Here is a 56806-nt window from a genome sequence, read left to right on the forward strand (position 1 = left end):
GTCGCCTACCGCTACTTCGCCACCCCCCGACGCCGGTTCATCCTGGCCGACACTCCGGGGCATGTGCAGTACACGCGGAACATGGTCACCGGTGCCTCCACCGCCGAACTGACCGTGATCCTGGTCGATGCCCGCAACGGTGTCGTCGAGCAGACCCGCCGTCATGCCGCGATCGCCGCGCTGCTGCGGGTGCCGCACGTGGTGCTGGCGGTGAACAAGATGGACCTGGTGGGCTACCGGGAGCCGGTGTTCGCGGCCATCGCGAAGGAGTTCACGGCGTACGCGACGGAGCTGGGCGTCCCGGAGGTCACGGCCATCCCGATCTCGGCGCTGGCCGGGGACAACGTGGTGGAGCCCTCCGCGGTCATGGACTGGTACGGCGGACCCACCGTCCTCGAACACCTGGAGACCGTCCCGGTCAGCCACGACCTGGCGCACTGCCACGCCCGGCTGCCCGTGCAGTACGTGATCCGGCCGCAGACCGCCGAGCACCCCGACTACCGCGGGTACGCCGGGCAGATCGCCGCGGGCTCCTTCCGCGTCGGTGAGGAGGTCACCGTGCTGCCCTCCGGGCGCACCTCGCGGATCTCCGGCATCGACCTGCTGGGCGAACCGGTCGAGGCGGCCTGGACGACGCAGTCGGTGACGGTGCTGCTGGAGGACGACATCGACGTCTCGCGCGGCGACCTGATCGTGCCGAGCCAGGACGCGCCGGCCACCACCCAGGACGTCGAGGCGACCGTCTGCCATGTGGCCGACGCGCCGCTGACCGTCGGCCACCGGGTGCTGCTCAAGCACGGCACCCGCACGGTCAAGGCCATCGTCAAGGACATCCCGTCCCGGCTCACCCTGGACGACCTGTCGCTGCACCCGCACCCGGGACGGCTCGCCGCCAACGACATCGGCCGGGTCAAGATCCGCACCGCCGAGCCGCTGCCGGTCGACTCCTACGCCGACTCGCGCCGCACCGGCTCCTTCATCCTGATCGATCCCGCCGACGGCACCACCCTGACCGCGGGCATGGTCGGCGAGTCGTTCGCCGCGCCGGACCCCGTCAAGGACGCCGCCGACGAGGACGGCTGGGACTTCTGACGATGAACTGCTTCGATTACTACTCGCTGTTCGCCAAGGAGGGCGGCCGGGTCGGCAGCGGTGCCCTCGGCAGCGGACAGGGCGGAGTGGCGCGATGTGTGCGCTGACGTACGCGCACCGCTCGCGCGCCCTCACCCCCCACCGCAGTAGACGAAGACCTGCCGACCTCCCGGCCACGACCTGAGAGACCGTGACCGCCGGGCCTCCGAGAGGACAGCCTCCCGTGCCTGTCAACCGCTCGACCACCTTGCGCCGCGGCCTCGCCGTGGCCACCGCGCTTCCGCTGCTCGCCCTGGCTGCGTGCAGCTACGGCTCCAAGGCCGCGGACGACCCCGCCGACCAGAAGATCGCGGCGGGGGCCCAGAAGACCGACGGCCTGGACTCCGTCAAGATCGGCTACTTCGGCAACGTGACCCACGCGACCGCCCTGGTGGGGGTGCAGAAGGGCTTCTTCCAGAAGGCGCTGGGCGCCACCAAGGCCAAGTACCAGGTCTTCAACGCCGGTCCGTCCGAGATCGAGGCGCTGAACTCCGGTTCCGTCGACATCGGCTGGATCGGCCCCTCCCCCGCGATCAACGGCTACACCAAGTCGGACGGCAAGAGCCTGCGCATCATCGGCGGTTCGGCCTCCGGCGGCGTCAAGCTGGTGGTGAACCCCGACAAGATCAAGTCCATCGCGGACGTCAAGGGCAAGAAGATCGCCACCCCGCAGCTGGGCAACACCCAGGACGTGGCGCTGCTCAACTGGATCGCCGAGCAGGGCTGGAAGGTCGACGCGCAGAGCGGCAAGGGCGACGTGTCGGTGGTCCGCACCGACAACAAGGTCACCCCGGACGCCTACAAGGCCGGTTCCCTGGACGGCGCCTGGGTGCCGGAGCCGACCGCCTCCAAGCTGGTCGCCGAGGGCGCCAAGGTGCTGCTGGACGAGTCCGCGCTGTGGCCGGACAAGAAGTTCGTGATCACGAACATCATCGTGTCGCAGAAGTTCCTGAAGGCGCACCCCAAGGCCGTCGAGGCGGTCCTGAGGGCGTCCGTCGACACCAACAAGTGGATCAACGCCCATCCGGACGAGGCGAAGGCGGCGGCCAACAAGCAGCTCGCGGCCGACTCCGGCAAGGCACTGCCCACCGACATCCTCGACCCGGCGTGGCAGTCCATCAAGATCACCGATGATCCGCTGGCCGCCACCCTGGAGAGCCAGGCGCAGCACGCCGTGAAGGCGGGCCTGCTCAAGCAGCCCGAGCTGAACGGCATCTACGACCTCACCCTCCTGAACAAGGTGCTCAAGGCCGAGGGCCGGCCCACCGTCGGCGACGCCGGTCTCGGCGTCAAGCAGCACTCCTAGCCCACGAGTTCCCAGGAGGTGACGACCATGGCCACGACCACTCTCGCCAAGGCCCCCGAGGCCGTCGAACACGCGGCACGCCTTGAGCATGTCTCGAAGTCCTTCGCGGCTCCGCGCGGGCAGCAGCTCGTGCTGGACGACATCAGTCTCGATGTCGCCCCGGGCGAGTTCGTCACCCTCCTGGGGGCCTCGGGGTGCGGCAAGTCCACCCTGCTGAACCTGGTGGCGGGTCTGGACCGGCCCAGCGCCGGGTCCATCACCACGGACGGCCGGCCCGCGCTGATGTTCCAGGAGCACGCCCTGTTCCCGTGGCTGACCGCGGGCAAGAACATCGAACTGGCCCTGCGGCTGCGGGGCGTGACCAAGCAGGACCGGCGCGGCCGCGCCGAGGAACTGCTCGCGCTGGTCCGGCTCTCGGGCGCGTACGGCAAGCGGGTGCACGAGCTGTCGGGCGGGATGCGGCAGCGGGTGGCGCTGGCCCGCGCGCTCGCCCAGGAGAGCAACCTGCTGCTGATGGACGAGCCGTTCGCCGCGCTCGACGCCATCACCCGGGACGTCCTGCACGACGAGCTGACCCGGATCTGGCAGGAGACCGGCGTCTCGGTGCTGTTCGTGACGCACAACGTGCGCGAGGCGGTGCGGCTCGCGCAGCGCGTGGTGCTGCTGTCCTCCCGGCCGGGGCGGGTGGCCCGCCAGTGGTCGGTGGACATCCCGCAGCCGCGCCGCATCGAGGACGCGCCCGTCGCGGAGCTGTCCCTGGAGATCACCGAAGTACTGCGTGGGGAGATCCGCCGCCATGGCCAGCACTGAGACGACACCGGCGCGGGACGCCGAGCCGGCCGGCCGGGACGAGGGCCTGGGCGGGGTCGAGGCCGGACTCGACGCGCTGGAGGACACCCCGGGCGGCCGGACCCCGCTGCGGAAGACCTTCACCGACAAGATCCTGCCGCCGATCACGGCGGTCGTGGTGGTCCTGCTGCTGTGGCAGGGGCTGATCACCTTCCATGTGGTCGACGACCCGACCAAGCTGCCCTCCCCCGCCGACGTGGGCCGCGAGTTCAAGGACGCCTGGCTCCAGGGCACCCTGCTCGGCTTCATCTGGACGTCCGTCTCGCGCGGTCTGCTGGGCTTCCTCTTCGCGCTGGCCATCGGCACCCCGCTGGGCCTGGTGGTGGCCCGGGTGAAGTTCGTCCGCGCGGCCATCGGCCCGGTGCTGTCGGGACTCCAGTCGCTGCCGTCGGTGGCGTGGGTGCCGCCCGCGGTGATCTGGCTGGGCCTGAACAACTCGATGATGTACGCGGTGATCCTGCTCGGCGCGGTGCCCTCCATCGCCAACGGCCTGGTGTCCGGCATCGACCAGGTGCCGCCGCTGTTCCTGCGGGCGGGCCGCACCATGGGCGCGACCGGGCTGCGGGGCGCGTGGCACATCGTGCTCCCGGCCGCGCTGCCCGGCTATCTGGCGGGCCTGAAGCAGGGCTGGGCCTTCTCCTGGCGCTCGCTGATGGCGGCGGAGATCATCGCCTCCTCGCCCGACCTGGGCATCGGTCTGGGCGCGCTGCTGGAGAACGGCCGCAACGCCAGCTCCATGTCGCTGGTGTTCCAGGCCATCGTCCTCATCCTGTTCGTCGGCATCGCCATCGACCTGCTGATCTTCAGTCCGCTGGAGCGGTGGGTGCTGCGCAGCCGCGGTCTCTTCGTGAAGAGCTGAACGCCCGTGTCCGCGCAGCCCGTCCTCCTGGTCGTCGCCCACGGCAGCCGTGATCCGCGGCATGCCGCGACCGTGCACGCCCTGGTGCGCCGGGTGCGGGCGCTGCGCCCGCACCTGCGAGTGGAGACCGGTTTCCTGGACTTCAATGTGCCGTCCGTGCCGGCCGTCCTGGAGTCGCTGGCGGCCGACGGCGTACGGGACGTGGTGGCGCTGCCGCTGCTGCTGACCCGCGCCTTCCACGCCAAGGCGGACATCCCGGCGGTGCTGCGCCAGGCGCCGCCGCGGCTGCGGATCCGGCAGGCCGACGTGCTGGGGCCCTCGCCGCTGCTGACGGCGGCCCTGGAACGGCGGCTGCGCGAGGCGGGGCTCGCCCCCGCCGACAGGTCCTCGACCGGGGTCGTGCTGGCCTCGGCGGGGTCCTCCGACCCGGAGGCGATCGCAGTGATCGCAGACATCGCGCGGGAGTGGCGGCGCACCGGTTGGTGTGCCGTGCGGCCTGCGTTCGCCTCCGCCTGCCTGCCGCGCACCGAGGACGCGGTGCGCGAGCTGCGGGAGCAGGGCTGTGCGCGGGTGGCCGTCGCCCCGTACGTCCTGGCGCCCGGCTTCCTCCCCGACCGGATCGCCCGGGGCGCGGCCGGCGCCGATGTCCTCGCCGAGGTGCTCGGCCCGGCCCCCGAGGTGGCCCGGGTGCTGCTGGAGCGCTACGACGCGGCGCGGCTGCCGCGGGTGGCGGCCGTGGGCGCCTAGGGCCTGTCCGGCCGATCATGGCGAAGACGCGGGGTGGGGCACGCACATCCGCCGCGTTGTCGTCGGTTGCCGACGCTCCGCGTCGACGCCCTCCTCCGCCTTGCGGCCGCACGCACCCCACCCCGCTCACCCGCGCCCACAAGGCACTGTCACCTCCCTCCACCATGATCGACCGGACAGGGCCCCAGGGCCTGTCCGGCGGATCACGCGGGGGTCGCTATCGTGGCGGCCGAGGTCGAGGAGAGGGGTCGGTCGCGATGACGGACGGCTTGGCGTGGATGGGTGAGCACTGGTACAGCGGTGCGGTCGTCAAGGACGGGATGCTCTCGGACATCAGCCTCACGGCGGTGCGGGGCGTGGACCCGGTGGACTTCGCGGTGCGCCTCGGTGCCGATCGCACCGCGGCCGAACACCCGCCGCTGTTCAAGGACTTCGACCGGCTGAGTGTGGATCTGGGCGACAGCGTGGCGATGTTCGGCCGCGCCGGCGAGTGGTCGTACGTCCTGGAGGTCGAGCGGTCCACCTGGCATCTGGTCCTCCTGGACCGGCTGGGCCAGGACACCCTGCTGGGACCGGGTGAGGAACTCGTGTGCCTGGACCGCTTCCTGGACGAGGAGCCGTGGGTGTGCCGGGTCGACGCGGTGGGCGAGGTGGGTGCGGGCGGGCTCGGTGACAGCCTGCTGGAGAGCGCCGTCGCGGTCGAGGACCGGCTCGGGACGTTCGCCGGGCTGGACGCGGCCATGCGCCGGGCCGGTGCGGTGCGGGACACCTTCCCCGGCTGCGAGGACCCCGAGGACGAGGCGGAGGAGCTGGCGAAGCGGCTGTTCGCGGCGGTGGGCGAAGAGCTCGGGCTGTCGCTGCCGCGCCGGGAGATCGAGCTGGGCCTGCTGCCCGCGGTGCATCTGCCCTCACCGGTGTGAGCCGTGAGCCGCGACGGGGGCGCCGTGCCCGCTCGGCACGGCGCCCCCGGTGAGCGAGGTGGTGCTGCTACTGGTTGTTCGCGGTCATGGTGCACTGCACGGCGGTCGCGCTGTCCTCGGAGCACGCCGCGCGCACATTGGTGTCCAGCCAGTACGGGTCCCGGTCCAGCAGGCGCTGGTTGGCGTTGAAGGAGCCGAAGGCGGCCATCGAACCGCTGTTGTCGTTGCCGGAGATCGCGGACCGCCCGCAGACCTCCTTCCACGTCGGGGTGTGGCCGTCGATGTTGAACAGGTGCACGGTGCTGCCCTGCTTGCTCGCCAGGGTCTGCACACAGGCGTCACCGCTGCCGACCGGGTTCAGGCCGCCCGCGAGCGAGGGCATGCCGCCGCTGTTGTAGGTGGCGTTGAACGCGAACTCGTCGCAGTTCAGCTCCTTGTCCGTGGCGCCGTTGAGGGCGCTGGTGTCGCCGTTGGCGGCCGCCCATCCGGTGGGGCAGATCACTGTCCGGTTGCCGCTGATGTCGCCGTCGGGCAGGAAGTACAGCGGCTTGCTGTCGGCCTTGCTGCCGGGGTGGTTGGACAGCTTGTGCTGGATGAGCCAGGCGTGCGACGAGGCCTGCGGGTACTTCGCCGCGTTGAAGGTGTAGGTCGGCACGTAGTTGTGGAACACGCAGCCGGTCGTCGGCACCTTGCTGACGATCTTGGTGTTGTCGCAGCGGATCTGGTCGGGAGCCCCGCCGTTCTCCAGGTCGCCGCCCGCGACGTCCATGAAGACCGCGGGAGTCGTCTGCACCGTCTGGCCGGGAATCTTCGGGTTGCCCTGGAGGGCGACCGCGACGCCGAGCTTCATCACCTGCGGCTTGCTGGTGTTCGGCCCGGACAGGTCCGGCGCCCAGAGGTAGGAGGCGTCGGCAAAGACGCTGTGGTGGTCACCGGGCACCCAGGCAGCCGCGCCGGTCCAGCCGCTGACGTTCTGGACGCCGCAGTTGCCGGAGGGCTCGCAGTCGATCTTCGGGGCGTCCAGGGTGAACGCGGGGATGGTCGCCGGGACGTCCACGTCGGTGACGTTGATCCGCTCGGTGATGTTCCCCGACTTCGGGTCCAGCTTGCGCTCGTTGACCACCAGCGCCTTCACGGTGCCCACGGGGGCGTCGTTGAGGGTCGCCTCCCACGCCATGGTGAACGAGGAGCACTCCTCGAAGCGCGTCGTCCACAGCCCCTTGCGCGGGGCGGCCGGGTCGCAGCCGCTGACCAGGGACGCCTGCGCGGCGGCCTGCTGCCGTGCGCCGGCCGCCCGGTGGAGGGTGAAGTTGCGGCCGTCGTAGGGCTCGGCGCTGCCGCACACCTTCACCCCGTCGGACGAGGTGGTGCAGTGGGTTCCGGACCTGCCGAGGACGGTGGAGGGGGTGCGGCTCGCGCCGGCCGCGGTCTTCCACGGCGAGGCGGGTGCCAGGGTGTCGGTGTACGGCTGCGCGGTCTGGTCCGGGTTCGCCGCCGAGGCGTTGGGGGCGGGCAGGGCCAGGTCGACGGGCATCCTGACGCGGAAGCGCGCCCACGGCGACCACGACGTCTCGTACAGGCCGCTTTCCTTGGCGTAGGCGGAGGTGTGGAAGACGTAGTCGGTGTTCGGCGTCAGCCGGCCCGCCCCCACGCTCACGGAGGCGGTGGCACCGGACTTGACGAAGTCGGACACCAGGACGCCGTACTGGTTGTCGCTGATCTTCACCTGGGTCTTGGCGTTGCCCGCGGAGTCCGCGGTCCAGACCTCGAAGGTGAGGTTGGCGGTGCCGCCGTCGGCGTTGGTCACGGTGTTGCTCAGCTTGACCTTGGGGGTGCTGACCTGCCAGACGCCGGAGGCGTCCTTCTTGCCCGGCCCCGCCGAGGGGTTCTTGCCCGACACCGGCCGGGACGCCGCGGCGGCGGTGGCCTTCAGCGCGGGCCCGGCGGCCGGGCGGGACGACGGCGCGGAGTTCGGGTCCGGGTTGCGCACGAACCCGCCGCCGTCGGCCGCGGTCGCGCTCGCCATCCCGGATCCCGCGAACAGCAGCGCCGCGGTGGCGACGGCTGCCCGGTGAAGGATGAGCTTTCTTCTGGACGTACCAGACAAGACGTTTCCCTTCTGGCTCCGCCCCATGGGTCCCCCCGGGGCGGAGCTGGTTCCTTCTCTGCTGCTTCCCGTACACGGGTGCCGGTCCGGTCATGCCGCTCGCGCCCGCGGCGACGAGACCCTGCCGCGACGTCCGTGCGACGCCGCCGCACCTTCCTATGCCGACGGGCACATGACAAGCCAGCAGATAAACCACGGCGCACCGGACAAGGGGGGCGCAACGCGACTGTGTCCATCCCCATGTTTGGCCACGGTTGTGCGCTCGGGCGTGAAGGTTCCATGGGGATCGGCGCACACCGGCCCGGTGGTGACGGTCAGGAGGTGACGGTCAGTCGAAGCGCAGGGAACCCGTGCGGGTGCGCTTGAGTTCGAAGAAGTCGGGGTGCGCGGCCAGGACCCGGAAGCTGTCGAAGAGCCGGGCCGCCTCGGTGCCGCGCGGCACCGCCCGCAGGACCGGACCGAACCACACCGTGCCGTCGACATGGAGGGTCGGCGTGCCGACATAGCCGCCCGAGCCGGGTTCGGCGCCCGCCTGGTGGCTGCGGCGCACGGCGTCGTCGTACGCCGGATCGTGCGCGGCGCGCGCCAGGTCGGCGGGCAGGCCGAGTTCGGCGAGGGAGTCGGCGACGACCGCGTCGAAGTCCTCCTGGCCGCCCTCGTGGATGCGGCTGCCGAACGCGGTGTAGAGGTCGCGCAGGACGACGTCCCCGTGGCCGTCGCCGAGGCGTTCGGCGGCGGCCACGGCGACCCGCACCGGGCCGACCGACCGGTCGACGAGGTCGCGGTACCAGTCGGGCAGGTCGTTGCCGGTGTTGTGCAGGTGGAGGCTCATCACATGGAAGCGGAGGTCGAGCGGGCGCTGCCGCTCGACCTCCAGCAGCCAGCGGGAGGTGATCCAGGCGAAGGGACAGGCCGGGTCGAAGAAGAAGTCGACCCGGGCGGGTGCCGTGGTGTCCTGACCGGACGGGCCGGACGGACCGGACCGGCCTTGCTGGTCGCGCCGGTCCGGCTGGTCGGACTGGTCGTGCTGGTCGGGCTGACCGGAGTGCGTCATACCGACGACGCTAGGCGCCGGGCGGTACCGGGGCACGGCCCAATCAGCGGCTCGTTTCCTGGTCCTCTTCGACCGCCCGGTCGGCGAGGCGGACCAGTTCCGCGATCGGCAGCGACCCGGCCTCCCGGCGTTCGGCGGCGAAGGCACCGGCCAGCCCTTGCAGCAGCTCGTTGAGCGGGACCGGCACGCCGTGCAGCCGCCCCAGCAGGACGATCTCGCCGTTGAGGTGGTCCGCCTCGATGCTGCCGGTGCCCCGGGTGAGGGACTGCCACGAGGACCCGCCGCCGCGCGGGACACCGGGCATCGGCACCAGGTTCATCCGGCCCTCGCGGGCCGCCTGCTGCTCCTTCTCGCTCGCGTACGCGATCCCGGCCGCGTCCAGCACCGCCTCCCCCTCGGCGCGCACCCTGGCGTACAGCTCTCGCGCCGCCTCGCTCTCCAGGGGGCCGCTGACGGCCTCCATGGCGTTGGCGAGGTTGCTCAGGAGCTTGGCGTACTGCCAGCGGGCCACGTCCGGGACGACCGGCGCCCCCAGCCGGGACGCCTCCAGATCGGCGGCGATCGCCCGCAGGGTGTCGTCGGTGCCGTGCGGGTACCGGCCCAGGTGGAGGATGCCGGTCAGGGGGCTCCCGGCCGCGGAGACGGCGCCGGGTTCCAGATGGGTGGCGGGCAGCCAGATGCAGACGCCGTACACCCGGCGGAAGCGGCGCAGAGCGCGCCGCTGCCCCTCGACGCCGTTCTGGGCGCACAGCAGCGGCAGCCGCTCGGCCGCCGTGCCGCCGCCCTCGACCGGCGCCGGTCCCCAGGCGTCGAGCGCCGCCTCGGTGTCCTGTGTCTTGACGGCCAGGATCAGTACGTCGTCGGCGCGCAGCGCGCCCAGTGCCGCGGGTCCGTCCACGGCGGGCAGCCGCAGGACCGTTTCGCCGTCCGGCACCGTCAGCCGCAGCCCGTCCGCGCGCAGTGCCGCCAGGTGCGCGCCGCGCGCGACGAGCACCACCTCGCGCCCGCTCTGCGCGAGCCGCCCCCCGACCGCTCCGCCGACCGCCCCGGCCCCGATGATGATGTAGCGCATGGGAGGAGCCTCCCACAGCACCCGCCGTGGTCCGTCGAGAGATCCAGGAGTTTCCGTGCAGCCCTCCGAAACGTTCCTCCTCGGCGGCGAGCTGCCCGTCCGCCGCCTCGGCTACGGCACCGCGCAGCTCACCGGCCTCGGCTACTGGGGTCCGCGCGGCGCCGCACGGGACGCGGTGGCGGTGCTGCGGCGGGCGGTGGAGCGCGGGGTGACCCTGATCGACACGGCCGACAACTACGGCCCCGATGTCGCCGAGGAGTTGGTGGCCGAGGCGCTGCACCCGTATCCGGAGGCCGTGGTGGTGGCCACCAAGGGCGGGGTGGTGCGCACCGGCCCCGACGCCTGGCACGTGGACGGGCGGCCGGAGGTGCTGCGCGCGAGGTGCGAGGCGAGTCTGCGCCGGCTGCGCCGGGAGCGGATCGACCTGTACCAGCTGCACCGGCTGGATCCGGCGGTGCCCCTGGCCGAACAGCTGGGCGCGCTGGCCGAGTTGCGGGCCGAGGGCAAGATCCGGCACATCGGTCTGGACACCGTCACCGCGGACCAGGTCACCGCCGCGCTGGAGGTGACGGAGGTGGTCTCGGTGCAGAACCGCTACCACCTGCTCGACCGGGCCGGTGAGCCGCTGCTGCGGCTGTGCGAGGCGCGCGGCATCGCGTTCCTGCCGTGGTTCCCGCTGGGCAACGGGGAGTTGACCGGGCATCCGGTGTGCGCGGAGACCGCCGCCCGGCACGGGGCCGCGCCGGGGCAGATCGCGCTGGCCTGGCTGCTGCACCACTCCCCCGTGCTCTGCCCGACCCCGGGCACGGGCACGCTCGGTCATCTGGAGGAGAACCTGGACGCGGCCGGGGTGCGGCTCACGGCGGCCGACCTGGCCCGCCTCGACGCCCTCGCCGCTCCCGCGCACCGCGATTGACCTTGCCCCTGGGGCAGGGTGGAGCTTCGCGGCATGGACCAGACATATCTCCAGACATATCTGCGGCAGACGCCGTACAGCGATCCGGGCGGGCTCGACGTGCGCGCGCTGCCGCGCGATCCCGGGCGGCTGGCGGGGCTCGTACGGGACCTGATCATCCACCGGGGCGAGGGCGAGCGGTTCGGCTGGACCATCCCCCGCGACCGGCTGCACCACGACGCCGAGACGCGGTACGTCACCGGCATCCTCCGCCTGCTGGCCGAGCGCGGCGCCGCTCCGCTCACCGAACCCCGGCCGCCCGCCGAGCGGTTCGTGGGCACCTGCCGGGACTTCGCCCTGCTGCACTGCGCACTGCTGCGGGCGACCGGGACGCCCGCCCGGGTCCGCTGCGGCTTCGCCACGTACTTCGAGGACGGCTGCTTCGCCGACCACTGGGTCACCGAGTTCCGTACGCCGCGGGGCACGTGGCGGCTGGCCGACGCCCAGCTCCATCACACCTACGCGGACCTGGACTTCGATCCCGTGGACGTGCCGCGCGACCGGTTCCTGGTGGCGGCGGACGCCTGGCGGGCCTGCCGCTCGGGGCGGGCCGACCCGCGGCGGTTCGGTGTGATCGGGCTCGACGGGATCTCCGGACTGTGGTTCGTCGGCGCCGACCTGCTGCGTGACCTGGCCGCGCTGAACGGCGTCGAACTGCTCCCCTGGGACATGTGGGGCCCGGGGGCGGCCGACGACTCGGCGCTCGACGCGGCACACCTCGCCCTCCTCGACACCGTCGCCGCCGCCCGTTCCGAGGCGGAGCTGCGGGAGCTGTACGCCCGGGAGGCGCGGCTCACCGTGCCGGAGGTGATCACCTCGTACACCACGCACACCGGGGTGCGGGAGGTCACCCTGCGGTCAGCTCCACGAGCTTGAGGGCGGTGTTCCAGTTGCGGCTGGTGGCGATCAGGTCCGTGTCCGATCCGGCCCCGGACAGCCGCTGGGCGAGCCGGGAGCGGCCGATGCCGTCGGGCGCGTAGAGGTACAGGGCCCGGTCGCCGAGCCGGAACTCCTCGGGCAGGAAGGCGGCCCGGTCGATGCCGTCGTAGCGGGCCGGGCCGGGGTCCGCGGAGAAGTAGGTGACGTGGAGCTGCCGGGGCTCCAGCGCGGCGGCCGGGAAGGGGCACGCCTCGACGACGGCCCGCAGATAGGCGTGGTCACGCACGAGGACGTCCACCGGGAAGCCGAACCGCTGCCCGACCGCCGCCCCGATCCGGGCCGCGAGCGCCTCCTCGTCGCCGTCCTCCGCGGTGAAGACGGCCTGGCCGCTCTGGAGGTGCGTGCGGACGTCCCCGAGGCCCAGCTCGCCCATCAGGGCGCGCAGCCCGGCCATCGGGAGCTTCCGGCTGCCGCCCACGTTGATCCCGCGCAGCAGCGCCGCGTACGTCGTCATCTCCTCAGCCTAGAGCCACGGCGCCGCGTGTGCGGGCGCCGGTCACCGGGCAGGTGGCGGGCTCCCGCGACGCAACGATCCGCTCGTCGGCTCGGTCGTCCCGGTCTTCGTGTTCGTGGTGGTCTTCGTGTTCGTGGTGGCCTTCGTGTTCGTAATGGTCTTCGCCTTCCTGCCGATGCTGCTGTCGTTCCGCTCGCCGACGGTGGCCGTCGCCTCGATCGTGCTGAACCTGCTGTCGGTGGGCGCGGCCCACGGCATCCTGGTCGCCTGCCCGGGTGGCTGCACCGGATGCCCGGCCTCCCCCACGACGAGGCGCCGTAGCCGGTGGTCCGGTCGGTCAGGCGGTGGCGCGGGCCGCCGCGAGTTCGGCCTCGATCAGGTCGGCCGCCCGGCGAGTGCCGCCCTCCTCGGCCATCTCCTCGCGGATCTGGGCCAGCCGCCGCGCCACCTCGGGGTCGCCGACCAGGGCGAGGGCATGCTCGCGCAGTGCCTCGGCGGTGGCCTCCTCGGTGGGCAGCTGCCGGGCGACGCCGAGCGACTGGAGCATGTCGGCGTTGCCGAACTGGTCGACGGCCTGCGGTACGGCGATCATCGGGGTGCCGGTGGCCAGCCCCTCCTGGCTGCCGCCCGCCCCGGCGTGGGTGACGAACAGGTCGGCCTGCTTGAGGACGGCCAGTTGCGGGACCCAGGAGCGGACCTCCACGCCGTCCGGTACGTCGCCCAGTTCGGCGGGGTCGACATGGCGGCCGATCTGGAGCACCAGGTGCCAGCCGGGCAGGGCGCCGAACGCCGCCACGCAGGCGCGGTAGAAGGCGGGCTGCTTGGTGAAGGACGAGCCGAGCGAGACGAGGACGACCTTGTCGGCGTCGGCGGGCCGCTGCCAGTCGCCCTCGGCGCTGCGGTCGCCCTGGCAGGCGCCGACGAAGGTGTACGTCGTCTCGTCCACCCGGTCGGCGTTCGGCTGGAGCGCCTTCGGGATGAGCACCAGGGAGCGGGCGGGGCGCCCGGCGAACACGTCGGGGTGCGCGGTGATGCCGTTCTCCTCCAGCCAGGCGCCGAAGCGGGCGTAGTAGGCCCGGCCGCGCTCGGTCCGCAGGGGCTCGCGCCACATCGGCTCGGCGATCTCCTGCTCGTAGCCCTCCCAGGCGACGAGGTTCGGGGAGAGCGAGACGACGGGCACGCCCCAGCGGTGGCCGAGGACCCGGGCCGGGTAGGAGGTGATGTCGTGCAGGACGAGGTCCGGTTCGTCGCCCTCGTAGGCGTCGAGGAGCTGCGGGAGCGCCTGGACCGCGTCGGCGAGGAACGGCTCGACGTTGTCCAGCAGGGTGCTCCCCCAGGCCTCCGGGTCGGCGTCGGGCCCCGGCAGGGTGCTGTTCCACAGCTTGGGTTCGGCGCCGGTCTCGGCGACCTTCTCCGCGAAGGACGGCGGGACGGCGTACGTCACCCGGTGGCCCCGCGCGACGAGTTCGCGGATCACCTCCAGGCTGGGGTTCACGTGGCCGTGGGCGGCGACGGAGAACATGGCGATGTGCGCGGGAGTGGTCATGTCCCCGACCTTAGGCGAGACGAGACGTCTCGTACAACTCATTTCAGCGCTGGTAGCGGGCGAGCACGTGATTCCCGTCCCGCTCCAGCCGTTCGCGCAGCTCACCGAGGCCGATGGCCCCGCTGTAGTACTCCTGGAACGCCGGTGTCGCGACCTTGTCCTTCCACTCCGGATAGCCCCGCACGGACTGCGCGGGCGCGCCGCGCAGCCCGGTGGCGAGGGCGGTGCCGGTCGCCCAGCCGTAGCGCTCCGTGTGCAGGGCGGGGTCCTTCAGGGCCCGGGTGCCGGTGGGCAGCATCCAGTCGCCGAGGGCCAGGCGCACCATGTGGCCGGGGCGGAGCAGGAAGCCGAGGAACGCGGCGGCCTCCTTCTTGTGCGGGCTGTCGGCCGCGACGGACAGCGTCTGCGGGCTGACGCCCTGGACGGGTCCGCCGGCGCCGGCCGGGGCGGGCAGCACCCGCCAGGCGAAGCCCTCGGGCGCCTGCTGCTGGATCTGCTGGCGGTAGGAGAAGCCGAGCGGCACCATCGCGTACCGGCCCGCGAAGAAGCCGGGCAGGGTGTCGGAGCCGCCGCTGCCCAGCGTGGTCGGGGAGGCGCTGCGGTCGGCGCCGATCTGGGCGCGGACGGTGCGCGGCACCACCTGGTCGGCGTCCTCGAACCGCACGGTGACCTTGCCGTCCGCGTCCCGGTGGAACAGCCGCCCGCCGGTGGACAGCGACAGGTCGAGCGTGGCGGAGACGGGTTCCTTCAGCGGCCAGGCCACCCCGTATCTCCCCGGGCCGCTCAGCCGCTTCGCCACCTGCCGGAACTCCTCCCAGCTCCAGGGCGCGGCGGGCGTCGGGATCCGCACTCCCGCCCGGTCCAGCAGCCGGGAGTTGGCGATGATCACCCGTGGCTCCTGGAGGAACGGCACGCCGTAGACGCCGTCGCCGAAGGTGGTCGTCTCCCAGCTCTGCCGCGGTATGTCCGCCGTCAGGTCCCGGGGCAGCAGCCCGGTCAGGTCGGCGAGGTAGCCGCCGTGGGCGAAGTCGGCGAGGTCGTCGGAGGCGTCGTGGACGATGTCGGGCGCCTCGCCGCCCTCGAAGGCGGTGAGCAACTGGTCGTGGACGCTGTCCCAGCTGCCCTGGACGTACTCCACCCGGATGTCCGGATGGGCCGCGTTCCACTCCGCCACCAGCGCCTTGGTGGCCGCGACGGACTCCCGCTGCCAGGCCGGCGACTGGAAGCGCAGGGTGATCCGGCCGCCGTCGGCGCGGGGACCGGCGGTGCAGCCGGCCAGCAGCACGGCGAGGACCAGGGCCACGGCCGTGGCGGCGCGGGCGCGCATCAGCTCTTCACCGCCCCGGCGAACAGGCCGCCCGTGATCCGCCGCTGGACGAGCGCGAAGACCACGAGGGAGGGCAGGGTGGCGAGGAAGGCCGCGGCGGCGAGCGGCCCGAGGTCCGCGACGCCCTCGGCGCCGATGAAGTGGGTGAGGACGACGGGCAGCGTCTGCTTCTCGGGGGACTTGAGCAGCACCAGCGCGAAGAAGAACTCGTTCCACGCGGTGACGAACGCGAACAGCGCGGTGGCCGCGATGCCCGGCGCGAGCAGCGGCGCCGTCACCGACACCAGCGTCCGCAGCCGTCCGGCGCCGTCCACCGCCGCGGCCTCCTCCAGTTCGGCCGGGACGGCGCGGACGTATCCGGCGAGCATCCACAGCGCGAACGGCAGCGACCACACCACGTGGACGAGGACCAGACCGGCGAGGGAGTCGATCAGCCGCAGTTCCTTGAGGACGAGGAAGAGCGGGATGATCAGCAGGACGAAGGGGAACGCCTGGCTGACCACCACCCAGCCGGTGGCGGCGCGCGCCAGCCGCCCGCGGCCGCGGGCCATGACGTAGGCCATCGGGGTGGCGAGCAGCACGGCGATCACCGCCGCGCCGAGCGCGACGAGCAGGGAGTTGAGCGCGGCGTGCGGCAGCGGCTGCTCGTCGAAGGCCCGCCGGAAGTTGCCGAGGGTGGGGTGGCGCGGGATCCAGGCGGGGTGCGCGGCGGCCAGTTCGCGCGGGGGTTTGAACGCGGTGGACAGCAGCCACAGGAACGGCAGGGCCAGGAAGGCGAGATAGGCGAGCAGCGCGGCGTACTGTCCCGCGCGGGCGCCGGGCGAAGTCCTCGTGCCCGTCACGTCCGGTCACCTCCTTTCAGCCGGCCGGCGAGGAAGACCGCCAGCAGCACCGCGACGACGGCGACCATGACGCAGCCCATCGCCGCCGCGTACCCGAACTGCCCGTAGCGGAAGGCCTCCTCGTAGGCGAAGAGCATGGGCAGCCGGGTCCGGCCGCCCGGTCCGCCGTTGGTCAGCACATAGACCAGGGCGAAGGAGTTGAAGTTCCAGATCAGGTTGAGTGCGCTGATGGCGAGGGCGACGGGTCTGAGGGCGGGCCAGGTGACCGTGCGGAAGCGGCGCCAGGCTCCGGCGCCGTCCACGGCGGCGGCCTCGTGCAGTTCGCGCGGGGTGTTCTGGAGGCCGGCGAGCAGGGCGACGGTGGTCTGCGGCATCCCGGCCCACACCCCGACCACGACGACGGCGGGCAGCGCGGTGGCCGTGTCGCCGAGCCAGTCGTGTCCGCCGCCGAGGCCGAGGCCGCGCAGCGTCTCGCCGAGGATGCCGGCGTCCGGGTGGTAGACGAGCCGCCACATGATGCCGACGACCACCTCGGGCATCGCCCAGGGCACGATGGCCAGGGCGCGGGCCGCCCAGCGCAGCCGCAGGTCCTGGTCGAGCAGGAGGGCGAGGCCGAGGGCGAGCAGGAACTGCGCCGCCGTGACGGTGAGCGCCCACACCAGTCCGATCCGGAACGACTCCTGGAACAGCCGGTCGTGCGCCAGGTCCTGGAAGTTGAGGGTGCCGGTCCACCGGGTGGGCTCGGTGCGGCCGGACTGGGCGTCGGTGAAGGCGAGCAGCACGCCGTGCAGCAGCGGGCCGACGCTGAGGACCAGGATGGGCACGAGCGCGGGCAGCACCAGGAACCAGGCACCGGGCCCGTGCGGGCCCCGCCCGGGGCCGGGCGTGCCGCGCACCGGTGGTCGTGCCTCGGTCACCGCTGTCACGTGATCAACCCCCTGGTCGGCCGGGGCGGGCCCGGTCATGGTCGTGAAGGCGCGGTGCCCCGTCAAGAGCCCGCGCACACGCTCCCACCTGTACGAATGCGACACTGTCCGGCGGAGAACGGGATCCGGGCGGACACGGAGGCGGGCGACATGGACGAGGCGAGGGCGCGGGAGGTGCTGGTCGCGGCCGGGGTGCTGCCGGTCCCGGCGGCGCGCGGGGCGCGGCTGCTGGCGCTGGGCGAGAACGCGGTGTTCGCCGCGGGTGACCTGGTGGTCAAGGTGGGCCGCGACGCCGAACTGTTCGACCGGGCCGGCCGCGAGCTGGCGGTGGCCGAGTGGCTGGCCGGGGCCGGGGTGCCCGCGGTGCGGGCGGCCGACCCGCGGGCGCGGCTCGTCGAGGGGCATCCGGTGACCGTGTGGCACCGGCTCCCGGACCCGGTGCGCCCGGCCGAGCCGGGTGACCTCGCTCCCCTGCTCAGGGCCGTCCACGCCCTGCCCGCCCCGGACTTCCCGCTGCCGCCGCGCGAACTGCTGGGCGGGGTGGAGCGCTGGCTGCGGCTCGCGGGCGACGCGATCGACCCGGCGGACGCGGCGTATCTGCGCGAGCGCCGCGACGGTTTCGCCCCGGCCGCCGCCGCGCTCACCCCGCAACTGCCGCCGGGCCCGATCCACGGCGACGCGCTGCCCCGCAATGTGCACATCGGCCCGGACGGACCGGTCCTGGTCGACCTGGAGACCTTCTCCTTCGACCTGCGCGAGCACGACCTGGTGGTGCTGGCGCTGTCCCGGGACCGCTACGGCCTGCCCGCCGCCGCCTACGACTCCTTCACCTCGGGCTACGGCTGGGACGTACGGGAGTGGGCGGGGTGCCCGGTGCTGCGCGGGGCGCGGGAGACGGCCAGTTGCGCCTGGGTCGCCCAGCACGCGCCGAGCAATCCCAAGGCGCTGGCCGAGTTCGAACGGCGGGTGGCGTCGCTGCGGGACGGGGACGAGACGGTGCGCTGGTACCCCTTCTGAGCCGCTCCGGCGCGCTCTGCCTCTCCTGGGGCCTGTCGCCCGGGGGGCGTCAGACGGTCTCGCCCGCGGGCTGCCGCAGCGGCCAGGTCCCGTCGACCACCGCCGCCGCGTCGCCCTTGCGGCGCAGGAAGCTCTGGAAGTCCGCCGCCCAGGCCGCGTACCACTCGATCTGGCGGCGGTGCAGCTCCGCCGGGCCGAGGGCCGCGACCTTCGGGTGGCGGCCGGCTATCGCCCCGGCCAGCCGGGCCGCCGCGAGCGCGTCCGCCGAGGCGTCGTGCGCGGAGCCGAGGACCACGCCGTACTCCGTGCAGACGGCCTGGAGGGTGCGCTTGCCGCGGCGGTAGCGGTCGACCGAGCGGTCGATGGTGTACGGGTCGACGACCGGGCCCGGCTCGGCCCCGCCCAGGCGGTCGCCGAGCGACGGCAGCCCGTGGCGCCGCAGTTCGGCGGCGAGCAGGGTCAGGTCGAAGGCCGCGTTGTACGCCACGACGGGCACGCCCGCCCTCCAGTAGCCGGTCAGCGCCTCCGCCACCGCGTCGGCGACCCGGTCGGCCGGGGCGCCCTCGGCGGCGGCCCGCTCATTGCTGATGCCGTGCACGGCGACCGCGTCCTCGGGGATCGGGACCCCCGGGTCGGCCAGCCACTGCCGGTGGCCGAGCGGCTCTCCTCCTCTGACCTCGATCACGGCCGCCGTGACGATGCGCGCCTCGTGCGGATCCGTCCCGGTCGTCTCCAGGTCGAAGCCGATCAGCAGCTCCTGGTGCCAGCCCATGGCGGCCCCCCTTCTCGGTGGTGCTTCCCCCAGTGGTCCCCACCTTCGCACGGGCCACTGACAACGCGAGGAGCGCGTTCCGCTTATCGGCGGGATGATTCAGGACACTGGGCGCGAATCGGTCCACATCAGCTCGAACTCCTCGCGGTAGGTGGAGAAGAGGCCGCCTTCGCCCACGTCGCCCACCTCATCCGGCTTGACCGTCCTGTTCCCGTGCCTGTTGCCGTTGCGCAGCACGAACACCGGCGCCTCCATGCCCCGGCTGCGCCGCAGGTGCGACTGGACGACCGCGACGCCGTCGGAGCCGTCGCCGTCCACCAGGTAGGCCGTCAGGCGCGGTGTCTCGTCGTAGACCTGGATCTCGAAGGCGTCCGGGTCGCGCAGCCGGGAGCGCACCCGGCGCATGTGCAGGATGCTCATCTCCACCGACCGGCTCAGCTCGCCGCGCTTGAGGCCCAGTTCCCGCTCGCGTCGCTTGACCGCGCTGGAGGCCGGGTTCAGGAACAGCAGCCGCACCCGGCAGCCGGACTCGGCCAGCCGCACCAGGCGGCGGCCGGAGAAGTTCTGCACCAGCAGGTTCAGGCCGATGCCCATGGCGTCCAGGCGGCGGGCGCCGCCGAAGATGTCCTCGGCCGGGAACTGCCGCAGCAGCCGCACCCGGTCCGGGTGCACGGCGACCACGTCCGCGTACCGGTCGCCGACCAGGTCCTCCACGGCGTCCACCGGCAGCCGCCGGGCGGAGGGCACGTCGCCGCCGGTGCCGAGGATCTCCAGCAGCCGCGCGGAGGCGCGCTCGGCCTGGCTGAGCACGGCCTTGGACAGGGCGCGGTTGCGCGAGACGACGTTGCGGGTGACCTCCAGCTCGTCCAGGGCCAGTTCGACGTCCCGGCGCTCGTCGAGGTACGGCTCGAAGCAGGGCCAGTGCTGCACCATCAGCTCGCGCAGCTGGGGCAGGGTGAGGAAGCTGATGACATGGTCGTCGGCCGGGTCGAGCAGATAGCCCTTGCGGCGGCTGACCTCCCGGACCGCGACGGCGCGCTGCACCCACTCCTGTCCGGCCGGTCCGGCGGCGGCGACCACCCAGTCGTCGCCGTGGACGGGCTCGTAGACGGGCCGCAGCACGGCCGAGACGACCGAGCGCAGCCGCTGTTCGACGAGGTTCAGCCAGATGTAGGCCCGGCCGGCCCGCTGGGCGCGGGTGCGCACCTCGCGCCAGGCGTCCGCGTCCCATTCCAGCTCCGGGCCGATGGCACCCGCGTCCATCGGCCGGGCCAGGGACACCGCGCCGGGCGGGACGTCTGCGGAGTTCCCCTCGTGACCCTCGTCACCAGGGGGAAGCTCCAGGCCTCCCGAGCCCACCCGTGCACCGCCTTCCGCTCCCCCGAGCATCCCCGTCCCAACGATCAAGGAAGGGTACTCCGGGAGCGGTACCGGGTGCAGCCGGATGGACAGCTCCTTTCCCAACTTCCCCCGGTCACTCACGTGTTCCGGCCGCGACGGGCGGCGCGGTGAGCGGATTCACGGGGTTGACGGGAGCGGCGGACCCGGCGCCGGGTTTTTCGAACAGCTTCGGACAGAACGCGGCCGGACGACGCACCCGTGGCGAAGTCATAGGTGGCGGCCGCACTTTCGGGGACACTCGGGCCAGGGGCGCCACCCGGGGCGCCGCACACCACAGAGGGTCGTGTCCATGCAGGTCTGGCCTGGAGAGGCGTATCCGCTCGGCGCCACGTACGACGGCGCCGGCACCAATTTCGCGGTCTTCACGGAGGCCGCGGACCGAGTGGAGCTGTGTCTGCTGCACGACGACGGCTCGGAGACGGCGGTGGAGCTGCGGGAGAGCGACGCGTTCGTCCGGCACGCGTACCTGCCGGGCGTGATGCCCGGCCAGCGGTACGGGTTCCGGGCGCACGGTCCGTACGCGCCGGAGCGCGGGCTGCGCTGCAACTCGGCGAAGCTGCTGCTGGATCCGTACGCGCGCGCGATCAGCGGCTCGGTCCGGTGGGGCGAGGAGGTCTACGGCTATCACTTCGGCGACCCCGGCCGCCGCAACGACCTGGACTCCGCCCCGCACACCATGACCTCGGTGGTGGTGAACCCGTACTTCGACTGGGGCGACGACCGTCCGCCGCGCCGCGGCTACCACGAGACGGTGATCTACGAGGCGCACGTCAAGGGCCTCACCATGCGCCACCCGGGGCTGCCCGAGGAGCTGCGCGGCACCTACGCGGCGCTGGCCCACCCGGCGGTCATCGAACACCTGACGGAGCTGGGGGTGACGGCACTGGAGCTGATGCCCGTACACCAGTTCGTCAACGACCACCGTCTGGTGGACATGGGCCTGAACAACTACTGGGGCTACAACACCATCGGCTTCTTCGCCCCGCACAACGCGTACACCTCCTGGGGCGACCGCGGCCAGCAGGTCCTGGAGTTCAAGTCGGCGGTCAGGGCGCTGCACGAGGCCGGGATCGAGGTCATCCTCGACGTGGTCTACAACCACACCGCCGAGGGCAACCACCTCGGCCCGACCCTGTCCTTCAAGGGCCTCGACAACCCCCGCTACTACCGCCTGGCGGACGACCCGCGCCACTACACGGACACCACCGGCACCGGGAACTCCCTGCTGATGCGGTCCCCGCACGTGCTCCAGCTGATCATGGACTCGCTGCGCTACTGGGTCACCGAGATGCATGTGGACGGCTTCCGCTTCGACCTGGCGGCCACCCTGGCGCGGCAGTTCCACGAGGTGGACCGGCTGTCGTCGTTCTTCGACCTGGTGCAGCAGGACCCGGTGGTCTCCCAGGTGAAGCTGATCGCCGAGCCCTGGGACGTGGGCGAGGGCGGCTACCAGGTGGGCAACTTCCCGCCGCTGTGGACCGAGTGGAACGGCAAGTACCGCGACACCGTACGGGACCTGTGGCGCGGCGAGCCGCGGGCGCTGGCGGAGTTCGCCTCCCGGCTGACCGGCTCCTCCGACCTCTACCAGGACGACGGGCGCCGCCCGCTGGCCTCGATCAACTTCGTCACCTGCCACGACGGCTTCCCCCTGCACGACCTGGTGGCGTACAACGACAAGCACAACGCGGCCAACGGCGAGGACAACCGGGACGGCGAGAGCCACAACCGGTCCTGGAACTGCGGGACCGAGGGCCCCACCGACGACCCGGAGGTGCGGGAGCTGCGGGCCCGGCAGATGCGCAACTTCCTCTCCACGCTGATGCTGTCCCAGGGCGTGCCGATGATCAGCCACGGCGACGAGTTCGCCCGCACCCAGCGGGGCAACAACAACGCCTACTGCCAGGACAACGAACTGGCCTGGGTGCGCTGGCCGGAACCGGGCGAGCCGGACGGCGAGCTGCTGGAGTTCGTCCGGGCGATGGCCCGGCTGCGCAAGGAGCACCCGGTCTTCCGGCGGCGCCGCTTCTTCCACGGGCGGCCGGTGGAGGGCACCCACGACGAACTCTCGGACATCGCCTGGTTCACCCCGGAGGGCAAGGAGATGACGCAGCAGGACTGGGACTCCGCGCCGGCCTCCGCGCTGACCGTGTTCCTCAACGGCAACGCGATCTCCGAGCCGGGCCAGCGCGGCGAGCGGATCACCGACGACTCGTTCCTGCTGATGTTCAACGCGGCGGCCCGGCCCCTGGACTTCGTCGTGCCGGTCGACCACGGACGCCAGTGGCGGGTGGTCGTGGACACCGCCCGCTCCGTCCCGGTCCCGCCCGGCACCGGCCGCGCCGCGCAGGCGGGCGACCGGCTCACCCTCACGGACCGGAGCCTGGTCGTCCTGCAACGCCCGGCGTAGTCCCCCGGGCGCGGTCGTCGGCGGCCACGCGCGCGGGGAGGGTGTCCGGCGAGGCGGGCGCGCGGGGCACCGGCCGCGCCGCCAGCGCGAGCACCGCGGCGAGCGCGGCCGCCGTGCTCGCCACGGCGAAGGCCGCGGCGGGCCCGTGGGCACCGGCCAGCCGGCCGCAGACGGCGACGGCGACGGCCTGTCCGGCGACGATCGCGCTCGTCGCGTACGCCATCGCCTCGGCGAGCCGGGCGGGCGGCACCGCGCGCTCGGTCAGCGCGAACACCGTGATCAGATGCGGGGCGTAGGCCACCCCGAGCACGGTCACCACGGTGTACAGCGCGGCCAGGCCGTGCGTGACCAGGAGCGGCAGGGACAGCGCGAACGCCGCCGCCGTGGCCGTCCGCCATCTGGCCCGCAGTCCGAAGCGGGCGGGCAGCGCCGCCATGGACAGCCCGGCGACCGCGCTCATCACCCCCATGGCGGCGTACACCAGTCCGGCCTGGTCCTCGTGGCCCAGCCGCCCGGTGAGCGCCGTGATGCCCGCCTGGCAGGCGCCGAACATCGCCCCCTGGAGGGCCAGTGCCGCCCGCAGCGCGTGCACGGCGCGCGGCATGCGCGGACGACGGCCGGTGTCCTCGCCGCGGTCGGCACGCGCGCGTGCGGCTGCCGTCCGCCCGGCACGCGCGCGCGGGACGGGCCACCGCAGGGCACGCGTGCGCGTGCGCGTGGCGGCCCGGTGGCCGGTGGCGGACGGGCGGGTCGCCGCGGCCGTCGGGTGCAGGGCGAAGCCGGTGCCGCACACCGCCACCAGCACCGCCGCCGCGCCCAGGGCGTACGCCGGGTGGGCGAGGACCGAGGCGACGCCGACCAGGGCCGGGCCGAGGACGAAGGAGATCTCGTCGAGCGTGCTCTCGAAGGAGAGCGCCGCGCCCACCGTCTCCTCGGACGCCCCGGCCCCGCGGGCGAGGGCGACGAGGCGGGCGCGGGCCAGCGGGCCGATCAGCGGTACGGTCGCCCCCGCGCCCGCGCCCAGCAGCGCGAGCGCGGGCGCGCCGAGCCCGGCGAGCGCCCCGGCGACCAGCGCGGTGATCGCCACCGCGTTGGCCCAGGCGAACAGCAGCACGACGGTGCGCTGTCCGTGCCGGTCGGCGAGCCGTCCCACGAGGGGCCCGCAGGAGACCTGCCCGAGGGCGAGCGCTCCTCCGGTCAATCCGGCGGCGGCCAGCGAGTCACTCGTCCGGGCGACCAGCAGCACACTGCCGAACTGGATGGTGGCCGTGGGCAGCCGCCCGGGGAACGACACCGCAGGAAGCAGCGGGCCGGTCAGGCCGATCACGTCACGGTAGGTCTCCCGGGCGCCGCGCCGCCGCGCTGTGGTCATCGTCCGAAGCTAGCCATTCACACCGCGCACGTGGACGGACCGATGACACGAAACCGGGCCAGGCGGGTACGTAGCATCGCATGACACCCGAGCACCCCGTACCCGCCGTGCCCACGGCCACCTACCGGCTCCAGCTCCAGCCCGCGTTCCCGTTCGAGGCCGCCGCGGCGGCCGTGCCGTACCTGGCGTCGCTCGGCGTCTCGCACCTGCACCTCTCCCCCGTCCTGGAGGCCGTACCGGGCTCGCCGCACGGGTACGACGTGGTGGACCACTCGCGGGTGCGCGGCGAACTCGGCGGCGAGGAGGGACTGCGCGCGCTGGCGCGCACCGCGCGGGAGCACGGTCTCGGCCTGATCGTGGACCTCGTGCCGAACCACATGGCGATGGTCCCGCGCCACAACCCCGCCCTGTGGGACGTGCTGCGCGAGGGGCCCGCGTCCGCGTACGCCCGCTGGTTCGACATCGACTGGGAGGCCGGGGGCGGCAAGGTGCTGCTGCCGGTGCTCGGCGGCCCAGTCGGCGCGGAGGCCGCACAGCTGAAGGCGGACGGCGACGTGCTGCGCTACTACGACCACGCCTTCCCGCTGCGGGCGGGCACCGCGCACCTGCCGCTGCCGGAGCTGCTGGACGCGCAGTGGTACCGGCCGGTGTGGTGGCGGCTGGCCCGTACGGAGCTGAACTACCGGCGTTTCTTCAGCATCTCGGAGCTGATCGGGGTGCGGGTGGAGGACCCGGAGGTGTTCGCCGCGACCCACGGCAAGATCCTCCAACTGCTGCGCGAGGGCGTGGTCGACGGGCTGCGGATCGACCACCCCGACGGCCTCGCCGACCCCGACGGCTACCTCGCCCGGCTGCACCGGGCGAGCGGCGGCCGCTGGACGGTGGTGGAGAAGATCCTCTCCGCCGGTGAGCATCTGCCGCCCTCCTGGCCGGTCGCGGGCACCACCGGGTACGACGCCCTGCGGCACGTGGACGGGCTGTTCACCGATCCGGCCGGCGCGGACGAACTGCTGGACCACTACCGGAGCTTCGCCGCCCCGCGGACCGACCGCGGCGGCGACTGGGCGGCCACGGTCCGGCGGGCCGCGTACCAGGTGATCGGCCATGAGCTGGCCGCCGAGAGCGCGCGGCTGACCCGGACGGCGGACCGGGTGTGCTCGTCCGCGCCCGATCCGGCGCTGCGCGACCGCGCGCCGTGGGCGCTGCGCACCGCGCTCCGGGAGCTGCTGGTCCGCCTGGAGGTGTACCGGCCCTACGCCTCCGTGGACGCGGCCTCGGTGGTCACCGAGGAGGCCGCCGGACGGGCCCGGCTCGCCTTCGCCGTGCCCGAGGAGGCCGATGCCGTGGACGTGGTGCGCGACCTGGTGCTCGGCCGGGCGGGCGAGGGGGCGGGAGCGGCGGAGCTGCGGACCCGGTTCGCGCAGGCCGCCTCCGCGCTGCGCGCGAAGTCCGTGGAGGACACCGCGTACTACCGGTACGTGCCGCTGCTGTCGGCCAACGAGGTCGGCGGGGACCCGGGGCGCCCGGCCGTGCCGCCCGGGGACTTCCACGCGTACTGCGCGCGCGTGCAGCGCGACTGGCCGGGGACCGGGACGGTGGTCACCACCCACGACACCAAGCGCAGCGCGGACGTGCGGGCGGCCCTGTCGGTGCTGACCCAGTGCCCGGGGCGCTGGGCGGAGCTGCTGGCCGAGGTGACGGGCGAGGACGCGCTCGTGCCCGACGCTCAACTGGCGTGGGCGGCCTGGCAGGCGGTGTTCGGCCTGGGTCCCGCCGCCCCGGAGCGGGTGCGGGGCGCGCTGCTGAAGCATGTGCGCGAGGCGGGTCTGCACACGAGCTGGACGGAGCGCGAGGCGGCGTACGAGGAGGCGGTGGAGCGGTTCGTCGCCGAGGGGCCGTGCGGGGCGCCGGGCGCGCGGGTGAGCGCCTTCCGCGACGAGCTGGCGGCGCACATCCGGGCCAATGTGCTGGGCACGGCCCTGGTGCACCTGACGATGCCGGGCGTGCCCGATCTCTACCAGGGCACGGAGGCCGAGTACCGGGCGCTGGTCGACCCGGACAACCGGCGGCCCGTGGACCTGCCGCCCGCCGACGCGGGGGTCAAGGGCGCGCTGACGGCGGCGGCGCTGCGGCTGCGGGCGCGCCGGCCCGGGGTGTTCGGCGCCGCGGGGACGTACGAGCCGCTGCGCGCCGAGGGCCCGGCGGCGGAGCACTGCGCGGCCTTCACGCGCTCCGGTGAGGTGGTCACGGCCGTGACCCGGCTGTCGCTGCGCCTGGCGGAGGCGGGCGGCTGGCGCGGCACCCGGCTGCCGCTGCCGCCGGGCCGCTGGGCGGACGCCCTGGCTCCGGGGCGGCACTTCGAGGGGCACGCGCGCGTGGAGGAGCTGTTCGCGGCGCTGCCGGTGGCACTGCTGGAACGGGTCGGCGGACCGGTCGGCGAGGACTGAGCGCGGGGCGCCGGAAGGGGGTGCCCGGTCCGCCGTCGAGCATGCCCTTGACAGGCGTCACCGGCCGTGGGGTACTGCGGAATGCGAAACCGGACGGACGCGTACGGGGGTGAGTCCTCTGCCGGAGACGCGCTACCCCAGTGTGCCCGAACTGGTGGCCGGTGCCCGAGCGCTGGCCGCGCACCGGCCCGGCCTGTGCGCCCTGGACCGGGTCGGTCTCTCCCGGGCGGGCAGACCGCTGCACCTGCTGTCCGTGGGGCACGCCCGCCGGGCCGTGCTGGTGGTCGCGGGCGCGCACGCCAACGAGCCCGCGGGCGGTTCGGCGCTCCTGGCGCTGGCCCGGCGGGTGCGCGACGAGCGGGAGCTGCGGGCGGACACCTCCTGGCACTTCCTGCTCTGCGCCGACCCGGACGGGGCGAGCCTGCACGTGACCCCGGCGCCGCGCACGCTGCTCGACTACCACCTGGGCTTCTTCCGGCCGGCCGGGGCCGAGCAGCCGGAGTGGTCGCCGTCCGTGCTGCCGCCCGGCCGGCTGCCGCCCGAGACCCGGGCGCTGACCGGGGTGATCGACGCGCTGCGCCCCTATCTCCAGGTGACGCTGCACGGCACCGAGCTGGGCGGCAGCTGGGTGCAGCTCACCCGCGACGTGCCCGGTCTGGCGGAACCTTTCTGCAAGTCGGCGGCGGAGCTGCGCATCCCCATCGAGACGGGGGCCTGCGACGCGGCGGGCTGGCCCGTCTCCGGGCCCGGGGTACGGGTGATGCCGGCGCCCGGCGCGGCCCTGGCCTACCCGAGCATGCCCGACGACGCCCGGCACAGCACCTGGTACCACGCACACCGCCACGGCGGTCTGACGGCGGTCGTGGAGATCCCGATGTGGGCGAGCGACCTGGTCGACGACCCCGCACCGCACCCCGCGCCCGAGGCGGAGCTGCGGCGGCTGGCCGCCCGGCTGCTGCGGGACGCGCGGGCGGTGGAGGCGGTGCTCGCCGACGCGCTGCCCCGGCTGCGGGGCGCCGACGGGCCGCTGCTGCGCGCGGCCCGCTGGGGTCTCGGCGTGGTGCCGGGGCTGGCGGCGGACTGGACGGACGGCCCGCCCGCCGACACGAGCAGGGCGTACGTCGGCAGTGTGGACGCCTTCGGCCGGCGGCTGCCGCTGCGGGCCGCCGCGATGCTGCTGCGGGTGCTGCGCGCGGCCGACGACCGGGCGGCACCGGCGCTCGCCCGTCTCGTGGCGACCTGGAGCGTGGCCTTCGCGGACCGGTTCCGGGCCCGCTGGGTGCCGCTGGAGCACCAGGTCGAGCACCAGTCCCGCACGGTGCTGGAGACGGCCCGCCACGCCCGTGACGTGGCGGGCTGACGGTGGCGGCACGGGCATCCCGCCCCGCCACCGGTACGGGGGAACTGTCCCGCCGCGCGCCGCTCACGCGTCCAGCGCGAACACGTCCCCCGTCCGGGCCTTCATCTCGCACCCGTTGGCGAAGGTCTCCGTGTAGTCGACCGCGCGGCCCTGCCACTCGCCGCGCGCCCGCACGGTCACCGGCGCGTAGATCATCGAACAGAACGCTTCCTTGCGGGGGATGCCCCGGATGTCGCCGCGCGCCGAGCGCAGCTGTGCGCACGCCTCGGCCGCGTGGGCGTGGCCGTGCGGCGGGTCGCACAGCAGCAGGGTGCCGCGCGTGTCGCCGCCGCCGGAACGGGTGTCCCCGTGGGTGACGGTGACGTAGAGCCAGTCGCCCCGGTCGTGGTGCCGGGCCCACCCGGCCGCCTGGGCCGGGACCGCCGTGCCCGCGAGGAGGACCGCCGCGGCGGGCACTGCCCGGCGCAGCCACCGGGTCGTCGCCTTGCTGATGAAGTGGGTCATGGCGGGTGTATCGGCACCCTGGCGCGCCGCCCCCAGCCCGGCTCACCCGAACGGGAGCGCCCCCGCCCGGCGCGCGGGCCGCGTCAGTGCGCCGACAGCCGGTAGGACACCTGCCCGAAGCCGACCTGGTCGCCCTCGCGGACGACGGCCGCGCCGGTCACCCGCCGCCCGTTGACGGTGGTCCCGTTGGTCGAGCCGAGGTCGCGCAGGACCCACAGGCCGCTCTGGTGGCGCAGCTCGGCGTGGGTGCGCGAGACCGTCTCGTGGTTGAGCCGCAGCCCGCTCGCCGGGTCGCGCCCGATGCGCAGCGGATGTCCGCTGTCCGCGTGCGGCAGCAGCAGCTTGGGCAGCCGCTCGGACTGCCAGGCCCGGCGCAGCCGCACGGTGAAGCCGGAGACGGCCCCGACGGCGCCGAACAGCGCGCGCGAGAGCCGCCCCTCGGTGGACAGATCCGAGGTGAGCACGGCGAGTTCGTCCGGGCGGCGGGCGGCCAGCGCCCGTTCCATGCGGTGCGCGAACGTGTCGTACGACAGCCGTCCGGCCGCGACGCCGTCGCGCAGGACCTCCAGCGCCCGGTCGCGCTCCGCGTCGGACACCCGCGCGGGGTGGGTGGGGAACTCGAAGGACGACGTCACGCTGGTGATTGTCGGACAACCGGCCCGGGGTGTCCAGAAAACGGGAACGGCGCCGCGGTGTGCCGAGTTGACGACATCTCCCGCGAAAGGGTGGAACCGAAAGCGGATTGATCGTCTTTGCAGGACCATGGGGACGCCAACACGGTGAAGCAGACGAAGGGGAACCGTCCGTGCATTTCGAGGTGTGGGCACCGCAGGCCGGCCGGGTGACGCTCCGGTGCGACGGCGCCACGCGCGCGCTGGAGCCCGATCCGGAGCGTCCTGGCTGGTGGAGCGGCGAGGCCGAGGCGCGGGACGGCTCGCGCTACGGCTTCGCCCTGGACGACGGCCCGGTGCTGCCCGATCCGCGCTCGCGGCGGCAGCCGGACGGACCGGACGGCCTGAGCGCCGTCGTCGACCAGGGCCGCCACACCTGGCGCAGCGACGGCTGGGCCGGACGCCCGCTGCCCGGGGCCGTGCTCTACGAGCTGCACCTCGGCACGTACACCCCCGAGGGCACCTTCGACGCCGCCGCGGGCCGCCTGGAGCACCTGGTGCAACTGGGCGTCACACACGTGGAGTTGATGCCGGTCTGCCCGTTCCCCGGGCGGCACGGCTGGGGGTACGACGGGGTGTCGCTGTGGGCGGTGCACGAGCCGTACGGCGGCCCCGAGGGGCTGAAGCGCTTCGTCGACCGGGCGCACGAGCTGGGCCTCGGCGTGGTCCTGGACGTGGTGCACAACCACCTGGGCCCGTCCGGCAACCACCTGCCGGAGTTCGGGCCGTACTTCACCGACACCCACCACACGCCCTGGGGCTCGGCCGTCAACCTGGACGCGCCCGGCTCCGACGAGGTGCGCGACTACCTCCTGGGCAGCGCCCTGGCCTGGCTGCGCGACTACCGGCTGGACGGACTGCGCCTGGACGCGGTGCACGCGCTCGTGGACACCCGCGCCCGGCACTTCCTGGAGGAGCTGTCCGCGGCCGTGGACGCGCTCGCGGCGGACCTGGGCCGGCCGCTGTTCCTCATCGGCGAGTCGGACCTGAACGACCCGCGGCTGATCACCCCGCGCGCGGAGCACGGCCTCGGGCTGCACGCCCAGTGGAGCGACGACTTCCACCACGCGGTGCACACCGCCGTCACCGGCGAGTCGCAGGCGTACTACGCCGACTTCGCGCGGGCCCCGCTCGCCGCGCTCGCCAAGACGCTCACCGGCGGCTACTTCCACGACGGGACGTACTCCAGCTTCCGGGGCCGCCACCACGGCCGCCCGCTGGACCGCACCCGCACCGCCGGGCACCGGCTGCTCGGCTACAGCCAGACCCACGACCAGATCGGCAACCGGGCCCGGGGCGACCGGCTGTCGGGGCTGCTGGCGGACGCCCCCGGACTGCTGGCGTGCGCGGCGACGCTGACGCTGACCGCGCCGTTCACGCCGATGCTCTTCATGGGCGAGGAGTGGGCGGCGGGCACACCGTGGCAGTACTTCACCGACCACACCGACCCGGAGCTGGCCGAGGCGGTGCGCCAGGGGCGGCGGCGGGAGTTCGGGGCGCACGGCTGGGCGGCGCAGGACGTGCCCGACCCGCAGGACCCGGCGACCCGGGACCGCTCCTGCCTCGACTGGTCGGAGCCCGGACGCGCGCCGCACGCGCGCGTGCTGGACTGGTACCGGCGGCTGATCGCGCTGCGCCGCGCTCTGCCCGACCTGACCGATCCGGACCTCGCCGCCACCCGGGTCGCCCACGACGAGGAGGCCGGCTGGCTGGCGTTGCGGCGCGGGGACGTACGGGTGGCCGTCAACCTGGGCAGTACGACGGCGGCGATCCCGCTGGGCACCCGCCCGGCCCGGGTGCTCGCCGCCTGGGAGCCGGTCGAGGCGCCCGACGGGACGGGACTGCTGCGGCTGCCCGGCCACTCCTGCGTGGTGCTGGCGCAGAGCTGAGCGCGGACCGCCCCACGCGGCTACGGCCGCCCGCCCCCGCCGTCCGCCGGATCCCCGCCGCCGTCCTGCTTGCCGTCCCGCCCGTCGTCCCGCTCGCCTTCCCGTTCGTCGTCCTGCTCGCCGTCCTCGCGGAACTCGGTGACCCGCTCCAGCAGGATCGCCTCCCAGGAGTGGCGCAGCTGGACGCGCAGCAGCGGCAGCGGGCTCTCGTCGCGGTCCGCCAGGCGGTCGGCGAGGCGGATCAGCGTGTCGCAGCGGGCCAGCCACAGGCCGCGCAGACAAGGGCGGGCGCCGTAGCCCGCGAGGGTGGCCGCGCGCACGGCGGCCGGTGACCCCACGGCCAGCGCGAGCCCGGCGATGTCCTCGGCCGGGTCGCCGACCACCGCGTCGGTCCAGTCCAGGACACCGCGGACCCGGCCGTCCGGGGAGAGCACCAGGTGCTCGCCCTTGAGGTCGTGGTGGACGAGGACGGCGGCGTGGGACTGGGCGGCCAGCTGGGCAGCGGCGGGCGCGGCGAGCTGGGCCATCCGCGCGGGTTCGAACTCGTCGGCGGCGCCGAGGGCCTCGGCGGCGTGCACGGCCATCCGGCGCAGCGCCTCCAGGGAGCGGGGCGCGGTGCGCGGGACGCCGAGCGTCCCGGCCTGCCGCACGGGCACCGCGCGCAGCCCGGCCAGCAGCCCGGCCAGGTCGTCCTCGCCGAGCGCGGAGACGTCCAGCTCGTCGGCCGTGCCGCCGGTGATCCGGGTGTCCAGGGTGTACGCCAGTCCGGGCGCCCACTCGCCGTGCGCGGCGCTCGCGGGGACGGCCACCGGCAGGTGCGGGCGGGCCAGGTCGCGCAGGCGCAGTTCGCGGCGCAGCCGCGCCGAGGCGTCGCGGTCGGGGGCCAGCCGCAGCACATGGCGGGTGCCGACCCACCAGGTGGAGTGCTCGCCGCCCGTGGTGACCGGCCGTACCTCGGGCACCCCGGCGGGGGCGTAGCCGTCGCGCGGGGCGTCGGGGAGCAGGGTGCGGACCAGTCTGCGGACGCTGTCCGCCGTGGGTGTCGGTGCCTGGGTCATCGTCGCGCCGTGTCGTCGGGTCGGATGGGGTCGGCCGGCGGATCAGTCCACCAGGACCAGCTCCCGGGTGGTGTCGTTGAGACGGCGGCCGCCGTCCTCGGTGACCGTCACGATGTCCTCGATCCGGACCCCGAAGCGGCCGGGCAGATAGATGCCGGGCTCCACGGAGAAGCACATGCCGGGCACGAGGGGCTGCTCCTCCCCCTCGATCATGTACGGCGGCTCGTGGGTGGTGACGCCGATGCCGTGGCCGGTGCGGTGGATGAAGTACTCGCCGTAGCCCGCGTCGGCGATGACCGCGCGGGCGGCCCGGTCCACGTCCTGGCAGGCCGCGCCCGGCCGTACGGCGGCGAAGCCCGCCTCCTGGGCCTCGCGCACGACGTCGTGCACCCGGCGCTCCTCGTCGGTGGGCTCGCCCACGTGCACGGTGCGGGTGGTGTCGGAGCCGTAGCCGTCCTTGAGACCGCCGAAGTCGAGGACGACCATGTCGCCGTGTTCGATGACCCGGTCCCCCACCTCGTGGTGCGGGTCGGCGCCGTTGGGCCCGGAGCCGACGATGGTGAAGTCGACCTGGGAGTGGCCGAAGCGCCGCAGCAGATCGGCGAGGTCGGCGCCGACCTCGCGCTCGCGGCGCCCGGCGAAGCGTACGTGCCGGATCTCCTCGAACGTGCGGTCGGCGGCGGCGCCCGCGGCGGCGAGCAGGTCGAGCTCGGCCGGGTCCTTCACGGCGCGGAGCATCGGCAGGGCCTCGGTGAGGGCGGCGTAGGAGGTGCCGGGCAGGGTCTGCTGGAGGCCGAGCAGGTGCAGGGCCCAGGCGTTGTCGCTGACGCCGAAGCGGCCGCGGTCGTCGAGGAGGGCGGCGGTGAGGGCGTAGGGGTCCTTGCCGTCGGTCCAGTCCCGCAGGGTCAGCGCGGGGGCGCCGGTGGCCTGGGCGGCGTCCGGGGCCTCCAGGGTGGGCACGACGAGGACGGGGTCGCGGCCGGGGACCAGGACCAGCAGGGTGAGCCGTTCGGTGGCGGCGGGCGGCGCGTAGCCGGTGAGCCACACCAGGTCGGGTCCCGGGGCGACGAGCAGTCCGGCAAGCCCCGCGTCCGCCGCCGCGCGCTCGGCGCGCGCCATCCGGGCCCGGTAGTCGTCGGCGGTGAAGGGCGCGGGCGCGGTGCCGGTCATCCGGGCCTCCGTGTGCGGCTGAAGGGGCGGGTGGGACGAACAGTCGAGCGGCGGGCAGGGCCCACGGGCAGTATCCTGCCCGCGCGGAGTGGGCGGCGCGAGCCGGTCGGTCCGCCGTCCGCTCCCTCCTCCATCCTCGCTGCCCGGGTGTCCGCACGACCACCGCTTTCCCGGATTCGATCTCACGGCCGGGGCTCGCACGGCCATGAGCGCTGATGGCGTGATCACCGGCAGCCACGAGGACGCCCTGGAGGACGCCCTGACGGAAGGCCGGCCAGAAGACCTGCCGGGACGGCCTGACGCGACGATCTGGACGGCGGCCGTCGATCCGGCGACGGGGGCGGCCGTACCCGTCGTCGCGTACGGCGTGGTCAGGTGACGACGCCCGGGGTGACGTCCAGCTGCTGGTAGCCCCCGCCGCGGTGGCGCACGGTCAGCACCACCGAGCGGCCGGGGTCGGCCTTGGCCACCGCGCGCGCCAGGTCGGCCGCCGAGTCGATCCGCGTCCGGTCGAACACGAGCAGCACATCGCCGCGGACCAGCCCGGCCGAGTAGCCGGGGCCCGGCACATGGACGCCGACGACCCGCGCCCCGGGCTTCCCGTCGTCCACCGCCTCCACGCCGAGGGTCGGTCCCCCCGGAACCGGCGCCGACCGTACCGCCGCGGCGCCCTCCGGGCCGGACCCGGCCCCTGGCCCGGCCCCGGACGCCGGTACCGACGGGGCCGCCGCAGGACCCGCGAGGCCCGCGTGCCGCTGCGCCTCGGCCAGCCTGCTCGCACCGATCACCGTGGCGCCCACCGCGCCCAGCCCCACCCCGGCCAGCAGCAGCACCAGCCCGGCGCACAGGCCGCACAGCGCCCCCGCGAACCGGCGGCCGGGCCGCCGCTCGCCGGTGCCGGACGGGCTCCGCTCACGCGAGGAGCCGCCCGCGGGCTCGGCACCGGGCAGGGGCTTGGGACGCAACGCAGTCTGTTCCATTCGTTCTCCTCCGGCTGGTGCCTACCCGGCGGGCGGGCCCGCCACGAGCCACGAAAGAGTGAGAACGCGGGCGCCTGCTACGTTCGGCCGTATGAGCGATCACCTCCTGCGGCTGCTGCGGGACAGCCCGCGCCTGGCCGAACTGGCTGCCTTTCCCTTCGAGTTCGACCTCGCGGGCGCCGAACACGTCGAGGAGGTACGGCTCGCCGACGGCGGACCGCTCGAACCGGTCGCGGGCGACGGCTCGGGCGGCACGTACTTCGTGTGCGGCGACGGCTCCGTGCTCTACGCCGACTCCGAGGGTTCGGCCGGGATCATCGGCCCCGACGTGGACACGGCGCTCGAAGTCCTCGTCGGGCTGCCCGGCTGGCAGGACCTCCTGGACCTGACTCCGGCGGACGGCGCCGAGGTGATTCTCGCCCGGGTCGCCGAGACCGAGGACGAACGGCGTGAGGACCACGGCATCGACGAGGAGCGGGCCGCCCTGCGCTCCGCGCTCGGACTGCCCGAGCGCTCCCCCGTGGAACTCGTCGCTCTGCTGCACGAGGCGCTGCTGCGCACCGAGCCCGGATTCCTGCTGCTCAACGCCGAGGAGGGGTGTGCCTACCAGCTGCTGGACCCGCTGCCCCGGCCGACGCTGCGCGAGGTGGTCCTCGCCCACGCCCCGGACACCGGCGCCCTCGTCACGGCCGGTCCGGAGGAGGACGGCGCGTCGCTGTTCACCTGGGCCGGGCACGCCCTGGACCTGGGGCTGACGGAGCACGCGCGGGCCGCCCTGATCCGCGCGCTCGACGAGATCGTCATGAACCGGGGCGCGCTGCGCCGGCCCGGCGCGCCCGGCGAACTCGGCCTCTCGTCCCTGGTCCGGCTGGCCGAGGCGTTCGACCGCCTCGGCGACCACACCCAGGCCCTGCGCGCCCGGCAGTTGCACACGGCCCTGGACCGCCCCGCCGTCACCACGGCCGCAGGCACCACGGCCACAGGCACCGGGCGGCGCTGAACCGGGCTCGGTTGGGCGCCGGTTCAGCTCGGCCCGGCTCCTGTTCAGCCGACGGGCAGCGCACGGGCCGGGGCCGGCAGCGCGGGGACCGGCGGGTGGTCCGGGAGGAAGCCGTGGGCGCGGCGGCCCAGCCACTCGGCTTTGTAGCGGTTGACGCTGCGGTGCCAGTTGAGGATGCCCGCCAGCCAGTTGCGCAGGTCGGCCACATAGCCCTCCATGGTCGCCCGCGCCTCGTCCGACAGCGCGAAGTCGTCGCAGACGACCGGCAGTTCGTGTGCCACGACATGTTCGAACTGGCGCATCCGCTGGGTCATCAGGTCGTGCACCACGGTGAGCGCCGCGGGGTAGTCGATGCCGAAGAAGTGCTGCACGACGAGGATCCCGTTGTGGATCTCGCCCTCGTACTCGATCTCCTTCTGGTAGGAGAAGACGTCGTTGAGCAGGCAGGCGTAGTCCATGGCGGCGTTCTCCAGGGACCGGACCGGGCCGCTGCGGTAGACCTCGGGCGGGATCGACGGGCCGTGTCCCAGCCGGCACAGGCTCAGGGTGAGGTCGGAGCCGAAGGTGGCGCGCCGCATCTCCAGGTAGTCGACGGGGTCGGGCACCCGGTTCTGCGCCTGGTTGGCCAGCTCCCACACCCAGCTCTCGGTCATCGAGTCGACGGACTGTTTGAAGGTGCGCCGCTGGTCGGGGGTCATCTCGGCGGTGGTCCGCGCCCACAGGTCGGCCAGGCCCCGTTCCATGGCGTTGCCGGGGACGGTGGCCTCCTCGCCGTCGACCGGCATGCAGGCCGACAGCCGGGCGGTGGTCAGCCGGGCGGCGGCGAGGTCGCGGCGGTGGCCGTAGACCAGCGGGTAGTAGTCGTCGCCGTAGGTGCCCCAGGCGAGCCACTGCGCGCTGAGGTCCAGGGCCTCGGGTGTCGCGTCCGGGTCGAGTCCGGCCGAGCACAGCGCCAGGTCGTAGGCGTCGAGCTTGTCCTCGTCCCAGACGCCCTCGGCGAGGATCCCCATGCGGTGGCACCAGTCGGCGAGCCGCGGCCGGGAGCGGTCCAGATGCGGGCACAGCTCCAGCCGGAAGGGCATGTAGAGGTCGGGGATGCGCGAGGGGCCGACCTTCTCGTACGGGACGTGGCTGTGGGCGCGCAGCCGTTCGGCGGCGGCCACGGCGAGCAGCGCGGCCACGTCGACGCCCGAGGTGCCGGGCCCGGTCGGGGCCTGCCAGGGGCTGGCGGGGCGCGCGCGTTCGTTCATGTACCGGCTGGAGCGGGTGTGCCATTCGTGGCCGCCGGACTGCCAGTCCTGGAGCCCCTTGGTGTACGCCGCCACCGCCGCGACCTGGCCGGGGGTGAGGCCCTTCTCCACGGCCAGGGCGGGCACTTCGGTGAGCGCGGTGTGCTCGAACTGGTGCAGCCGCGAGGTGAGGACGTCGTTGACGGTGTCGGCGGCCTCCTGGGTGGTGCAGCCGAAGAAGGTCTCCAGGACGAGCACGCCGTTGCTCAGCTCGCCCTCGTCCTCGACCTCCCGCTGGTAGGAGAAGAGGTCGTTGCGCAGGTGCACGGCGTCGGAGAAGGTCTCCATCAGCACCCGCAGCGGCCTGGACCCGGCGACGACGGCGGGCACTTCGGCGGTGGCGTACTCCACGAGGCCGGCCGACCAGGGCGCGCCGCCGACCTTGCGGCGCATCTCGATGTACTCGACGGGGTTGGCGACCCGCCCCTCGTTGATGTTGGACAGCTCCCACAGGGACTCGTTCAGCAGGTGCTCGGTGGCCACCGCGAACCGGCGGCGCCAGTCGGCCGACATCGCGGGGACCGTACGCGCCCACAGGTCGGCCAGGCCCGCCTCCACCGGGTTCTGCGGCTCGGGGACCTCTGCTGTGTCGTCCAGGGGCATGAACAGGGGCATCCGGTCCAGGTACGCCTTGCCGCCGGTCCGGTCCTGGCTGCGCTTGAAGGTCTCCAGGAAGTGGTCGTCGAAGAAGAACACCCACACGTACCAGTCGGTGATGAGGGAGAGGGCGGGTCCGTCGCAGTCGGGATGGGTGTAGGCGCAGAGCAGTCCGTAGTCGTGCGCGTCGAGGTCGGACTGCTCCCAGATCCCGGAGCCCTCCAGCATGCCCATGTCGCGGGCCCAGCGCGTCGAATGGGCGCGTGCCTCGCCCAGGTGCGGGTTCAGCCGCGCCGGGTGGGGCATGTAGAAGTGCGGGAGTTCGAAGGGCTGCTGCGTCATGGCCGGGCCCTACCCGGGACGCTCCGCGACCATCCTCCGCCACCCATTCGATCACACCATCGCGTGAATCACCGCCGAACACCCCTCCCCCGGAGGCCGGTTCGGGCAGGCGGCCCCGGCGGCCCGGCCGCCCCGGCTCAGCCGGGCTCGATGTCGCGCTCCAGCTGCACCGCCAGGCTCAGATAGCGCGGCCGCCGGGGCACGGGCACCAGCCCGCGGATCAGCAGGTGCCACATCTCGGCGGTCCGGCGCGGCAGCCGGGCCACCGGCTCCAGCGGGCGGCCGGTGACACGGGTGCCGACGAAGAAGGAGACCAGGGAGCGCGCCGCGGCCTGGACGTCCACGTCGGGATGGATGTCGGCCTCCTTGACCGCGCCCAGCAGCCGGTGCGTGGCGATCTCCAGCCACTCGGTGAAGGGGTGGCGCAGCGGCGCGCGCACCTCCACCCCGCCGGTGGCGAGCCGCAGTCCGGCGCGGGCGATCGGGCCCTCCACGGAGAGCCGGGTGAACGCGAAGGTGATGCGCATCAGCGCTTCCAGGGACGAGCAGTTCCGCCCCTCGACCTCTCCGGTCACCTGACGCAGGGCCGCGGCCTGCAACTCCATGATGGCGTGGGCCAGATCGTCCTTGGCCGCGAAGTGGAAGTACAGGGCACCCTTGGTGACCTGCGCGTGTTCGACGATGTCGCTGAGGCTCGTCCGTTCGTAGCCGTTCCGGTCGAACAGGTCGGCAGCCGCCGTGATGATCGTCGAGCGCGTCTGCTCGGCCCGTAACTGCCTCGCCATGGCCAGAACACTCCAGGGATGTAACGAACGGGGCATGCTGTTTGTTTCTCGTTCGAGCCTACGATAGCCCACTCGCCCGACCCGTCACCAGGCGAACGGCAGTCCTGTTTACCCCGAATAATCAGCGGAAAAGCCCTCAAAGTAGGGCGAAAGTAGACTCGATAAAAACAGGGCGCGCGGTTTTATTTTGATCAACGTGGGCGCGACACGGGGGCCACACGTCGACATCGGGGCGCGCGCACGTCGGTCCGCCGCGTGAGGGCGGCACTCGACGGTGCCCGGGAAGAGGTCCACCGCCGCACTCCACGCCTCGCCATGGACGCGATCGTAGCGGCGGTGGCCGGGCCCCTCGCGGACCGGTCCCGGCCTCCCGGACGGCGGGCGGAACTTATCCGGTGCCCCGCTAGTTTCTACGTTGCTGTAGATCTGACCTGACCGCACCGGTCGCGCCCGGTTGCCGCGCGCGACCGGTGCGACCATCCGACCTTTTGGAGAGCGACCATGGCCCTGTGGGACCGCATCAAGGATTCCGCGACGCAGATGCAGACCCAGTTGACGGCGAAGAAGAACGACCTGAAGAGCGGTGCGTTCCGGGACGCGAGCATGGCGATGTGCGCGCTCGTGGCCGCCGCCGACGGCACCGTCGACCCCTCTGAGCGGCAGCGCGTCGCCCAGTTGATCGCCACCAACGAGGTGTTGCAGAACTTCCCCGCCGACGATCTGCGCCGCCGTTTCGAGGACAATCTGAACAAGCTGACCGCCGACTTCGCCTTCGGCAAGGTGAGCGTCCTCCAGGAGATCGCCAAGGCGAAGAAGAAGCCCGCCGAGGCCCGCGCGGTCGTGCAGATCGGCATCGTCATCGGCGGCGCGGACGGCGACTTCGACAAGACCGAGCAGGCCGTGGTCCGCGAGGCGTGCTACGCGCTGGACCTCCCGCCGCACGAGTTCGACCTCTGAGCGGCGCGGACAGGGCGATGGCGGCACGCGGGCGGCGGTGGACCCGGCCGGTCCGGCGGGACCGGACGGCCGCCGCGCCCGGCTGCGCGCCGCCGGTGTGCGGTCACAGCCCGGCCAGCACCGGAAGGAGCCGGGTGGCGGCCGTGACATCGGCCGTCAGCGGCCGGTCCTCCGTACCGGCCGGCAGCGCGGCGGCGGCCACGGCGAACACCGCACAGCGCGGCGGCTCCCGGAAGCAGCGCAACGCGCGCACGGCGGTGACCAGCTCGCAGGCCAGGACGGTCGCATAGGCGTCCACCGCGCGCAGGGCCTGGCGGGCCGCCTGGGAGGCGAAGCTGGCCGCCTCCTCCAGTCCGTGGGAGAGCACCGCGTGACCGGCCGAGGCGGGCAGCGCGCAGGCACGCAGCTCGGCCAGGGCCGAGTTGGCGGTGTACTCCAGGATCATGGTGCCGGAGCTGCCGGCCGGTCCGGAGGCGAGGAAGGCCGGCAGTCCGGTGAGGTCCGGGCGGCCGAGCGCGGCGAGGCGGGCGGCGGACAGCTGGGCGGTCTGGAGCAGTGCGAGGTCGAGCCCGTCCAGGGCGAGGCCCAGCGGAGCGGCGTAGAAGCCGCCGTGGTGGTGGGCGGTGGTGCCGTCCGCGCCGATGAGCGGGTTCTCCGAAGGGCAGTTGACCTCGGTCCGCACGACGCGGCGCAGCGCGTCCGCCGCGTCCAGTGCGGGCCCGTGCGCCTGCGGGAAGGCCCTGAACCCGAACGGGTCCTGGATCCGGCGCGCACCGCCGGTGCCCGTCCCGCCGGGCCCGCCGAGCAGCCTCCGCACCTCGGCGGCGGCACGGGCGGCTCCCCGGTAGGGGCGCAGGGCGTGCACCTCGGGCGCGTACGCCTCCAGCGAACCGGAGACGGCGGCCAGCGAGAGGGCCGCCACGGCGTGCGTGGCCCGCAGCAGCACGTCGAGGTCGTGGCAGGCCAGGGCCGCCTGCCCGAGGGTGAGCGCGTTGCTGCTGAGCAGCGCGAGCGCGTCACCGGGCCGCAGGACGATGGGAGCGGGCAGCTCGGGGACGGCGGGCGCGACCAAGGCGGGGCCCGTGGCGGCGGCCGCAGCGGCTGGTGCGGGGGCAGTGGGCGGCACGGGCGCGGACGGCCCGCCCACGCCGTCCGGGACGGCGGCGGGACCAGGAGCGGGAGCGGGACCAGGAGCGAGACCGGGAGCGGGAGCGGGAGCGGGAGCGGCGGTCCGCCAGGGGCGTTCGCCGATCAGGGTCAGGCCCGTCTGGGCCAGGGCCGTCAGGTCGCCGGTGCCGAGACCGCCGTACTCGTTGACGGCCGGGTGGACGCCGAGGCGCAGCGCCTCGGCGAGGGCGGTGACGAAGGCGGGCTGGATGCCGGAGCCGCCGGCCAGGAGCTGGTTGGCGCGGACCGCCAGCATCGCCCGGACCTGGCGGGCGGGCAGCTCGGCGCCCGCGCCGCCCGCGTGACTGCGCAGCAGCCGCAGGCCGTGCCCGGTCCCTTCCGGATCCTCCACCGGCACCGAGCGGTGCGCGCCGACCCCGGTGCCGCGGCCGTAGAGCCGGCCGGCGCGGGCCAGCCGGTCCGCCGCCTTCCAGGAGCGGTGGGCGCGCGCCAGCGCCTCGGCCGGTACGAAGGGTTCGGCCGAGGCGTCGGCGAGGCGGACCACGTCGTCCGGGGTCAGCTCGCGCCCGTCCAGCACGACGCGGGCCCGGCCCGCTTCCCGGGGCGCCCACGCCGTGCTGCTCATCCCTGCGTCCTGATGGTCCTGTGTTCCGGTGGTCCCGCGGTGGTGCGGTCCGCGCCGGTGCGCGGTGGTGGGTCAGACGAGGCCGGCCGACTTCAGCCAGGCCTTGGCGACGTCCAGCGGGTCCTTGTTCTGCGACTGCACCTGGGTGTCCAGGTCCAGCAGGGTCGCCGTGTCCAGCTTGGCGGAGAGCGCGTTGAGCGCGTCGACGCCCTTCTTGTCCAGGCCGCTCTTGTAGACGAGCGGCTGCACGTTCTCGAAACCGAAGAGGTTCTTCGGGTCCTGGAGGACGACGAACTTCTCCTTGGCGATGGTCGGGTCCGTGGTGAACACGTCCGCCGCCTGCACGGTGTCCTTCTTCAGCGCGGCCTGGGTCAGCGGGCCGCCCGCGTCCAGCGCCTTGAACGACTTGAACTCCAGCCCGTACAGGGACTTCAGACCCAGTAGGCCCTGCTGCCGGGTCTGGAACTCCGGCGAGCCGCCGATGACCATGTCCTTCGCCGCGTCCTTGAGGTCGGCGATGGAGGACTTGTCGGTCAGCTTGTACTTGTCCGCCGTCGCGGCGTTGACGGTGACCGAGTCCTTGTTCTGCGCGGGCGAGGGCTCCAGCAGCGTCAGCTTGGGGTCGAGCTTGGCGCCGATCGCGGCCGTGGTGGCGGCGACCGTCTTGGGGGCGGCGTCCTTGTCGAGATAGGCCAGCAGCGCCCCGTTGTACTCGGGCAGCACGGTGACGGAGCCGTTCTTGAGCAGGCCGTAGGTGGTCTCGCGGCTGCCGATGTTGTGCTTGTAGGTGACCTTGACGCCCTTCGCCTTCAGGGCCTCGCCGTAGATGTCGGCGAGCAGGATGCTCTCGGCGAAGTTGTTGGAGCCGACGACGACGCTGTCGCCGCTCGCCTTGCCGCCGGAGAGCGGGTCGCTGCCGGACTTGTCGTCGGAGGACGAACACCCGGCGACGAGTGCGGCGGTGGCGGCGAGGGTGACGACGGCCGTGCCGGTGCGCCTCGTGCTGGACCTGGTGCTCTTCGCGTAAGAAGTCACAATTCTCGTTCCGGGTCGGAAAGTCGTGGGGGCGGTGCATGGACAGGGGGACAGGGGTGACAAGGGGGTACGACATGCGGAACACCGCACTTTACTGATCCAATCCAGCCGCTTCTCGATCGGTCAAGGGCAGCCAGGTCACCGATTGGCTTCGATCCTGGTGCACTTGTGAAGCGCAAGCGATTGCTTCGTAATGCATTCTTGACATGGGACGCGTCGGACCGCGCTGCGAAGAAGCGATAGATTCCAGCGCAGTTGACATCGGCCACAGCGGTGGACTCGGACCGCTCCGGTGTCGTCGCGCATCATCGTTCTCACGACCGTCCCGGGTGGAGACACCCGTCGAAGGAGGCCCGGTGTCCACGAACGAGGTGGACGCGCCCGCCCGGCAGGCCCCGGCGCCGCCCCCGGCCGGCGGCATCAGGGGATTCGCCGACCGGTGGCCCTTCCGGCGCAAGCTCAACGTCCTGGTCGGTGTCCCGCTCGCCGTCGTCGGCCTGCTGCTCGCCTACCTCATCGCCGGACAGGTCGGCCAGGCCAGGGACGCGGCGGCCGCCGCCCGGCTGGTGCGGGACAGCGCCCAGGTCGCCGCGCTCGTCGACCGGGTGGAGGCCGAGCACCAGCAGGCCGTCCTGCTCTCCGTGCGCTACGAGGCCCAGGGCGTCGGCTCCCGGCCCTCCGCCACCGCCTACCGCACGGCGCAGGCCGCCGTCGACGCCCAGGTCGCCGCCGTCCGGCGGGCGTTCGGCGACCGGCTGCCCGCCACCGAGGCGCAGGCCCTGAAGGAGATCGAGGGCCTGACCAGCCTGCGCGACACCGTGGAGCAGAGCTATCTGCCCGCCGACAACATCGACCCGGCCTACACCGGCGCCGCCAAGAACCTGATCGACGGTCTCGGCCTCGACCGCAACCCGGCGCTGGCCGCCACCTTCACCGGCAATCTGCTGGACTCCCTGCTGCGCGCCGACGCCGCCCACAGCTCCTTCGAGACGAGCGTGTTCTCGGCGACGACCGGTGACACCAACGCGCTGATCGAGTTCACCGGCGCGGTCGGCGCCTACGAGCTGTACACGTACCAGGCCGACCGCTTCACCCGGTTCGCCGGCGCCGCCCAGGCCGACCGGCTCGCGGACATGGAGCACACCGCCGACCAGCGCCGGATCGCCGAGGCGTACGCCGAACTCCAGATCGACCCGAGCGGTCTCCAGGCCAACACCCCGGACAAGATCCGGCGGGCCTTCCAGGACGCGCTGGCCGACTACCCGTCCTACCCCCGGCAGGCCGCCGCCCGGCTCCAGATCGCCTCCTCGCTCATCGGCGAGATCGCCGACACCGCCGACGACGCCTCGTCCGACGCCTGGTGGCGCGCCGCCGGACTGCTGGCCGCCGCACTGCTGGGCTTCCTGTTCTGGCTCGGCTTCTCGGTGGCCGTGCGCCGCTCGGTGGTCCGGCCGGTGCAGGCGCTGACCGGGGCGGCGCAGGAGGTCTCCGCCGCCACCGGACGGGAGCTGGCCCGGGTCGCCGACGACGACGCCGACGACAGCGGACCGCCCCGGCTGAGGGACGTGCCGGTCACCGCGCGCGACGAGATCGGCGACCTCGCGGCGGCCTTCAACCAGGTGCAGACCACCGCCGCCGCGCTGCTGGAGCGCCAGGTGCTCAGCCGCCGCAACGTCGCCGAGATGTTCGGCAACGTCGGCCGCCGGGTCAGCAACCTCACCACCCGCCAGCTCGCGCTGATCGACGCGGTCGAGCGCGGCGAGACCGACCCGGCCCTGCTCGAACGCCTCTACTCCATCGACCACATCGCCGTACGCCTGCGGCGCAACGCCGACAGCCTGATGCTGCTGGCCGGCATCCGCGAGACCGTCCTGGACGCCGGACCCGCCGCACTGACCAACGTGGTGCGGGCCGCGCTCGGCCAGATCGAGGGCTATCAGCGGGTACGGCTGTACGCCGAGACCGAGGTCATGGTGGCGCCGGACATCATCGGCGACCTCACGCTGATGGTGGCCGAACTCCTGGAGAACGCCGTGTCGTTCTCCCCGGCGGGCAGTCCCGTCGAGGTCACCGTGCGCTCGAACGCCGAGGGCGCGTCGATCGCGGTCGCCGACCACGGTCTGGGGATGAGCGCCGAGCGCCTCGCCGAGGAGAACGCCCGGCTGATCCGCCGCGAACGCCTCGACGTGGTGCCGACCAAGGTGCTGGGCCTGTTCGTGGTGGGCACGCTGGCCCGCCGCTGGGAGATCGAGGTCGCCCTGACCCGCACCCCGGGCGGTGGTGTCACGGCCGAGGTGGTGATCCCATCCGCCCTGCTGCTGTCGCTGAGCGCGGTGGCCATGGCGGGCCCGGCAAATGCCGCGGGATCGGCCGGATCGCGGACCGGCACGGATACCGCGCCCGCGGCGGCCCCCGCTGACGCGCCCGGCGCCGCCGGAGCGTCCGGTACCGGCGGACCCAGGCCCGCGACCGCCGTGGCGCCCGCGCACGCCCCGGCCGACGAGGACGAGCCCGGCCCGCTCCCGCGCCGGCTGCCCCGGCGCGAGCCCGCCGACGAGGCCACGGCCGGTCCCGGCACGAGCGACACCGGCACGAGCGACACCGATACGACCGGTACGGGCACGAACGGTACGGGCACGACCGGCACCGGTACGACCGTTCCCGGAGCGACCGGAGCGACGGCGCCCGAGTCCGTACCCGCCGCCGAACTCCCGGCGGTACCAGCCCCCTTCATCCCCCGGGCCCGCAAAGAGGCCACGCCCATGGGGGCGGCGCCCATGGAGGCGGCGCCCGACCGGCCGGCGTCCGGCCCGGAACCCGCCTCCCGGCCGCTGCGCCGACGTGTGCGCGGCGCGACCCTGCGCACCACGGCGGACGCCTCCGCCGCGAACGCCCACGAGAGCGCGCGGCCGGCCGACGCCGAGGCCGTACGGTCCGCGCTGGAGGAGTTCGAGGAGGCGGTGGAGCGCGCCCACCGCGACACCGCCGCCCCGCCCGCCTCTCCCCCGACCTCTTCGCGTCCCGCCACCCCCGGCACGCACCGCCAGAACGACCTCCCGGAAGGAGCCGAGCAGTGAGCACGTCGACAGGTGACACTCCGACGGGAGGCACCACGCCGACCGATCTCCAGGCCGCCGCAGCCGACTTCACCTGGCTGCTCAACCGCTTCGCGACCGAGACCGCCGGTGTCGTCGACGCCATCGCGGTCTCCTCCGACGGACTGCTCATCGCGGTCTCGCAACTGCGCGAGCACGCGGACTCCGAGCGGCTGGCCGCCATCGTCTCCGGCATCACCAGCCTGGCCGCCGGTGCCTCCGGCAACTACCGCCTCGGCGCCCTCAACAAGGTCATCATCGACCTGGAGGGCGGCCACGTCCTGGTCTCCGCGATCGGCAGCGGCGCGGTGCTCGGTGTGGTCACCGACAAGGAGGCCAAGCTCGGCAACATCGCCTACGAGATGACGCTGTTCGCCAACCGGGCCGGTGCCGCGCTCAGCCCGCAGCTCGTCCTGGAACTGAAGAACAACGTCGGCGCCACGTCGGCGCGCTGACCGGTCACCGCCGGTCGAGGAAGGAAGTAGCACCCATGGCGGACGGCTCCCCGCCCCCGGGAGGAGACCCGGTGGGCCCCGCCCCCGCCGTACGGCCGTTCCTGGTCACGGCCGGCCGGGTGGCGCCCACCGCCGCGGGCCGGCCGGTGCCCGTGGAGACCCAGGTGGTGGCCACCACCGCCGGGCTCGCGGCGCTGGACGGACTCTCCTTCGAACAGCGTGACATCATCGCGGCCTGCCGCGTGCCGCAGTCCATCGCGGAACTCGCGGCCCGGCTGCGGCTGCACCTCAACGTGGTACGGGTGCTCGCCGAGGACCTGCGGGCCGCCGGGCAGCTGACGGTGCACGTGCCCGACTCCGGCGCCACCCACGACGCCTCCGTCCTGCGCAGGGTTATCGATGGCCTGCGGGCCATCCCCGACTCCCGGGGAGTACTCCGTGACACCGACTGAACAACTCGCCCGCGGTGCCGCCGCCGGGGCGGCCGGGCAGAGCGCCGTACGGCCGCCGCTGCCGGTCAAAATGGTGATCGCGGGCGGCTTCGGCGTGGGGAAGACCACCGCGGTCGGCTCCATCTCCGAGATCGAGCCGCTGACCACCGAGGCGGCCATCACCGAGGTCGCCGCGGGCGTCGACGACCTCACCCACACGCCGCGCAAGACGACCACCACGGTCGCCATGGACTTCGGCTGCCTCACCATCGACCCGACGCTGAAGCTGTATCTGTTCGGCACGCCCGGCCAGGAGCGGTTCGGGTTCATGTGGGACGACATCGTGGAGGGCGCGGTCGGCGGCCTCGTCATCGTCGACACCCGGCGCCTGGACGACTGCTACGCGGCCGTCGACTACTTCGAGCACCGGCAGATTCCGTTCGCGGTGGCGCTCAACGCCTTCGACGGCCGGGTGGAGCACTCCCTCGATGAGGTCCGCTGGGCGCTCGACGTGTCCGAGCGCGTCCCGGTGGTCGTCTTCGACGCCCGGGAACGCGGCTCGGTGCGCGACGCGCTGCTGGTGGTGCTGGAACTGGCGCTGGCCAGGACCGGGGCCTGAGGCCCGGCCCCCCTCGGCCGGTACGGGGACCGGGCGGCGTGCCGTCCGGTCCGCCGCGCCGGGGCGCCGGGCGTCAGGCGCCGCGCCGCACGCCCCGGGACACCGTAAGCCGTGCCGCGGCCCAGAACAGCACCAGGGTCACCAGCGCGAGACCGGCGACGAGACTGGCGCCGCCCACCACCTTCTCGTAGTTGCGCTGGTAGAGCCCGTCGATGACATAGCGGCCCAGGCCGCCGATGCCGACGTAGGCGGCGATGGTCGCCGTGGACACGATCTGGATGGCGCCCGAGCGCAGGCCGCTCAGGATGAGCGGGAGCGCGACGGGCAGTTCGACCTGGAAGAGGATCCGCGACTCCTGCATGCCCATGCCGCGGGCCGCGTCCACCGGCGACGGGTCGACCGAGCGCATCGACTCGTAGGTGGTCACCAGGATCGGCGGGACGGCGAGGACGACCAGCGGCACCATGACGGGCAGCAGCCCGAAGCCGACCAGGATGGTCATCAGGACCAGCAGGCCGAAGCTGGGCAGCGCCCGCCCGGCCGTGGCGAGGAAGGCGAGCGTGTTGCCGCCGCGCCCGTAGTGCCCGGTGACCAGGCCGACGGGCAGCCCGATGGCGGCGGCGATGCCGAGCGCGATCAGGCAGTACCGCAGATGCTCGGCGAGCCGGGTGGGGATGCCGTCGTAGCCGTGCCAGTGGGCGCTGTCGCTGAAGAAGGCATTGACGAAGTGCAGTACGTTCACCGGACGGCGTCCTTCGGTGCGGGTGCGGCTGGCTCCGGCTCGGCCTGCGGTCCGCGGCGGCGGGTGCCGCGCGGCATCCACGGGGTCAGCAGGAGCCGTACGCCGACCAGCGCGGCGTCGGCGAGGATGGCGAGCGCCGCCGTGGTGACCACGGAGTTCACCGCCAGCTCGGGGCGGTGGTAGATGTTCGCGTCGTTGAGCAGGTTGCCGAGCGCGCCCTGGTTGCCGATCAGCATGCCGACGCTGACCAGGGAGATGCTGGACACGGTCGCCACCCGCAGACCGGCGAAGATGGCGGGCACCGCGATCGGCAGCTGCACCTGGAAGTAGCGGCGTACGGGGCCGAGGCCCATCGCGGTGGCGGCGGCCAGCGTCTCCTGCGGCACCGCGCGCACACCGTCGACGATGGCCGGGACGAGCACCACCAGGCTGTAGACGGCGAGCGGGATCATCACCGTCAGCTCGGTCTGGCCGGTGTAGTCGATGAGGAAGACGATGAAGGCCAGCGACGGGACGGCGTACAGCACGGTCGTCAGGCCGAGCACCGGCGGATAGAGCCAGCGGAAGCGCACGCACAGCTGCGCGATCGGCAGGGAGACCAGGAGTCCGGCCAGGACCGGCAGCAGCGCCTCGCGCAGATGCAGCCCGATCAGTCCGAACCAGCTGTGCTGGAGGTCGCTCGGCAGGTCGAAGAAGCGGTTCATCCGGCGACCCTGGCGTCGGTGGCGGCGGCGTCCTGGTGGCCCTCGGCGTGGGCGGCGCGGATGGCGGCGCCGATGGCCTGCTGCGAGACCACCCCGGCCGCGCGTCCCGACTCGTCCACGGCGACCGCCCAGCCGGTCGGTGAGAGCACCGCGCAGTCCAGGGCGGCGCGCAGCGACTCGCCCCGCGCGAAGGGCCGTCCGTGGGGCAGCAGCCGGTCCTGGTCGATCCGGCCGGGCGTCAGGTCGTCGGGGTCGCTCCAGCCGAGGGGGCGTCCTTCGAGGTCGGTGACGAGGAGATAGGGCACGTCGGCGCGGGTGCGGGCGGCGATCTGCTCGGCGGTGGAGTCGACGGCGACGATCGGCTCGGTCAGCAGCTCCAGTTCGTCGGTGCCGAAGAAGGAGAGCCTGCGGATGCCCCGGTCGGTGCCGAGGAAGTCCTCGACGAAGGCGTCGGCGGGGTGCGTCAGCAGCTCGGCGGGCGGGGCGTACTGGGCGAGCCGGCCGCCGGTGCGCAGCACCGCGACCATGGTGCCGAGCTTGATGGCCTCGTCGATGTCGTGGGTGACGAAGACGATGGTCTTGCCCAGCTCGCCCTGGATGCGCAGCAGTTCCTCCTGGAGCCCCTTGCGCACCACGGGGTCGACGGCGGAGAACGGCTCGTCCATCAGCAGCACCGGCGGATCGGCGGCGAGCGCCCGCGCCACGCCGACGCGCTGCTGCTGGCCGCCGGAGAGCTGGTAGGGGTAGCGCTTGGCGAGCGCCGCGTCGAGGCCGACGCGCTCCATCAACTCCACCGCGCGCGCCCGGGACTTCTGCTTGTTCCAGCCCAGCAGGCGGGGCACGGTCGCGATGTTGTCGACGATGGTGCGGTGCTGGAAGAGCCCGGCGTTCTGGATGACGTAACCCATCGACCGGCGCAGGGTGTTGACGGGCTGCTCCCTGATGTCGGCGCCGTCGAGGAGGATGCGGCCCTCGCTCGGGTCCACCATCCGGTTGATCATGCGGAGCGTGGTGGTCTTGCCGCAGCCGGACGGTCCCACGAGGACGGTGATCGAACGGTCCGGTATCTCCAGCGAGAGCCGGTCGACCGCCACGGTGCCGTCCGGGTACCGCTTGGTGACTGAATCTATGCGTATCAAAACGCCGCATACCCTTCGGGTCTGGCAGGAGTTGCCCGCTCTCGGCCACGGTCGCGCGGGCCGTTGCGGAAAGAGTCTAGACGCCTGTGATTGCGGCAGGGTTGCGGCATCGGCGCCGGGGCGGGGCCCCAGGGCACGCGGGGCCGCCGCCCCGGGAACGGCCGCCCCTCCCCCACGGACCCGCCACAGGACGAGATCCGGCCGCCCACACGCAGGGCGCGGCCTCTGCCACTCCACGCACCGAGCCGCCCGCCGGAGCCGTCGGACCGGTCGGCGGGCGGGTGCGGGTGCGCGATGTGGTGCGGGGCGGATCGAACGGGGAAGGGGATCGGGCGGGATCAGGTGCGGCCGGGGCCTCCGCTGCCGAAGGAGCCGCTGCCGCCCGGGGCCCAGCGGCTGCGGTGCTGGTCCTGGCTGCGGCGGGTGCCGGCGCCGTGCAGTTCGTGCGGCAGGATCCGCTTGCCGTCGTCGCCGCAGTGCACCTCGTCCGGTTCGCGCTTCTCGCTGATCTCCTCGATCGCGCCGGTGACCGGGAGGTGCGGCTGCTCGGACGTCTCGGGCCGCTTGGGCTCGCGGCGCATCACACCGATGCCCATGCCCACGGCCCAGACGAGCGCCACCACGACGACGAGCCCGCCGATGAAGGCACCGAACGTGGCCCAGATGTGCGGCGCCACGGCCAGTACGACGTTGGACGCTGTGCCCATGTCTTCCACCCGCCTCTGCGGAGATGCGGCGAAACAACCGGTGGCGCCAACGACGCCACCTGTGTCCCTATTGTCCCACCGCAATCAGTGTCCCACCACAGCGGACCACCGCAAAGGGCCGCGGGCGACGGCCCGCTCAGCCCTCCGCGGGCCGCAGCCGCAGCGAGATGCTGTTGATGCAGTAGCGCTGGTCGGTCGGGGTCGGATACCCCTCACCCTCGAACACGTGCCCGAGATGCGAGCCGCAGCGCGCGCACCGCACCTCGGTGCGCACCATGCCGTGGGACCGGTCGTGCAGCAGCTCCACCGCGTCGGTGTCCTTCGGGTCGAAGAAGGACGGCCAGCCGCAGTGGGACTCGAACTTGGTGTCCGAGGTGAACAGCTCGGCGCCGCACGCCCGGCAGGAGTAGACACCCTCGGTCTTGGTGTCGGTGTACTCACCGGTGAAGGCGGGCTCGGTCGCGGCCTGCCGCAGCACGGCGTACTCGGCCGGGTTCAGCTCCGCGCGCCACTGCTCGTCCGGCTTCTCCACGTCGTACGCCATGAGCCCTCAGCTCCTCACTCAGTTCTTCAGACGGTCCAGGATGCGCGGTCCGAGGTCGGTGACGTCGCCCGCGCCCATGGTGAGAACAAGATCACCGGCCTTCGCCATTCCCGCGACCGCGTCCGGCACCTCGGCCTTGTCGTGGACCGCGGTGACGTCGGCGCCCGCGGCCCGTGCCGCCTCGATGATCAGCTCGCTGGTGACGCCGGGGATCGGGTCCTCGCGGGCCGGGTAGATGTCCAGCACCACACAGGCGTCGGCCAGCGCCAGCGCCTGCCCCATCTCCTTGCCCAGCTCCTGGGTGCGGGAGAACAGGTGCGGCTGGAAGACGACCAGGATCCGGGCGTCGCCCACGGCGCCGCGCATGGCCTCCAGGTCGGCCGTCATCTCGGTGGGGTGATGGGCGTAGGAGTCGATCACCTGGACCCCGGCGGCCTCGCCCTTGAGCTGGAGGCGGCGCTTGACACCGGTGTAGGCGGCGAGCGCCGGGGCCAGTTCGGCGGCCGGGATGCCGAGGGCGGCACCGGCGGCCAGCGCGGCGACCGCGTTGTGCGCGTAGTGGCGGCCGGGCACGGAGACCGTGAAGGTCAGTTCGGCGCCGTCCAGCAGGACGGTGACCTCGCTGCGCAGCCCCTGCGGCCGCACGGACAGGACGCGCACGTCGGCGTCCTCGGACTCGCCGTACGTCACCGTGCGCACCGAGCCCGCCAGGCGCCGGGTCAGCTCGCGGGCACCCTCGTGGTCGGCGGTGATCACCAGCGTGCCGCCGGGCACGATCTTCCCGGCGAAGGTCTCGAAGGACTCGTAGATCTCGTCCATCGAGGCGTAGTTGGCGTGGTGGTCGAGTTCCACGTTGAGGACGATGGCGACCTCGGGGGCGTACGTGTGGAAGCTGCGGTCGGACTCGTCCGCCTCGGCGACGAAGATCTCGCCGGTGCCGTGCAGCGCGTTGGAGCCGGGGGCGTCCAGGTCGCCGCCGATGGCGTACGAGGGCTCCCGGCCCAGCGCGGTGAGGGAGACGGCCAGCATCGAGGTGGTGGTGGTCTTGCCGTGGGTGCCGGCCACCGCGATCGGGCGCAGACCGTGCATCAGGGCGGCCAGCGCGTCGGAGCGGTGGACGACCGGGATGCCCAGCTCGGCCGCGCGCACCAGCTCCGGGTTGTCCGCGCGGATCGCCGAGGAGACGACGACGCAGGTCGCGTCGTCGGCGAGATGCCCGGCCGCGTGCCCGATGTGCACCGTGGCGCCCAGCGCGCGCAGCGCCTCGGCGGTCGCCGACTCCTTGGCGTCGCTGCCGGCCACCTCGGCGCCGCGCTGGGCGAGGATCTTGGCGATGCCCGACATTCCGGCGCCGCCGATGCCGATGAAGTGCGGTCGGTCCATGGCGGTAGGAAGGCCGGGTGCCATGCGCTGTTCTCCCCAGGTGGTGCGGCGTCGGTACGAGGTGCGCCGGCCGCGGGCGCGGGGCGCCGCCCCAGCCTATGCCTTGCTGTGGGAGAACAGCTTCAGGACCGGCACGCCGACCTTGTGGCGGGCCCGGGAGGCCCAGTCGCGGTGGAAGAACTCCTCCACGTAGTGCGGATCGGTGAGCACGATCACCTCGTCGGCGCCCACCTCGGCGACCAGGGACTTCAGCGCGTCCAGCGGGTGGTCCTCGACGAGTCTGCCGTCGGCCTGCCGGCCGGCGGCGTGCAGCGCGGTCAGGGAGACCTCCAGGGCCTGTTCGCCCTCGGGCTTGGCCGCCTCGCCCTCCGGGGTGCCGCCCTCGCGCGCGGCCTCGTCGATCTCGCCGAGCGCGATGTCGTCGATGGCCCGCAGCAGCCGGTCGGCCTGGTCGCCGCGCGGCTGGAGCAGTACGTGGAAGGCGACCTGCTCCTCCCCGTGCAATGTGGTGACGAACTCCACGTCGGCGGACGTCAGGGCCTTCTCGATCATCAGTACGCTTGTGAACACCAGACGCCCTTTCTCGTGTGAGGGCCGCGCCCTCTCTGCTACCTCCGTGTGGGCCGAAGCAGCCCCCGCAGAAACCATCCTGCCCTGTGATCGCACGGGTATCGCGGCTTTTCCTCCGCCTGCCACCACCTGAACGGAATTACCAATTCCGTTTGCCGGACACGGCGGGCCGCACACCTCTCGCCGCGGGCCCTCGGGGACCGCCGTCAGGCCCGCCGGTACCGGCTGAACAGGAAACCCTCCTCCTCCAGCAGGGACGCCAGGACGAACCGGTGCGGGACGGCGACCGAGGGGCCGCCGGCGATGCGCTGCGCGTCGCCCGCGGTGAGCATCGGCGCGACGGTCAGGCACAGCTCGTCGAGGGCGCCGGAGGCGACCATCTGGCCGAGCAGCCGCGGGCCGCCCTCGGTGAGCAGCCGCGTGTGCCCGAGACCGGCCAGCGCCCGCACGGCCCGCGCCGGGTCCACCCCGGCCCCGTCACCGGCGATCACCACCCGGGCGCCCGCCTTCTCGGCCGCCGCGACACGGTCCGGGGCCGCCGCCGCTCCGGTGAGGACCAGCGTGGGCACCAGGGGCGAGGTGAACAGCGGCAGCGAGAAGTCCAGCTCAAGACCGGCGGTGACGACCGCGACGGCCGGGGCAGGGCCCTGCCCGGCCGCCGCCCGCAGCGCGGCGAACTCCGCCCGCGCCCGCGCCGGGCGGTAGCCCTCCTGCCGTACGGTCCCGGCGCCGACCACCACCGCGTCGGCCAGCGCCCGCAGGGTGCCGAAGATCCGCATGTCGGCGGCGCCGGAGATGGGCTGCGAACGGCCCTCGTGCTGCGCCGCCCCGTCCAGCGTGGAGACCATGTTGGCCCGCAGCCAGGCCGTCCCGCCGCCCGGCGCGAGCTCGGGATAGGCGTAGACGGCGGCCAGCTCGGCCAGGGTCCACTCCCGGTCCGCGAGGGCGTCCGGCACGCTCCCCGGGCCGGTCCCGGCGGCCCCCTTCGCCGGCTGGGCTGGTGTTTCTTCCGTCACAGGGAACAGGCGTCGCATGCCGTGCAGTGTTCCACGCGGCTTACCATGGGGAACCGTGTCGTCCTCCACAGCCGGCTCCCGGCTCAGCCCCGTGACCGGTACCTCCCCCACCGCCCTCGGCGCCCCTCTCTCCCTGTGCGCCCGCGAACCGCACGTCCCGGCGGACCGGCTGGTCGCCGAGATGGTGCCGCCGCCGCGCTTCGACTCGGTCCGCTTCGCCACGTACATCCCCGACCCGAAGCAGCCGACGCAGACGGAGGCCGTACGGGCCCTGGAGGACTTCGCCGCCGGACTCGGCGGCGCGCACGCCGCCGGTCCCGCCCGGCGCGGGCTCTTCGGCTTCGGCCGCGCCAAGGCCCCCAAGGTGCCCGCCGGGCCCCGCGGCGTCTACCTGGACGGCGGCTACGGCGTCGGCAAGACCCATCTGCTGGCCTCTCTGTGGCACGCCACCCCGGCCGAGCCCGCCCTGAAGGCGTTCGGCACCTTCGTGGAGCTGACCAACCTGGTCGGCGCCCTCGGCTTTCAGCAGACGGTCCGGACGCTGTCCGGGCACCGGCTGCTGTGCATCGACGAGTTCGAGCTGGACGACCCCGGGGACACCGTGCTCGTCTCCACCCTGCTCGGCCGGCTGGTCGACGCGGGCGTCGCGCTCGCCGCCACCTCCAACACCCTGCCGGGCAAGCTCGGCGAGGGCCGGTTCGCCGCCGCCGACTTCCTGCGCGAGATCCAGGGCCTGTCGGCGCACTTCCGCCCGCTGCGCATCGACGGCGAGGACTACCGCCACCGCGGCCTGCCCGAGGCACCGGCCCCGTTCTCCGACGAGCAGGTCACCAAGGCGGCGCACGCCACCCGGAACGCCTCCCTCGACGACTTCACCGACCTGCTGGGACACCTGGCCCGGGTGCACCCCAGCCGCTACGGCGCGCTCACCGACGGCCTCGGGGCCGTCTGCCTGACCGGGGTCGGCCCGGTGCCGGACCAGTCGACCGCGCTGCGGCTGGTGGTCCTGGCCGACCGGCTCTACGACCGCGAGGTGCCCGTCCTCGCCTCCGGACGGCCCTTCGACCGGCTGTTCAGCGAGGAGATGCTGAACGGCGGCTACCGCAAGAAGTACTTCCGCGCGATATCCCGGCTCACCGCGCTCGCCCGGGACGCCAAGGGCCTCGTCGAACCCTCCTGACCGGCGGCCCCGCCCGTCCCGCTCCCGGCCGCCGGGACCGTGGCGCTCCGGGGACTCGACCGTCCTCTCGGGCCGGGCCTATCGTGGAATGAGGCCCGGCAACGGGCGCGGGACGACTGTCGAGGAGTCGTCATCATGCTTCAGGACGTACTGACCGCCGTGGTCGCCGCGGGCTGCGCCGGTCTCGTGTACCTCGCGGCGGCGGCCCGGGTCGTCAAGCAGTACGAGCGCGGGGTGGTGCTGCGGCTCGGCCGGTTCACCGGCGGCCCGCGCGATCCCGGCTTCACCATGATCGTGCCGTTCGTGGACCGGCTGTACAAGGTCAACATGCAGATCGTCACGCTGCCGATCCCCGCCCAGGAGGGCATCACCCGGGACAACGTGACCGTGCGGGTGGACGCGGTCGTCTACTTCAAGGTGGTCGACCCGGCCAGCGCGGTCATCCAGGTCGAGGACTACCGGTTCGCGGTGTCCCAGATGGCCCAGACCTCGCTGCGTTCGATCATCGGCAAGAGCGACCTGGACGATCTGCTGTCCAACCGGGAGAAGCTCAACCAGGGCCTGGAGCTGATGATCGACAGCCCGGCGATCGGCTGGGGCGTGCAGATCGACCGCGTGGAGATCAAGGACGTCTCCCTGCCGGACACGATGAAGCGGTCCATGGCCCGGCAGGCGGAGGCCGACCGGGAGCGGCGGGCCCGGATCATCAACGCCGACGCGGAGTTCCAGGCGTCGAAGAAGCTGGCCGAGGCCGCCCAGCAGATGGCCGACACACCGGCCGCGCTGCAACTGCGGCTGCTCCAGACGGTGACCGCGGTGGCCACCGAGAAGAACTCCACCCTGGTCCTGCCCTTCCCGGTCGAGCTCCTGCGCTTCCTGGAACGGGCCCACCAGCAGCCACCGGGCCCCGCCGAGACCGCGGCGCCCGCAGCACCCGCAGCACCCGCACCGCCCGCCTCCGCGCCCCCGGTCCCGCCCGCACCACCGGCGCACGCCCTCGGCAACGGCGACGCCCCGGCCGGGGAGGCATCCGCCGCCACGCCCGGCGGCACCGCCGTACCGGAGGCACCCGGCGGGCCTCCGGCCGAGGCGCCGTTCGATCCCCCGGCCGACGCCGCCTCGGTGACCCCGGTCAGGGCGGCGGCCGACGCCGCGGCACCCGACCGCCCCGAGCACTGACCCGCCCGTCCGGCCGCGTGCCCTCTCCGCCCGGCCCGCCCCGTCGTGCCCCGCCCGCGACGGGGTACCCGGCGGCCATGGACGACGCACAGCGGCAGGAACAGCACCCCGGGCAGGCGCGCGGGCGGCGGCGTGTCGACGGCTCGTACTGGATCGAGACGGCCCCGGGTCCCGAGCGCCCCGCGCTCACCGAGGACCTGGACGTCGACGTGGTCGTGATCGGCGCCGGCATGGCCGGGCTCAGCACGGCGTACGAGCTGACGCGGGCGGGGCTCGGCGTGGCGGTGCTGGAGGCGCGGCGGGTGGCGGCGGGCGTCACCGGGCACACCACGGCCAAGCTGACCGCGCTGCACACCCTGGTCTACGACCGGCTGCGCCGGACCCGCGACGCGCGGGCGGCCGAGCTGTACGCGCGCTCGCAGTCCGAGGCGGTCGAGCGCGCCTGGTCGCTGGTGGACGAGCTGGGCATCGAGTGCGAGTGGGAGACCCGCAGCGCGTACACCTACGTCCGGGACGCGGGCCGGGTGGCCGAGGTGCGCGCCGAGGCGGAGGCGGCCCGGCAGGCCGGTCTTGCGGCGTCGTTCGTGACGGAGACCGGGCTGCCGTTCCCGGTGGCGGGCGCGGTGCGGGTGGCCGGGCAGGCGCAGTTCCATCCGCGCAAGTATCTGCTGGCCCTGACGGCGGACCTGGTGGCGCGCGGCGGACAGGTCTTCGAGAACACCGTCGTCAGTGGCCTGAAGGAGGGCGAGCCGTGCCGGGTGACGACCGCGGGGGGCGCCACGGTGCGGGCCCGGCACGTGGTGGTCGCCACGCACTACCCGGTGTTCGACCGGGCGCTGCTGTTCGCCCGGCTCGCCCCGCGCCGCGAACTGGTCGTGGCCGGACCGGTCGACGCCGCCGAGGACCCGGACGGCATGTACATCACCCCGGAAGAGAACACCCGTTCGGTGCGCACGGCGCCGTACGGCACGGACGCGCAGCGCCTCCTCGTGGTCACCGGCGAGCACTTCACCCCGGGCACCGGCGACAGCCGGGCACGCCTCGACCGGCTGACGGCCTGGGCGGGCGAGCACTTCCCCGGCGCCGCGCTCGCGCACTCCTGGGCGGCCCAGGACACCGACCCGACCGACACCGTGGCGATGGTCGGCCCACTGCACCAGGCGGCCCGCAACACCTACGTGGCCACCGGCTTCGGCGGCTGG

General features: G+C 73.7%; 50 protein-coding genes and 2 pseudogenes (1 of these 52 cut by a window edge). 24 read left to right on the top strand and 28 right to left on the bottom strand.

Going from position 1 to position 56806, the window contains the following annotated elements:
• The 6 genes from B086_RS38765 to B086_RS0100030 all read left to right on the top strand — a co-directional run.
• On the top strand, positions 1 to 1092 hold a 1092-nt coding region (locus B086_RS38765), incomplete at its 5' end, for a sulfate adenylyltransferase subunit 1 (protein WP_018564357.1).
• A 223-nt stretch (positions 1093 to 1315) separates the two neighbouring features.
• Complete coding sequence (locus B086_RS0100010; protein WP_018564358.1) at positions 1316 to 2437, top strand: aliphatic sulfonate ABC transporter substrate-binding protein; 1122 nt, start codon at positions 1316 to 1318, stop codon at positions 2435 to 2437.
• Between the two features lie 27 nt (positions 2438 to 2464).
• Positions 2465 to 3247 (top strand): ABC transporter ATP-binding protein, encoded by a 783-nt coding sequence (locus B086_RS0100015; protein WP_018564359.1) that lies wholly within the window; start codon positions 2465 to 2467, stop codon positions 3245 to 3247.
• Positions 3234 to 4145: an ABC transporter permease gene (locus B086_RS0100020; RefSeq protein ID WP_018564360.1), complete on the top strand. Its 912-nt coding sequence runs from the start codon at positions 3234 to 3236 to the stop codon at positions 4143 to 4145. The genes B086_RS0100015 and B086_RS0100020 overlap by 14 nt, the downstream gene beginning before the upstream one ends.
• Before the next feature lie 6 nt (positions 4146 to 4151).
• Positions 4152 to 4892, top strand: coding sequence for a sirohydrochlorin chelatase (locus B086_RS0100025; protein WP_018564361.1), 741 nt, complete (start codon positions 4152 to 4154; stop codon positions 4890 to 4892).
• Between the two features lie 257 nt (positions 4893 to 5149).
• On the top strand, positions 5150 to 5812 hold the full coding sequence (locus B086_RS0100030; RefSeq protein ID WP_018564362.1) for a hypothetical protein: 663 nt from the start codon (positions 5150 to 5152) through the stop codon (positions 5810 to 5812).
• A gap of 67 nt (positions 5813 to 5879) precedes the next feature.
• On the opposite strand, the gene B086_RS0100035 is transcribed toward B086_RS0100030, so the two are convergent.
• The 3 genes from B086_RS0100035 to B086_RS0100045 form a co-directional block, all read right to left on the bottom strand.
• Positions 5880 to 7838, bottom strand: coding sequence for a hypothetical protein (locus tag B086_RS0100035; protein ID WP_018564363.1), 1959 nt, complete (start codon positions 7836 to 7838; stop codon positions 5880 to 5882).
• A gap of 409 nt (positions 7839 to 8247) precedes the next feature.
• Positions 8248 to 8973 carry a DsbA family protein gene (locus B086_RS0100040; protein WP_018564364.1) on the bottom strand — a complete coding sequence of 242 codons (726 nt, stop codon included), beginning with the start codon at positions 8971 to 8973 and terminating at the stop codon, positions 8248 to 8250.
• Between the two features lie 43 nt (positions 8974 to 9016).
• Positions 9017 to 10045 carry a ketopantoate reductase family protein gene (locus tag B086_RS0100045; RefSeq protein WP_018564365.1) on the bottom strand — a complete coding sequence of 343 codons (1029 nt, stop codon included), beginning with the start codon at positions 10043 to 10045 and terminating at the stop codon, positions 9017 to 9019.
• 55 nt (positions 10046 to 10100) lie between these two features.
• Between B086_RS0100045 and B086_RS0100050 the strand changes: the two genes are divergently transcribed.
• Together B086_RS0100050 and B086_RS0100055 are read left to right on the top strand one after the other, a co-directional pair.
• Positions 10101 to 10961, top strand: coding sequence for an aldo/keto reductase (locus tag B086_RS0100050; RefSeq protein ID WP_018564366.1), 861 nt, complete (start codon positions 10101 to 10103; stop codon positions 10959 to 10961).
• A gap of 33 nt (positions 10962 to 10994) precedes the next feature.
• Positions 10995 to 11876: a transglutaminase-like domain-containing protein gene (locus B086_RS0100055; RefSeq protein ID WP_018564367.1), complete on the top strand. Its 882-nt coding sequence runs from the start codon at positions 10995 to 10997 to the stop codon at positions 11874 to 11876.
• Here B086_RS0100055 and B086_RS0100060 read toward each other — a convergent pair.
• The gene (locus tag B086_RS0100060; protein ID WP_018564368.1) at positions 11848 to 12393 is read right to left on the bottom strand and encodes a DUF1697 domain-containing protein; all 546 of its coding nucleotides are present in this window, start codon (positions 12391 to 12393) and stop codon (positions 11848 to 11850) included. The two genes, B086_RS0100055 and B086_RS0100060, sit on opposite strands and share 29 nt — an antisense overlap.
• 29 nt (positions 12394 to 12422) lie before the next feature.
• On the opposite strand from B086_RS0100060, the pseudogene B086_RS45215 reads away from it, so the two are divergent.
• Positions 12423 to 12661, top strand: a pseudogene (locus B086_RS45215) (hypothetical protein); the annotation flags it as partial.
• A 69-nt stretch (positions 12662 to 12730) separates the two neighbouring features.
• Here the strand turns inward: B086_RS45215 and mgt are convergent.
• From mgt to B086_RS0100085, 4 genes and pseudogenes are all read right to left on the bottom strand, one after another.
• Positions 12731 to 13976 (bottom strand): annotated as a pseudogene (gene mgt, locus B086_RS0100070) (macrolide-inactivating glycosyltransferase).
• Between the two features lie 6 nt (positions 13977 to 13982).
• Complete coding sequence (locus B086_RS0100075) at positions 13983 to 15266, bottom strand: ABC transporter substrate-binding protein (RefSeq protein WP_018564371.1); 1284 nt, start codon at positions 15264 to 15266, stop codon at positions 13983 to 13985.
• Positions 15266 to 16108: a carbohydrate ABC transporter permease gene (locus tag B086_RS0100080; RefSeq protein ID WP_018564372.1), complete on the bottom strand. Its 843-nt coding sequence runs from the start codon at positions 16106 to 16108 to the stop codon at positions 15266 to 15268. Before B086_RS0100080 ends, B086_RS0100075 begins: the two co-directional genes overlap by 1 nt.
• Positions 16105 to 17034 carry a carbohydrate ABC transporter permease gene (locus B086_RS0100085; RefSeq protein WP_026251958.1) on the bottom strand — a complete coding sequence of 310 codons (930 nt, stop codon included), beginning with the start codon at positions 17032 to 17034 and terminating at the stop codon, positions 16105 to 16107. Before B086_RS0100085 ends, B086_RS0100080 begins: the two co-directional genes overlap by 4 nt.
• Positions 17035 to 17184: 150 nt before the next feature.
• Here B086_RS0100085 and B086_RS0100090 point away from each other — a divergent pair, with 150 nt between their 5' ends.
• Positions 17185 to 18051: a phosphotransferase enzyme family protein gene (locus B086_RS0100090; RefSeq protein WP_026251959.1), complete on the top strand. Its 867-nt coding sequence runs from the start codon at positions 17185 to 17187 to the stop codon at positions 18049 to 18051.
• A 49-nt stretch (positions 18052 to 18100) separates the two neighbouring features.
• On the opposite strand, the gene B086_RS0100095 is transcribed toward B086_RS0100090, so the two are convergent.
• Together B086_RS0100095 and B086_RS0100100 are read right to left on the bottom strand one after the other, a co-directional pair.
• Positions 18101 to 18823 (bottom strand): 3'-5' exonuclease, encoded by a 723-nt coding sequence (locus tag B086_RS0100095; protein WP_018564375.1) that lies wholly within the window; start codon positions 18821 to 18823, stop codon positions 18101 to 18103.
• A gap of 99 nt (positions 18824 to 18922) precedes the next feature.
• Positions 18923 to 20212 carry an SAV2148 family HEPN domain-containing protein gene (locus tag B086_RS0100100; protein WP_078530924.1) on the bottom strand — a complete coding sequence of 430 codons (1290 nt, stop codon included), beginning with the start codon at positions 20210 to 20212 and terminating at the stop codon, positions 18923 to 18925.
• 301 nt (positions 20213 to 20513) lie between these two features.
• Here B086_RS0100100 and glgX point away from each other — a divergent pair, with 301 nt between their 5' ends.
• The gene (glgX, locus tag B086_RS0100105) at positions 20514 to 22631 is read left to right on the top strand and encodes a glycogen debranching protein GlgX (protein ID WP_018564377.1); all 2118 of its coding nucleotides are present in this window, start codon (positions 20514 to 20516) and stop codon (positions 22629 to 22631) included.
• Here glgX and B086_RS0100110 read toward each other — a convergent pair.
• Entirely contained in the window at positions 22591 to 24003 is a 1413-nt protein-coding gene (locus B086_RS0100110) for an MFS transporter (RefSeq protein ID WP_018564378.1), read from the bottom strand. The two genes, glgX and B086_RS0100110, sit on opposite strands and share 41 nt — an antisense overlap.
• Positions 24004 to 24083: 80 nt before the next feature.
• Between B086_RS0100110 and treY the strand changes: the two genes are divergently transcribed.
• Entirely contained in the window at positions 24084 to 26450 is a 2367-nt protein-coding gene (gene treY / locus B086_RS0100115) for a malto-oligosyltrehalose synthase (protein WP_018564379.1), read from the top strand.
• Between the two features lie 109 nt (positions 26451 to 26559).
• A complete protein-coding gene (locus B086_RS0100120) occupies positions 26560 to 27810 on the top strand; it encodes a M14 family zinc carboxypeptidase (RefSeq protein WP_026251960.1) in 1251 nt (416 codons plus the stop codon).
• Positions 27811 to 27873: 63 nt separating this feature from the next.
• Here B086_RS0100120 and B086_RS0100125 read toward each other — a convergent pair whose 3' ends face one another.
• Together B086_RS0100125 and B086_RS0100130 are read right to left on the bottom strand one after the other, a co-directional pair.
• A complete protein-coding gene (locus B086_RS0100125; protein ID WP_018564381.1) occupies positions 27874 to 28314 on the bottom strand; it encodes an SSI family serine proteinase inhibitor in 441 nt (146 codons plus the stop codon).
• Between the two features lie 83 nt (positions 28315 to 28397).
• Positions 28398 to 28949, bottom strand: a complete 552-nt coding sequence (locus B086_RS0100130) for a DUF1707 and FHA domain-containing protein (RefSeq protein ID WP_018564382.1) — start codon at positions 28947 to 28949, stop codon at positions 28398 to 28400.
• A 170-nt stretch (positions 28950 to 29119) separates the two neighbouring features.
• On the opposite strand from B086_RS0100130, the gene treZ reads away from it, so the two are divergent.
• Positions 29120 to 30874 carry a malto-oligosyltrehalose trehalohydrolase gene (treZ, locus tag B086_RS0100135; protein WP_018564383.1) on the top strand — a complete coding sequence of 585 codons (1755 nt, stop codon included), beginning with the start codon at positions 29120 to 29122 and terminating at the stop codon, positions 30872 to 30874.
• Between the two features lie 20 nt (positions 30875 to 30894).
• On the opposite strand, the gene B086_RS0100140 is transcribed toward treZ, so the two are convergent.
• Both B086_RS0100140 and B086_RS0100145 read right to left on the bottom strand, forming a co-directional pair.
• Positions 30895 to 31932: an aminoglycoside phosphotransferase family protein gene (locus B086_RS0100140; protein ID WP_018564384.1), complete on the bottom strand. Its 1038-nt coding sequence runs from the start codon at positions 31930 to 31932 to the stop codon at positions 30895 to 30897.
• A 42-nt stretch (positions 31933 to 31974) separates the two neighbouring features.
• Positions 31975 to 33102: an aminopeptidase P family protein gene (locus tag B086_RS0100145; RefSeq protein ID WP_018564385.1), complete on the bottom strand. Its 1128-nt coding sequence runs from the start codon at positions 33100 to 33102 to the stop codon at positions 31975 to 31977.
• A 205-nt stretch (positions 33103 to 33307) separates the two neighbouring features.
• Between B086_RS0100145 and B086_RS44420 the strand changes: the two genes are divergently transcribed.
• Positions 33308 to 33481, top strand: a complete 174-nt coding sequence (locus B086_RS44420; RefSeq protein WP_158690337.1) for a hypothetical protein — start codon at positions 33308 to 33310, stop codon at positions 33479 to 33481.
• Here the strand turns inward: B086_RS44420 and B086_RS0100155 are convergent.
• On the bottom strand, positions 33474 to 34082 hold the full coding sequence (locus B086_RS0100155) for a PDZ domain-containing protein (RefSeq protein ID WP_018564387.1): 609 nt from the start codon (positions 34080 to 34082) through the stop codon (positions 33474 to 33476). The genes B086_RS44420 and B086_RS0100155 overlap by 8 nt on opposite strands.
• Before the next feature lie 91 nt (positions 34083 to 34173).
• Between B086_RS0100155 and B086_RS38775 the strand changes: the two genes are divergently transcribed.
• Positions 34174 to 35082 (top strand): hypothetical protein, encoded by a 909-nt coding sequence (locus B086_RS38775; protein WP_018564388.1) that lies wholly within the window; start codon positions 34174 to 34176, stop codon positions 35080 to 35082.
• Between the two features lie 44 nt (positions 35083 to 35126).
• Here the strand turns inward: B086_RS38775 and cyc2 are convergent, their stop codons facing one another.
• Positions 35127 to 37310: a germacradienol/geosmin synthase Cyc2 gene (gene cyc2 / locus B086_RS0100165; protein ID WP_018564389.1), complete on the bottom strand. Its 2184-nt coding sequence runs from the start codon at positions 37308 to 37310 to the stop codon at positions 35127 to 35129.
• A 137-nt stretch (positions 37311 to 37447) separates the two neighbouring features.
• Entirely contained in the window at positions 37448 to 38095 is a 648-nt protein-coding gene (locus B086_RS0100170; protein WP_018564390.1) for a ScbR family autoregulator-binding transcription factor, read from the bottom strand.
• A gap of 501 nt (positions 38096 to 38596) precedes the next feature.
• Between B086_RS0100170 and B086_RS0100175 the strand changes: the two genes are divergently transcribed.
• Complete coding sequence (locus B086_RS0100175) at positions 38597 to 39052, top strand: tellurite resistance TerB family protein (RefSeq protein ID WP_018564391.1); 456 nt, start codon at positions 38597 to 38599, stop codon at positions 39050 to 39052.
• Between the two features lie 103 nt (positions 39053 to 39155).
• On the opposite strand, the gene B086_RS0100180 is transcribed toward B086_RS0100175, so the two are convergent.
• Positions 39156 to 40805 (bottom strand): aromatic amino acid lyase, encoded by a 1650-nt coding sequence (locus B086_RS0100180; protein WP_018564392.1) that lies wholly within the window; start codon positions 40803 to 40805, stop codon positions 39156 to 39158.
• A 72-nt stretch (positions 40806 to 40877) separates the two neighbouring features.
• Entirely contained in the window at positions 40878 to 41840 is a 963-nt protein-coding gene (locus B086_RS0100185) for an ABC transporter substrate-binding protein (RefSeq protein WP_018564393.1), read from the bottom strand.
• Positions 41841 to 42196: 356 nt separating this feature from the next.
• Between B086_RS0100185 and B086_RS0100190 the strand changes: the two genes are divergently transcribed.
• The 4 genes from B086_RS0100190 to B086_RS0100205 are packed head-to-tail and all read left to right on the top strand — an operon-like array spanning position 42197 to position 46440.
• Positions 42197 to 44917 (top strand): ATP-binding protein, encoded by a 2721-nt coding sequence (locus tag B086_RS0100190; protein ID WP_018564394.1) that lies wholly within the window; start codon positions 42197 to 42199, stop codon positions 44915 to 44917.
• Positions 44914 to 45390 (top strand): roadblock/LC7 domain-containing protein, encoded by a 477-nt coding sequence (locus tag B086_RS0100195; RefSeq protein ID WP_018564395.1) that lies wholly within the window; start codon positions 44914 to 44916, stop codon positions 45388 to 45390. Before B086_RS0100190 ends, B086_RS0100195 begins: the two co-directional genes overlap by 4 nt.
• 35 nt (positions 45391 to 45425) lie before the next feature.
• Positions 45426 to 45842: a DUF742 domain-containing protein gene (locus B086_RS0100200; protein WP_018564396.1), complete on the top strand. Its 417-nt coding sequence runs from the start codon at positions 45426 to 45428 to the stop codon at positions 45840 to 45842.
• Entirely contained in the window at positions 45829 to 46440 is a 612-nt protein-coding gene (locus B086_RS0100205; protein WP_018564397.1) for a GTP-binding protein, read from the top strand. The genes B086_RS0100200 and B086_RS0100205 overlap by 14 nt, the downstream gene beginning before the upstream one ends.
• 73 nt (positions 46441 to 46513) lie before the next feature.
• Here the strand turns inward: B086_RS0100205 and B086_RS0100210 are convergent, their stop codons facing one another.
• The 8 genes from B086_RS0100210 to B086_RS0100250 all read right to left on the bottom strand — a co-directional run bounded on the left by B086_RS0100210 (position 46514) and on the right by B086_RS0100250 (position 53263).
• A complete protein-coding gene (locus tag B086_RS0100210) occupies positions 46514 to 47182 on the bottom strand; it encodes an ABC transporter permease (protein ID WP_018564398.1) in 669 nt (222 codons plus the stop codon).
• Positions 47179 to 47886, bottom strand: a complete 708-nt coding sequence (locus B086_RS0100215; protein WP_018564399.1) for an ABC transporter permease — start codon at positions 47884 to 47886, stop codon at positions 47179 to 47181. The genes B086_RS0100210 and B086_RS0100215 overlap by 4 nt, the downstream gene beginning before the upstream one ends.
• On the bottom strand, positions 47883 to 49025 hold the full coding sequence (locus B086_RS0100220; RefSeq protein ID WP_026251961.1) for an ABC transporter ATP-binding protein: 1143 nt from the start codon (positions 49023 to 49025) through the stop codon (positions 47883 to 47885). The genes B086_RS0100215 and B086_RS0100220 overlap by 4 nt, the downstream gene beginning before the upstream one ends.
• A gap of 338 nt (positions 49026 to 49363) precedes the next feature.
• Positions 49364 to 49732: a DUF6479 family protein gene (locus tag B086_RS0100225; protein WP_018564401.1), complete on the bottom strand. Its 369-nt coding sequence runs from the start codon at positions 49730 to 49732 to the stop codon at positions 49364 to 49366.
• 136 nt (positions 49733 to 49868) lie between these two features.
• Entirely contained in the window at positions 49869 to 50276 is a 408-nt protein-coding gene (msrB, locus tag B086_RS0100230) for a peptide-methionine (R)-S-oxide reductase MsrB (RefSeq protein WP_018564402.1), read from the bottom strand.
• A gap of 18 nt (positions 50277 to 50294) precedes the next feature.
• Entirely contained in the window at positions 50295 to 51683 is a 1389-nt protein-coding gene (gene murC / locus B086_RS0100235) for a UDP-N-acetylmuramate--L-alanine ligase (RefSeq protein ID WP_026251962.1), read from the bottom strand.
• Positions 51684 to 51755: 72 nt separating this feature from the next.
• Complete coding sequence (locus tag B086_RS38780) at positions 51756 to 52229, bottom strand: indole-3-glycerol phosphate synthase (protein WP_173860903.1); 474 nt, start codon at positions 52227 to 52229, stop codon at positions 51756 to 51758.
• A gap of 206 nt (positions 52230 to 52435) precedes the next feature.
• The gene (locus B086_RS0100250) at positions 52436 to 53263 is read right to left on the bottom strand and encodes a pyrimidine reductase family protein (RefSeq protein ID WP_026251963.1); all 828 of its coding nucleotides are present in this window, start codon (positions 53261 to 53263) and stop codon (positions 52436 to 52438) included.
• Positions 53264 to 53300: 37 nt separating this feature from the next.
• Between B086_RS0100250 and zapE the strand changes: the two genes are divergently transcribed.
• From zapE to B086_RS0100265, 3 genes are all read left to right on the top strand, one after another.
• Positions 53301 to 54425 (top strand): cell division protein ZapE, encoded by a 1125-nt coding sequence (zapE, locus tag B086_RS0100255; protein ID WP_018564406.1) that lies wholly within the window; start codon positions 53301 to 53303, stop codon positions 54423 to 54425.
• Between the two features lie 135 nt (positions 54426 to 54560).
• Positions 54561 to 55604, top strand: a complete 1044-nt coding sequence (locus B086_RS38785) for a slipin family protein (protein ID WP_018564407.1) — start codon at positions 54561 to 54563, stop codon at positions 55602 to 55604.
• A gap of 77 nt (positions 55605 to 55681) precedes the next feature.
• A protein-coding gene (locus B086_RS0100265; RefSeq protein WP_018564408.1) for an FAD-dependent oxidoreductase crosses the window boundary here: on the top strand, positions 55682 to 56806 show its 5' portion. Its footprint extends 435 nt past the window's final position; 1125 of the gene's 1560 nt are visible here — the first part of the coding sequence; its start codon is at positions 55682 to 55684; its stop codon lies beyond the right edge, outside the window.

Origin of the sequence: Streptomyces sp. PsTaAH-124 (genome assembly GCF_000373685.1) — a bacterium.
Taxonomy (GTDB): domain Bacteria; phylum Actinomycetota; class Actinomycetes; order Streptomycetales; family Streptomycetaceae; genus Streptomyces; species Streptomyces andamanensis.

Excerpts from the sequence above, each read along its gene's own strand:
- B086_RS0100200 (WP_018564396.1), top strand. The coding sequence starts at position 45,426 with ATGGCGGACGGCTCCCCGCCCCCGGGAGGAGACCCGGTGGGCCCCGCC.
- B086_RS0100030 (WP_018564362.1), top strand. The coding sequence starts at position 5,150 with ATGACGGACGGCTTGGCGTGGATGGGTGAGCACTGGTACAGCGGTGCG.
- B086_RS0100100 (WP_078530924.1), bottom strand. The coding sequence starts at position 20,212 with ATGCTCGGGGGAGCGGAAGGCGGTGCACGGGTGGGCTCGGGAGGCCTG.
- B086_RS38775 (WP_018564388.1), top strand. The coding sequence starts at position 34,174 with ATGAGCGATCACCTCCTGCGGCTGCTGCGGGACAGCCCGCGCCTGGCC.
- B086_RS0100175 (WP_018564391.1), top strand. The coding sequence starts at position 38,597 with ATGGCCCTGTGGGACCGCATCAAGGATTCCGCGACGCAGATGCAGACC.
- B086_RS0100090 (WP_026251959.1), top strand. The coding sequence starts at position 17,185 with ATGGACGAGGCGAGGGCGCGGGAGGTGCTGGTCGCGGCCGGGGTGCTG.
- B086_RS0100145 (WP_018564385.1), bottom strand. The coding sequence starts at position 33,102 with ATGACCGGCACCGCGCCCGCGCCCTTCACCGCCGACGACTACCGGGCC.
- B086_RS0100075 (WP_018564371.1), bottom strand. The coding sequence starts at position 15,266 with ATGCGCGCCCGCGCCGCCACGGCCGTGGCCCTGGTCCTCGCCGTGCTG.
- cyc2 (WP_018564389.1), bottom strand. The coding sequence starts at position 37,310 with ATGACGCAGCAGCCCTTCGAACTCCCGCACTTCTACATGCCCCACCCG.
- B086_RS0100035 (WP_018564363.1), bottom strand. The coding sequence starts at position 7,838 with ATGGCGAGCGCGACCGCGGCCGACGGCGGCGGGTTCGTGCGCAACCCG.
- B086_RS0100055 (WP_018564367.1), top strand. The coding sequence starts at position 10,995 with ATGGACCAGACATATCTCCAGACATATCTGCGGCAGACGCCGTACAGC.
- B086_RS0100095 (WP_018564375.1), bottom strand. The coding sequence starts at position 18,823 with ATGGGCTGGCACCAGGAGCTGCTGATCGGCTTCGACCTGGAGACGACC.
- B086_RS38785 (WP_018564407.1), top strand. The coding sequence starts at position 54,561 with ATGCTTCAGGACGTACTGACCGCCGTGGTCGCCGCGGGCTGCGCCGGT.
- B086_RS0100040 (WP_018564364.1), bottom strand. The coding sequence starts at position 8,973 with ATGACGCACTCCGGTCAGCCCGACCAGCACGACCAGTCCGACCAGCCG.
- B086_RS0100125 (WP_018564381.1), bottom strand. The coding sequence starts at position 28,314 with ATGACCCACTTCATCAGCAAGGCGACGACCCGGTGGCTGCGCCGGGCA.
- B086_RS0100155 (WP_018564387.1), bottom strand. The coding sequence starts at position 34,082 with ATGGAACAGACTGCGTTGCGTCCCAAGCCCCTGCCCGGTGCCGAGCCC.
- B086_RS0100250 (WP_026251963.1), bottom strand. The coding sequence starts at position 53,263 with ATGCGACGCCTGTTCCCTGTGACGGAAGAAACACCAGCCCAGCCGGCG.
- B086_RS0100015 (WP_018564359.1), top strand. The coding sequence starts at position 2,465 with ATGGCCACGACCACTCTCGCCAAGGCCCCCGAGGCCGTCGAACACGCG.
- B086_RS0100020 (WP_018564360.1), top strand. The coding sequence starts at position 3,234 with ATGGCCAGCACTGAGACGACACCGGCGCGGGACGCCGAGCCGGCCGGC.
- B086_RS0100110 (WP_018564378.1), bottom strand. The coding sequence starts at position 24,003 with ATGACCACAGCGCGGCGGCGCGGCGCCCGGGAGACCTACCGTGACGTG.
- B086_RS0100225 (WP_018564401.1), bottom strand. The coding sequence starts at position 49,732 with ATGGGCACAGCGTCCAACGTCGTACTGGCCGTGGCGCCGCACATCTGG.
- B086_RS44420 (WP_158690337.1), top strand. The coding sequence starts at position 33,308 with ATGAGCGCTGATGGCGTGATCACCGGCAGCCACGAGGACGCCCTGGAG.
- B086_RS0100140 (WP_018564384.1), bottom strand. The coding sequence starts at position 31,932 with ATGACCCAGGCACCGACACCCACGGCGGACAGCGTCCGCAGACTGGTC.
- B086_RS0100170 (WP_018564390.1), bottom strand. The coding sequence starts at position 38,095 with ATGGCGAGGCAGTTACGGGCCGAGCAGACGCGCTCGACGATCATCACG.
- B086_RS0100180 (WP_018564392.1), bottom strand. The coding sequence starts at position 40,805 with ATGAGCAGCACGGCGTGGGCGCCCCGGGAAGCGGGCCGGGCCCGCGTC.
- treY (WP_018564379.1), top strand. The coding sequence starts at position 24,084 with ATGACACCCGAGCACCCCGTACCCGCCGTGCCCACGGCCACCTACCGG.
- B086_RS0100215 (WP_018564399.1), bottom strand. The coding sequence starts at position 47,886 with ATGAACCGCTTCTTCGACCTGCCGAGCGACCTCCAGCACAGCTGGTTC.
- murC (WP_026251962.1), bottom strand. The coding sequence starts at position 51,683 with ATGGCACCCGGCCTTCCTACCGCCATGGACCGACCGCACTTCATCGGC.
- B086_RS0100045 (WP_018564365.1), bottom strand. The coding sequence starts at position 10,045 with ATGCGCTACATCATCATCGGGGCCGGGGCGGTCGGCGGAGCGGTCGGG.
- glgX (WP_018564377.1), top strand. The coding sequence starts at position 20,514 with ATGCAGGTCTGGCCTGGAGAGGCGTATCCGCTCGGCGCCACGTACGAC.
- B086_RS0100060 (WP_018564368.1), bottom strand. The coding sequence starts at position 12,393 with ATGACGACGTACGCGGCGCTGCTGCGCGGGATCAACGTGGGCGGCAGC.
- msrB (WP_018564402.1), bottom strand. The coding sequence starts at position 50,276 with ATGGCGTACGACGTGGAGAAGCCGGACGAGCAGTGGCGCGCGGAGCTG.